We start from the raw sequence: 57,442 nt of genomic DNA, 5'->3' as shown, positions 1-57,442 counted from the left end.
GATCGTAAAGGGGCGAGTTATGTGATTTATCCTGCAATTATATTATTTGCTTTAGGATTAATTGTCTTGAGTCAGGTACACAGTGTATTCGGTTTTATGTTGGCTGCTGCATTAATTGGTGTAGGGTTCGGGTCTGCCCAACCTTGCCTGCAAACCATTTCAATTCAACGCTCCCCTAAAGATCGTATTGGTCATGCCACATCTACGTATTTTTGTTGTTACGATATTGGTATCGCCTTAGGCGCGTTAATTCTAGGTTGGATTATTGCGGGTTATGACTATACCGCAGCGTATTTGCTCTGTGCTGTTGTGACCTTAATCAGTTTAATTTTCTATAAATTTGTTGTGGCTAAACAACCTAATGCAGATATTCAGGCTTAGTTTTTAATAGCAGCAAAAGAATTGTTATTTTAAAAACTAATCTAAGAAGAGTTGATTTTTAAATACTCTCCCACCCAAAAAACCTGAAATTTCAGGTTTTTTGGGTTTCTGGAGTTTTATTTTTTATGCAGTTTTAGCCAAAACCTGACGATTTAAGCTTTCAGCGACCTCAATAAGCAGTTGTTCAGTCTTATCCCAACCCAAGCAGCCATCGGTAACAGATTGACCATAAGTCATCTCGCAAGAAATCTTTTGATTTCCATCCACCAAATGACTTTCTAACATGATGCCACGGACTTGCGTCTGTTCACGTTCTGCCACAATGGTACGCAAGACTTGCGGTTGTTGTTGTGGGTCTTTATGGCTGTTACCGTGACTACAGTCAATAATCAATGCAGGCAACTGCCCTTTGGCTTTGTGCTGAATTTTCTCAATTTCTGCCAATTGATAATTTGGCCCTGAATTTGCGCCACGTAAAATTAAATGCGCGTGTGGATTACCTTGTGATGACAAAATAGCAGGTAAACCCGACTGGCTCATTCCCATGAATTGATGTGGATGACTTGCCGATTGAATTGCATCTAATGCAATTTGAATTGAGCCATCAGTTCCGTTTTTGAAACCAATGCTATACGGCATGGCGCTAGAAATTTCACGGTGAATTTGTGATTCACTGGTACGTGCGCCAATTGCACCCCAAGCCAGTACATCATCAAAATATCCCGTTGCCATTGGGCTTAAAATTTCAGAAGCAATTGGTAAACCCATTTCTATAATTTGTAGATACAGTTCACGTGATTTTTCTAAGCCTAATTGCATGTTTGCAGAGCCATCTAAGTCTGGGTCATACAAAAAGCCTTTCCAGCCTACCGTAGTACGTGGCTTTTCGATATAGGCGCGCATCACCAAGAAAATTTGATCTGAAACTTGGCTTTGTAATTGTTTTAATTTTTCTGCGTATTCGAGTGCTGCTTGCGGATCATGAATTGAACAAGGTCCTGTAATGACCAATAAGCGAGGGTCTGTGCCCGCTAAAATGTTCTGAATAATCTGTCGATGTTGTGCGATTTGTTGTTTTAGCGCAGATGAAAGTGGGAGTTGCGCTTTGAGTTGATGCGGTAAACTTAAACTAATTTCAGTATTGTTGGTCTGTTGTTGTAAAGCAGTATTTAAAGCATTCATTGGTCTGTTCCTTTGGACTGTTTCTCTTTTTTACAGTCCGATCATTTATTTCAGCGTTATGGGTCTAATGGATTGCAAGGTTTGAGTCATAGATTGACTAAAGTAAAACCAATAAAAGTTGCTAAAGTATGAATAATTAACGTTGTACATGATTAAATCTCCGAAAAACCTATAAAATTCAAAACACCAGACATAAAAAAACCTGATCAGGGTTGCCGATCAGGTATCAACTGGTGGGCAACCTTTTGCCCGAACGCGACTCAGGCAATCATTGAAACTGCCAAAAGTAATAGTAAGCGTTTGCGATTAAAGGTTGCTTTAACATCTTGTTTTCATCAAAAAATGAGCTGTTAAAATTAAAATACGCTGTATTGTTCCGTTTGGCAATCCTTTTTGTAAAATAATTTTTATTGGATGTATTTATTAAAATTAAGCTACTGTTTTAGCGAATCCAGGGGTTAAAAAAACCAAGCCGAAGCTTGGTTTTTGTTGGGTCTTTATTTAAGCGCGTTACTCATCATTGATCAAAATGAATCACACTACGAATAGATTTACCCTCATGCATTAAATCAAAGGCTTCATTAATTTGGTCTAGCCCCATGGTGTGCGTTACAAATGGTTCGAGTTGAATATCACCCTTCATGGCTTCTTCAACCATGCCTGGCAATTGCGAACGACCTTTTACACCACCAAACGCAGTTCCTTTCCAAGTACGACCTGTCACCAATTGGAATGGACGAGTTGAAATTTCCTGACCTGCACCTGCAACACCAATAATAATGGATTGTCCCCAACCACGATGCGCACATTCCAAAGCGGAACGCATCACATTGGTATTTCCAATACATTCAAAAGAATGATCTACGCCCCAACCTGTTTTTTCCACAATGACTTCCTGAATTGGGCGGTCATAATCTTTTGGATTTAAGAATTCGGTTGCACCAAATTGTTCTGCCAATTTGAATTTCTCTGGGTTGGTATCAATGGCGATAATACGGCTGGCTTTGGCTTTATGCGCACCTTGCACAACAGCTAAACCAATACCACCTAAGCCAAATACCGCAACGGTATCGCCTTCTTGGACTTTTGCAGTATTTTTAACTGCACCTAAACCAGTTGTAACACCGCAACCTAATAAGCAAACTTGCTCATGATTGGCTTCAGGATTAATTTTTGCTAAAGATACTTCAGCAACTACCGTATATTCACTAAAGGTTGAACAGCCCATGTAGTGATAAATCGGTTGTCCATTATAAGAAAAACGTGTCGTGCCATCAGGCATTAAACCTTTACCTTGTGTCGCACGTACGGAAACGCATAGGTTGGTTTTACCAGATTTACAGAATAAACATTCGCCACATTCTGCTGTGTAAAGCGGAATCACATGATCGCCTGGTTGAACACTGGTCACACCCTCACCAACTTCAACCACAATACCTGCACCTTCATGGCCAAGAACTGCAGGGAAAACACCTTCAGGATCTTCACCCGATAAGGTAAATGCATCGGTATGGCATACCCCTGTGTGGGTAATTTTGACCAAGACTTCTCCAGCCTGCGGCGGTGCAACATCAATTTCAACAATTTCAAGCGGCTGACCTGGGCCGAATGCGACGGCTGCACGTGATTTCATGAGCAAATTATCCCTAAAAAATACATTAACAGATGATAAGGGGCTGCTGACAATTCGTCTATGTTTGCGATGTGAGAGAGATATCTCGCAAGCTATTTATAAAATATCAACAGACTCTCACAATACCCTCTTTCTATTCAGAGTTTCAAGCATTAACATGAGGATAATCTCCATGTATAAATACAGAATGACTTAAGAATAATCATGAAGATCCAAAGACCTTGTTACTGGCTTGGAATGTTGGCTTTTTTCGCTATTTTACTGACAGGATGCAGTTTACCGATGAATCAAGCGAGCAAAGATAGCCCTGTTGAGCATTATGTAGATCATTGGCTGAATGGTCAGGAAATTGATGCACATTTATCCCAAAATTTAACAGCGTATCTTTCTCTAAATGATGCCTTTAGTAGCATCGCCTCGCGTTTATATTTGATTCAAAAAGCACAGCACCATTTAGATTTACAATATTACATTTGGGAAGATGATTTAATTGGTCAGTTGATGTTGGCTGAACTGCTCAAAGCAGCAGATCGTGGTGTAAAAGTTCGTTTATTAATTGATGATCAAAATGGTACGCAACTTGATCCAACCTTAAAACGGCTTGCTCAGCATCCTAATTTTGAAATAAAAATTTTCAATCCGTACAAATATCGGCATTTTCGTGTGATGGATTATTTGTTTCGTTTTAAACAAATCAATCGCCGTATGCACAATAAACTAATTATTGCCGATGGGGCGATTGCCGTGACAGGTGGGCGTAATATTAGCCGTGAATATTTTGATGCCAGTGAAAATTTTCAATTTACTGATATGGATATTCTATTCTATGGCAGTGCTGTCCCCCAAGCCAATGCCGTGTTTTTAGAGTTTTGGAATGACGAACTAAGCTATTCAGTAAAGCAATTATTAGGCACAGGCAACGCGTTGCAATTGAGAGAATTGCGTAATCGCTATGAATTAAATGCCAAATATAAAGATAAAATTCGTGAACGTGTGGCTAACGCGCAAGAAGAAGTCAGCATCAAATTAGAACAACATCCTGTACAGTGGGTACGTGCGCATTTTGTGGCAGATTCTCCGAATAAAATTCGGGGTACAGCTCAAGGCGAGCAACTGACTTACAAACAAATGTTAAAGTTAATGGGTGAGCCCAAACAACATTTAGAACTGGTTTCTGTCTATTTTGTCCCAACAGAAGATGGTCTTAAAACACTCACTCAACTGGCTGAAAAAGGAATACAGATACGTGTATTGACCAATTCATTTTTAGCCAATGATGTGCCTTTGGTACATGCATTTTATCAGCAGTATCGCGTAGATTTACTTAAATCAGGTATTCGTTTATATGAATTTAAGCCTTATATTGAACGAAAAAAGCGTACTTGGTATGAAGTTGCAACGGGTAACGTAATTCCTGCCAAAGGCAAAAACGCCTCGAGTTTACATGCCAAATTCTTTGATATAGATGGCATGGTCTTTGTAGGTTCTTTTAACCTTGATCCTCGTTCTGCAAAATTAAATACCGAAGTTGGCTTGGTGTTAGAGTCTGAACAATTGCAAAACGATGTTTCTCAATCTTTAGACCGCTATTTGCCACAAATTGCGTATGAACTGCAATTAGACGAAAACGGTCAAATTATTTGGTTAGATCATCAGGCAGATGGCAGTATTCAAACGTATCATCATGATCCTGAAACCACACAGTTTCAGCGTTTTATGATGAAAACAGTTTCATTATTCCCTATTGAATGGATGATGTAATGACAATAGATAGACATTAATTATGGAAGCGTATTTTTCTTTCTCTGCCATCACTGTCTACAATTATTTAAAGTTACTTATAGTAAGCCTATTTCTTTAAATAAGTTAAAATACGCTTCTGCCTTTTTCTCTAAAGCTAAAGGATAGGCTCGTGAAGATGAAGGCATCCGATATAAATGCAGCTCACGCTTGGCAAAATAGCAATGTCTCGCCTGCCCAATTTGAGGTTTTTCGGCAGATTCAGGCATAGATAACATGAGTGTATCAGTCGCTTTATCGCCTGTGGTCATAATGCTTTGACATAAAGGTATCTTGCTTAAAAGTGCTGCAATATCCATTGGTTTTTCAATCTGTAAAAATTTGTCTGATGCATTGCCTTTTAAGCGAATCACCTGCTGCGCCGTATCTGAAATAGCAATGCCAGTGGTGTTTAAAAAATCAATAATTTTATGAAGATGAAAATTTTTAGCTTCTAAATCTAAAAAGTAGTTTTTATCTTGAAAAAAGCATAAGCCCAAAATTCGCCACATATCATTTTGATAATTCGGATAATAAAAATCCATTTTCCAACGGCTTTTAGGTGGTGGAAAACTCCCAAGCATTAACAGCTTGGCATTGGCTGGTAAAAAGGGTTCGAGTGGATGGGTTTCTATTTTAGAATCAGACATTTATAGATTGAACCTTTGGTCTTTAAATTAAGCTAAGACATTGCAGTACGAGCAACTTCATAATGATTTTTATGTAACTTCCCTTGATTGAATAACCATGTCGCAACTTCTGGCCAAAAATACATTGCAGATCTAGATGCAAGTCCATACATCGGACGTGGAAAGTTTCCGTCACCACGTTTATTTTGCGCATATAAAGATAATGCTTGACGAGTCATTCCAGCACGTTCAGCCATTACTGCCAAAGTTGAATAACCTTGCTCTTCTACTATCAGATCATGAAATCCTAATGAGCGAATATTGTCTAATGCTGAGTGAATCGCTTGTTCTGCATTTTCAGCTTCACGGTCAAACTCAAGATAAATTGTATCGTTATAACTGCAAACTAATGCATCATCACAACCCGCTTCAAAGAACTTATCTTCTAGCACAGACAGATCAGAACGTGCGTCACGTACCACAACAGTAAAGTGATAGTTATTCATAGTTCATCTCCATGACATTGCTTTACTTTACGCAAGATTTGTTTTGCATGTGCTGATTTACCTGAATCGACAACATCCCAGCCGTTTTCAATCGCATATTCAATTGCTTCGCGAATATGTTTATTGGGATGTTTCTTCATATTTTCATTCTGCTTGATGATTTAATTATAATTTAGTGTTGACGATTGTTAACACTATACCATTATTTAAGTTAATTTACCTAAAACCACTCCAAAATCCTATCCGAGACTTCTTTCCCCCAAATCTGGTAAATTTCTTTACTTGGATGAAAACCATCTTTTGCCATTTCTAAATTCATGGATTGATATTTTCGAATATCATATTCAATCCACTGCATATCTTCTTGTTGTGCAATCATTTTTTCTAATTGTAAGTTCATTTGTTTTGCGTATTGTCCAAATAGCCAAGATAATGGATTGGGCAATGCGGGAAATAAATGCATTGGTGGAACCCCCGTAGCAATGATTAATTCAGGTTGGAATTTCGCTTGAATAAGTTGATAAAAATGTTGCTGTTGTTTAATCCAAGTCTGTGCCGACATTAAGCGTGTTACATCGTTGACACCAACAGAAGTAACCACAACATCATATTTTTGATTTACCAGTTTTTTCGTTTTTTGAATGACTTGTGAGGTAGTATCTCCAGACTGCGCCTCTAAACGCCAATGTACTTGGTACTGATGCTGCAAAGCAGAAATCACCGCACCTAAAAGCGCATCATTTTGATGTGCTACCCCAACGCCTGCAGCGGCAGAATCGCCTAAAATCAATAATGACAGCGTTTGCCCTTGCCCTGTAATACCTTCTCGTGCGCCTTCGGCTTCAGGCAATCGGATCGTGTTCTTTTTAACACGACTTCCCTGAATCACCAAAGCGGGAATTAAGGCAAGGGTTGCTGTTCTAAGCCACATCACATTTCACTCTTAAATACGAAAACCGAAAATACAAATTTTAAACCCAAACAAAAGTAGAGACTCAAATATAAAAATAGCATCGTGTCATTTAAAGTGATTGCATTCATCATCAGCTTTAAATTTCAGGATGCTATTCAAATACTATGATATCGCTGCTATTTAGCCGAGTTTATTGACCAATTTTAATGGTAAAACTTTCATAGCTAAGCCCAATGGCAACCATGGCCATTTAGGTACATAGGCTTTAATTGGCGCTTTTTCAATTTCTGCAGCAAGTAAGCGTGAACCTGTTTTTTCATCAACTTCAAAAGGCAGTTTTTTTGCACCTTCGTTGATTTCGGTACGAATATAACCAGGGAAAATAGTCGTAACTTGAATAGGTGTATCAATTAATTCTGCACGAATTCCTTCTGCTAAATGTGCTACTGCAGCTTTACTTGCACCGTAAGCAGTAAGATGTTTTGGCATACCACGAATGGCACTCATAGATGAAATCATCACCAAATGCCCTGAGTTTTGCTCACGGAAAATTTCAACCGCGGCTTCACACTGCGCCAAAGCTGAAATAAAGTTGGTTTCTACTGTGGCTTTGTTGATGGCAAAATTACCTTTACCAATGCGACGTCCTTCGCCCACGCCTGCATTGACAATAATGCGGTCAATTTGTCCAAAATCTTGTTTAAATTCACGAAACACCTGAAACACCTGATCATAATTGGTGACATCCAGCGTTTTTGCAATAACACGAATACCAAACTGGCTTTCCAGTTCTTGTTTCAGCGTTTCCAAACGCTCTAAACGTCGGGCGCAAATTGCAAGGTTATAACCCATTTGAGCAAATTCACGTGCCATACCCGCACCAATACCTGAACTTGCACCTGTAATTAGAATTGTTTTTGTCATGGTTTGATCCTTAAATCCAAGTCAATAAATTTGAGTTTTCAGCTTTAATAAAATGATGTTCATTCAAGCTTAACAGTTGTGGTTCACTGCCGACCAAACGTAAAGTGGTGATACTTGAGTTAGTAATTGCCCAGTTCAATGCAAAGGTTTTATTGGGCGTTAAGCCTAAAATTTTACCTGCAGCCACAGAAATCACACCACCAGAAGTAAATACCACAGCATATCGTGGTTGTTTTTGGGCTAAGTCATCACATAAATGCTGCAATGCATCTTCGACACGCTGTTTAAAATGCGGCCAAGATTCTTCATATTCATGGTGATATTCACCGCCCGTCCAGCGTTCTATCGCACCTTCAAAAATTTTTGCCAAATATGCACGAGGATTGACCTCTTTGGCGACATCTTCTTTCATCAATTCAGGTTGATTAAAACGCGGTTCATACTGCGCGAAAACCTGTTGATGATTAAACTCGTTCCATGCGCTGTCGGTATGAATTTCGACCTCAGGAAAACATTCTGCCAAAGCCAGTTGTGCAGTTTGCTGATGGCGCTGCATTGAACCAGCCACCACATAGGGTGCTTCTTTTAAAATGCGATCAAAATAACGTCCGAGCAATTTGGCTTGTAACTCACCATTAGGCGAAAGTTGATCATAACTTTCTGCCCCAAAAGATGCTTGCCCATGACGAATTAAATAAATGGTGGTCATTTCGGCATCAATTCCTTAAATTTGGCGATATATTTTTGTGCTAGTTCATTTGCTTCCAGTTTTTGTAAACCAATTAACTTTAAGGCACGAATATGCAAAGCATGAATGACAATCCAGAAATCCTTAAATGCAGGATTATTGGTTTGCTTGTGGAAATAACGATAATAAATTTGCTGGGCGATCACCGCTAAACGGAAAATTCCAAACACTTCATAGAATGTCCAGTTATCGGTGCTCAAGCCTGTTTTTTGCAAATAATAGTCCACCACTTGCTGACGTGTGAACATGCCTTTTAAGTGCGTTGGTTGACGACGGGTGGCTTTAAAAATTTGATTATCGGTATCTTCAACCCAATATGCCAAAGCCGAGCCTAAATCCATGAGTGGATCGCCCAGTGTTGCCATTTCCCAGTCCAAAACGCCAATCACTTGAGTCGGATGTTTCGGGTCTAAAATCACATTATCAAAACGCCAGTCGTTATGAATAATGCAGGTTTTTGAATCTACAGGAATATGGTCTAACAACCATTTACGCACATATTTAAAAGATGGCACGTTGATGGTATGTGCTTTGGCATAGCGTGCATCCCAACCTTCTACCTGACGTCGGCAATAACCATCACCTTTCCCTAATTTTTCTAGCTCAGTTCCTGCATAAGGTACTTGATGCAGCTCAATCAGTTTATCAATGACATTTACACAAAGTTCATGTACTTGAGTTTCGCTAAAATCAAGCTCTGGTGGCAATTTTGCACGTGGGATAATGCCTTCAATACGTTGCATCACGTAAAAATCGCAGCCAATTACAGCTTCATCCTGACACAACGCCACCATTTCAGGTAACACAGGATAAAACGGGGCTAAATTCTTTTGCACATGATATTCACGCGCCATGTCATGTGCAGATTTAGCTTTAGTACCTTTGGGCGGACGACGCAAAATTAAATCAGCATTGCTGTACTTAAGGCGATATGTCCAGTTCGATGCACCGCCTGAATATTGTGTGACTTCTACAGGTTCTACGACATCGACATTTTGTTGTTTTAACCATGCTGTCACTGCCTGAATATCGAGTTCTTCGCCTTCGCGTACTGTGCCGCCTACATCAATAACTGACATTATTTTTCCCTAATTTTCCAATTTTTTTAATCTAACATAGATTTTCCGTGTTCTCTTGAGATGTATCGGCAATATCAGAAATATTGCCGAATACACTACCAAGCGACACAATAAAAAATTCGCAACTGACTTATTTTTTGCGGCTGCTACGATAACCACGTTTAGCCAACTCAAGTTTGGCAATCATGCCTTTGTGTACTTCGTCTGGTCCATCGGCAAGACGTAAACTACGCGCTTGGGCAAAGAAACCTGTCAACGGTGTATCTCTAGACACGCCTGCGCCGCCATGAATCTGCATCGCCATATCAACTACTTTTTCCAAGACACTTGGTGCAACCACTTTAATGGCAGAAATTTCGGTAAGTGCTGCCATATTGCCTAAAGTATCCATTTTATAGGCTGCATAAAGAGTCAATAAACGTGCTTGGTCAATTGCCACACGCGCTTCCGCTACACGCTCCAAATTGCCACCGAGTTTCAGAATTTCCTTGCCAAATGCGGTACGACTCATGCCACGGTCAATCATCAACTCCAAAGATTTTTCGGCTGCACCAATACAACGCATACAATGGTGAATACGCCCCGGACCTAAACGACCTTGTGCAATTTCAAAACCTTGTCCTGCACCGCCAATAAAGTTGGCAACAGGCACACGCACGTTATCAAAACTGACTTCGCCATGACCGTGTGGCGCGTCGTAATCACCAAATACAGGTAACATGCGTTGAATTTTAACGCCCGCAGTATCCACAGGGACTAAAACCATAGAGTGTTGATGATGACGGTCTTTGGTTTCATCGGGTGTATGCGCCATAAAAATAATAATTTTGGCATTTGGATCGCCCAAACCTGAAGACCACCATTTACGACCATTCAAGACAATTTCATCGCCGTCTACGACTGCTGTTGCCTGCATATTGGTCGCATCACTTGAAGCCACTGCAGGTTCAGTCATACAAAACACAGAACGAATTTTACCTTCAAGCAGCGGTGTCAGCCATTCTGCCTTTTGTGCTTCAGAACCATAGCGCCATAAAACTTCCATGTTGCCGCTGTCGGGTGCATTACAGTTAAATACGGTTGGCGCAATCAAACTGCGTCCACTCAACTCTGCAATGTGTGCATATTCTTGTACCGACAAACCTTGTCCTAATTCTGGACAAGGTAAAAACATATTCCATAAACCTGCAGCTTTGGCTTTGGCTTTTAATTGTTCTAATTGTGCTGGCCATTGCCATTTAGTCCAGTCACCACCCTGATTTAATTCGTGAACTTCTGCCCAGAATTCAGCTTCAATCGGCTCAATTTCTTTGGCAATAAAGGCTTTGGTACGTTCTATATAGTCTTTGGCGCGTGCAGATAGCTCAAACATGGTTCAAATCCCTTAAAATATTGTATTCATTGCTTTACAACACCTTAACTTGAAAAGTAATATGAACAAAATGATTTAATTCAATAAAACACTATGAATCATGTTCATAACAATGCAAAAGTTGATCTTACCGTTTTTCATCGTTTAGACATCAATTTATACCCGATGTTTGTTGCAATTTATGAGCAGCGCAGTATTTCCAAAGCTGCACAAATTTTGTGTATTAGCCAATCTGCCGCCAGTCATGCTTTGCAGCGTTTAAGACAACATTTACAAGATGATTTACTGGTGCGAAGTGGCAATAAAATGCTGCCTACGCCTTTTGCCGAGCAAATTTATCCGACTATTAAAAATGCCTTGTTGGCGATTCAAAGTATTGCAATACAGAAACAGCAATTTGAGCCGAATATGTTGCAATCGCTCAAAATTGCTATCCATGATGAAATTGAACCGATTATTTTTCCTAAATTGGTGGCACATTTTCAAAAGTTGAACTTGGATATTCAATTTCTGAGCCACAAATTAGACCGCAAAACGGTTTTGGCAGATTTAGCAACACAACAAATTGATTTTGTAATTGATTTAGAACAAAACTTTGGCGATAAAATTCAGTTTCAATCCTTAGTTCAAGACCAATTTGTGGTCTGTAGTTCACAACAAGAAATGAATACTGCACTTTATTTATCTTCTGCACATATTGGGGTTTCATCACGGCGTACTGGTATGTTGCTAGAAGATATTTATTTGCATCAAAAGCAATTATCACGGCAGGTTTTTTTACGTTGTCAGCACTATTCTACGGCGTTACAGATTTTACAGCAGCATCCTCAAGCCATACTAACTATTCCTAAAATGATTTTAAAGCATTTGAATATGAGCCAAAAATTGAATATTTTTGATGTGCCTGTAGACTTGCCTGTAATTAATATGGGGATGTATTGGCATAAAGATTTACAGGAAAATTCAAGGCATTATTTCTTAAGAGAGGAAATTTCTAAAATCTTTGCTTAGGCTATTTTGAGTTAATCTTGAATTTGCAAGTGGTTGCTAATCGTCTTGTATGATTCTATAAAAAATAAAAGCCGCCGATACAGCTTTTTAATATGGGTTTGTTCTTAAAACTTCGCTTCCAATACTTTTGTAGATACTTTGCCTTTCCATAAATCACGCAAAATTGGCAAATAGAACTTTTCACCTACTTCTACCAATTCAGCATCAATTAAGGCATGTGTTTCATGCATAAATAAGTAATCTAGCTCCACAGTTTGTAATTGTTGTTGTGCTTTGGCGAAATCTTTACGTTTTTGTTGGGCTTGTTTCACTAACTGATCTGCAAATGTCTTGCCCTTGAACTGACTGAGCGCATTTAAACGTAATTCAATCACGCCCCACCCACTGAGCAGCAATTTAAATAACTCTAAATCTGCAGTGGTTGATTCCCACGTCATTTCTTCCAGATTTTCATTTTCAGGCAATACAGGTAGTAAAAGCTCCATTACACTTGGAAAAATCTTTTTAAAATTCAAGATAAATTTAACAGGCTGCTCACCCGGGTAATCTTTAAATTGCACGTGTTGCTGAACATCTGTTAAATAAATTGAGAGCATTGAAAATTTCCGTAGTTAAGATATTGAGTTGCTTATAAAAAAATTAAATTTTGCAAAATAAATGCAAAACTTTAGCAAAACAGTATTTTGAAGTATTGCGTATTCTAGCAATTATGGCAGCTTAATCAATGTAAGTTGAATAAGGAACGGACATAAAAGAAAGCATCTAAAAGTGGTTAATGCGACTAAATGACGGGTTTTGAACTATTACATTTAGATAGCACCTTGTAGCAGCCTATTCTGCCGTTATGCAAATTATGTCTTTAAACCAACACATAAATTTAAAATCGTATTAGGATGAATTACCCCTCTACATTCAAATTAGGTGCAATAGAAAACCCAGCATTTAGGCTGGGTTTAGTATATTTTACTTGATTAATGCAACGCCATTTCCGCGCTTTTAGCTAAGAATGCCGAACGGCTTAAATGTTGTTTTTTTGCAACAGCATCAATACGTTTCACTAAAGCTTCTGGCATGCTGATATTAATACGAATAGACTTTGTATTTACTTTTGTTGTATCAATATCAACTAACAACCAAAACCCCCCCTCAAATCGCTCATCACCTAACCATTGCTCTGGGCTTGATGGTTCTGGTAACGGAATATCTTCACCATCAAAGTGAACTTCAACCGCTTCCTGTGCCATGCGCTGAATATCTTGCATCTCATCTGCTGCGCTAAAGCATCCATCAAAGTCAGGAAAGGTTAAACCGTATGCGCTATCTTCATCTTTGTGAACATATACTGGATATAACATTTTTACCTCCACTCCCAACCAGCCTGTTTATATATATTGCGTAGAGTTCCTATTGGCATATCTTTACGTGGATGTGGTACCACAACATGTCCAGGCTTTTCAGGATGCTTATACTTTTCATGGTCGCCTTTACCACCCACTTTGTACCAGCCTTCCTGCTCAAGACGCTTAATAATGTCTTTGCTGTTCATTGTGTAATTATACACAACATAATTTTAATAAGAAAGAATACTTCAAAGTTTCACTGATTTTTATAAACAAAGTCTGTGTTTATCTGTCATCTTGAGCAGACAAACACAGACCTCTCAATTTACTTAAAACTGACTATTTGGTATTCGGAGCAATCATCTGTTCAGGACGTACCACTTCATCAAACTGCTCTGCTGTGACCAAATTCAGCTCTACTGCAACTTGCTTTAAGGTTTTATTTTCCTTATAAGCTGTTTTTGCCACCTCCGCTGCATTCTCATAACCAATTACAGGATTCAAAGCGGTCACTAACATGAGTGAATCATGCAAAAAGTGATCTATTTTTTCACGGTTTGCTTGAATGCCAACGGCGCAATGCTCATTAAAGCTATTACATGCATCACCCAAGAGTTGAATAGATTGCAATAAGTTATATGCAATTACTGGCATAAATACATTCAGCTCAAAATTGCCCGATGCACCAGCCACGTTAATTGTGGTGTCATTGCCCAATACCTGTGCAACTACCATGGTCATTGCTTCGCTTTGTGTTGGATTAACCTTGCCCGGCATAATACTTGAACCAGGTTCATTTTCTGGAATACGCAGCTCACCAAAACCACAACGCGGGCCACTGGCTAACCAGCGAATATCATTCGCAATTTTATTTAAACTCACCGCCAAAGTTTTTAATGCACCTGAAGCAAATACCGCAGCATCACGCCCCGCCAAAGCCTCAAACTTATTTGGTGCAGTCACAAATGCTAAGCCTGTTAGCTGTGCCAATTGCTCCGCTGCCTGTACCGCATAATCAGGATGTGCATTTAAGCCTGTACCGACTGCTGTACCGCCCAATGGCAACTCATACAAGCCTGTTAAAGCCTGTTCTAGACGTTTTAAACCATGATCTAGCTGCGATACATAGCCACTAAATTCCTGCCCTAAAGTTAATGGTGTCGCATCTTGTAAATGTGTACGTCCTATTTTGACAATTTCAGAAAATTCTTCACTTTTCGCATGCAACGTATCGCGCAAACTCTTTACTGCAGGAATGAGCAGTTCATTAATTTGCAAACTCGCTGCCACATGAATTGCAGTTGGAAAAGAATCATTGGTCGATTGGGCGCGGTTGACATGATCATTCGGATGTACAGGCTTTTGTGCACCTAAAGGATTCCCCAGTTTTTGATTGGCGATATTGGCAATCACTTCATTACAGTTCATGTTACTTTGCGTACCCGAACCTGTTTGCCACACCACCAAAGGAAATTGGCTATCCCACTGCCCTGCAATGACTTCATCTGCTGCACCGACAATGTACTGCGCCAACTCTTGCGGGATTTGCCCTAAGTTTGCATTGGTGATTGCCGCAGCTTTTTTAACCAAACCCATAGCGCGAATCATGGCGCGTGGTAAACGCTCATTGCCAATTTTGAAATTTTGTAAGCTACGCTGAGTTTGTGCGCCCCAAAGCGCGTCATTCGGAACTTCAACTTCACCCATGGTGTCATGTTCAATACGTGTTTGCATGTTCAGCCTCATTCCCTCGTGATTTCGTTATGATGTCATGTATTCTTATATTGATCTTATAAAAACCAGACAATCAAGTAAATGATAATTATTATCAATAATTCCGTTGCATTGTATCTGTTTCAGCTATGAGGCTTCGTGAATCGCCTTTCAACGAATTTTATAGCGCTACTTTTAATGCTTGAGCGTATTTTGATAAAAACGCCATTCATCTTCTAGCATTTTTTCCAGACTACGTTTTGGCTGCCAGTGTAAATACTGTTGTGCTTTATCTACGACTGCACCCAACTGATCCAACTCAGGATATTCATAATGAATTGCAGGAACTGTAGCAATCTCAGTGTCAGTCACTTCACTAATACGTGCAAGTAATTGCTGAATTGAAACCACTTCTCCTGCAATATTAAAGGCTTCACAGCTATGTGTTTGCTGAAATAACCAATGCAGACTTGCGATTACGGCTTCACAGGCATCGAGTACGTGTACAAAGCTGCGTTCTGCGGTTTGATCTGCAGTATTGGCTTGCTGACGTAGCTCAATCGCTTCACGCTGCTGTACTGCGACTTGCATCGCCAAAGGAATAATATTTTTAGGTAATGGAGCAACGACTTCGCCTAAAATACCGTGTTCAAACGCGCCAGCAATATTACTCAAGCGCAAAATAGCGATATTCCATTCATTGTCGGTTCTAAAAGTATCTTGGATGATTTCTTCAACCATCTGCTGAGATTTTACATACGGATTGGCATAGGTGTAATTAAAGCTCTGGCTTTCTTCCAGACTCAATCCCGACTTACCATAGACCGCGATACTTGAAAGATGCACCAAACGACGCACGCCTGTACGTTGCATAGAACGCAATAAACTCATAATACAACTGACGTTATCGTTATAATATTCCAGTGGTTTAAGCACCGATTCTTCTAAAGATTTAAACCCTGCACAATGCACCACCGCAGTAATCGAATATTGTTCAAAGACTTTGTTCAGCGCAGGCGTGTTTCTTACATCTAATTTGGCAAAAGGCACATAACGCCCTGCAATATATTCAAGTCGCTCTAAGGTCTGCATACTTGCATTGGATAAATTATCTACAATAATGACCTCTTGCCCTTGAGCCATTAGGCTTAATGCAATGTGTGAGCCTATAAAGCCTAAACCACCAGTCACTAAAATCATTTATACTACCTTTTTTATAAAGTCTGAATGCGCCTTGGCACATTGCATTAGTGAATTTTGATGAGCACCTTATTACTAATAACCTCCGCACCAACCTCTATTCATGCATGGCATGCACTCGGTCTTGCTCAAGCCTTACAACAGAAAAATGAGGCTTTTCGTGTGTTTTTTTATCAAGATGGCGTTGCTGTAGCGAATGAGTTGCAATGGGTACCCGATGATCAACGCAACCTCAAAACAGAATGGCAAAAATTGTCTATTCGTTTACCCGTATGTGTAAGTGCCGCACTGGCACGTGGTATTAGCGATGCAGACAATGCCAAACGCCATCAACTGAGCCAACACAATTTAGCCGCAGGCTTTGAATTGGTTGGCTTGGGCGAACTGGCCGATGCAGTGCAAAGCACAAAACGCCTGATTCAATTTTAAGCGATTCATTTTGTAAATCTGTTGCATTTAAAAGGTAAATTGTGTGAAAACTGTACTCGTGGTTTTACGTCAGGCCAATTTAAACAGCTTACAAGTGCATGAAAGCTTGTCTGCAACAATGGTACTGGCAACTTTTGGTTGTGAAGTCAAAGTGTTATTACAAGATGCGGCATTAAGCCTATTACAGTCGGAACTGGCATTTGATTCACTAAAACATGCTTTTAAAGTGGCATCCAATTTGGTCGATAGCTTTGAGTTTTATGACCTCAGCCCAATTTTGATTGAAAATAAACATGCTAACTCGCCGTTTATCAAAAATACGGTACATGAAATTGAATGGGTGGAACTGAATCGGGAGCTGATTCAAACCTTTGATCGAGTTTTATATTGGTAGGTTGATCGGTGGTTTAACAATCTGATTGATCATTTGACCATATCTAAACATCTAAAGAGAAAAGCATGTCTGACGCAAATTTATATTTAATCCAAGCGAGCTTTGATAGCACCGCAACAATTTTAGCAGAGCTAAATGCCTTGTATGCTCCGCAAGACAGCGTTGTACTTATGGGTGATGCGGTATTGCATCAGCAACATCCACTCTGTGCCCAGCTAGACAAAATATATGTACTGGAAAATGATGCAGAAATATTGAATGGTCATTTGGCGGAAAATGTACAGCCGATTAATTATGCAGCTTTTGCAACGCTGTGTTTAGCACATCAGCGCTGTATCAGCTTAAAATAGCAAGCCGTAATGATATGAAACCAATGCAAAGCATTTTTAAGGGTGAATGAAACAAGAGATGACACTAGAATTAGATCAAGATGGACATTTGCTGGATTACACTGTCTGGAATGAACAAGTGGCGCAAGAATTGGCGCAAAGTTTAGAGCTTGAACTCACAGCTTGGCATTTTGAAGTTTTGCACGCTGTACGCCAATTTTATCAGCAATTTGGACACTCACCTGCAACCCGTCCTTTAATCAAATTTTTAATGAAAACTGTAAGCCCAGAGATTAACAACGCTGTTTTGCAGGAAAAATTTAATACAGGTTTGGTGGCACGGCATTTAAGTCGTTTAGCGGGTATTCCTAAACCAGCCAACTGCTTATAGACAAACTGTTGCTGATTAATACAGCACTGATTTAGGCTTGTTTTAAATTCTGCTGTGCTTGGATGTACTGATAATACACTGGGGTAAAATGTGGTTTTACTTGCTTGGCATGCAGTTCTTCACCACATTCCGAACATACCACGACAGGTTGAAACGTCTTAGCACAATTTTTATGGATGTATTCCACAGGCTTACCTAAACCTTGATCCATCCATTTATCTGCCCAATTTGCCATAGACAGCATTAAGGGATAAAGCTCCAAGCCCTTCTCTGTCAATTTATATTCAAAACGTTCTTGGCGCTCTACATAAGGCACTTTGACTAAAATTTCATGTTCCACCAAACGCTTTAAACGATCTGACAATACATGCCGCGTTACGCCCAAATGTTGTTGAAAATCATCAAAGCGACGCATGCCCATAAAGGCATTACGAATAATCAGCATCGTCCAACGGTCACCAATCACCGACAAGGTTCGTGCAATCGAACAAGGCTGCTCGCCAATTTCATCCCATTTCATCTATGTCGCCTATCCCTCAGTTCACTACCTGCAAGTTAAAAGATTCTACAGTCTTTGCAAAGTTAGTTTTGCATGAAAATTGATAAAAAATGAAGTATGACTTCACAATCTGCTTAAAAGGAATCCCCAGTTTTTGGGGTTTTATACGCCTGCATCTTCAATCTTTAAATTTGCTATTCACTTATAAGGCAGATCACACTATTTAGATGTAGCTCCTGCACAAAAAACTTGTTCAGTCATACCTGAAGCCGTGAAACTGTTGTGCTGCTGTTCTAAATAACGCTTTGCCACCATTAACATCACAGGTGCAGGATACAAGTTTGGATTGTACTCGGAAATTTCAGCAATATTTTTATAGGCGTGATAGCGTGCACAAAATGCCTGTTTTTGTTGTTCTGCCGTTGCTTGGCTCGTAGGATCATCCAATATTTTTTTGCTGTCATTCACAATTTGCGTGTATTGATTTAACAAATCTTGATATTGTGTTTGGGTCAACCCATTGGCTGTATGTGGAATTGTAATAGGTGTAGATGATGCTTCAAGTGCCAACTGCTGCGCTTGAATACCTTGTGCCATTACGCTCAGACTTTGCAGTCCAAGCATAATGCTCACCGATATTTTTGCCATGTTCGACATGCGCATAAGCTTAAGACTCATCGCCTTCTTTCCAGACATCTTCATAGTCATCAGCATCAATCATAAAGCGGTAGCCTTGTTCTAAAGCCAGATATGGAAGCACGTCAGGCAAAATATCTTGCAACTCGCGCACAGGCATGGTTTCAAAGTTCACTTCATCTTCACCCAATTCACCGCCATAAATGTACCACGCGACTTTTTCTTCACCTTCTGGCGCTTTACGCAAGCCCACAATTGGGTCTTTATTTAAGGTCTGGACTGCAACTGCGACAACATCATCGCCACTCACTGCAATATAGGCTGAACCAAATTCTTCACAGAGCAGTTTTTGTTCTTCTATCAATTCTGCCAAGGCTGAGTTTTTTTGCTTTTGCTGTGGTTTAGACATGACAATTCTCTAAGATAAGCTGTGAGTATTCTAACGAGATTGTACGGATAGAGAATCTTTATTTTTATATTTCTGAGATGCTCAAATGAAGTGCAACGGATATGACATGAATTTGAAATTACTTAGCTTTGAAATATGATGCTACGCCCAAATAACCAACATTGCTGCAAGCACGACCAATCCCAATCCCCAATGATCGGTACGGGCAAGTTTTTCTTTAAAGAAATACGCTGAAATAAGTAAGCTGAATAATATTTCAATTTGTCCGAGTGTTTTCACAATCGCCACAGTTTGCATACTCATGGCACTAAACCAGCCCAGTGATGCTAAAAAACTGCAGACGCTCACTTTAAAAGTTAATCCAACCCGCTGCCACATGGCATATAAGGTATGTCGTTTAAATATACCTAAAAAAGCCAATAAGATAAAACATTGTAAGCCAATGACCCACACCAAAACCCATGCAGCACGGTGAATAAACGGTAAGAAATCCAGCTCTAGACTGGCTTCACGCACCAATAAAGAAGTCACCGCAAAGCTGAGTCCACTACCGATTCCAATGGCTAAAGTCGTGAATGAAAAATCACTGCGTTGATTGCCTTTACTGAGTAGAAATACCGCAATACCGCCTATCGCAACGCCGAACCAAGCCAATGCACTTAAATGTTCTTGTAAGAAAATCACGCCTACAATTGCGGCTAAAACTGCTTCACTTTTGGCAAGCCCGACACCTACTGCGTAATTTTTTTGTTGAAACAGTTTTACCATTAAAGCCGTGGCTAAAATCTGACACACTGCTGCAATAATGATATACAGCCAAAACACCGAACTAAAATGTAGTTTGGCTTGAACAGGCTGCTGCCATTGTAAAATGCTTAAATACGCCAATGCAAAAGGCAAGGCAAAAATAAAACGTGCCAAAGTCACGCCATAAACATCTACACTTGTGCTGAGTTGTTTTTGAAAGGCATTGCGCCATGCCTGCATAAATGCAGCCATTAAGGTAAAGAGCACCCAACTCGAAATCATTGCAACCACAAATGCTTTACTGATAAAGTTATAATTTACGCCTATTCCGTTATTTTTGCGATCTTTATTGCTTTTGAGTTATGCGCTTACGATCTCTTTTATAAACAAAAAAAACATTCATTAAAATTCAAATGAATGTTTTTCATATCTTGAAGCGATTATAGGTGTGCTGTTATTCAAAAACTGTTTAGAACTTATCTAAATTCACCACAACAGCCACGCCGATACAAAATAAAGCTACATACACGGTAAACCAAATAATCATGTGCTTAAATGCTTTGTCTGAAATACTGCTATCGGCATATTTCTGTGGTTTGCGTGAGTTATCTTCTTGCATATCGACTCCAATCTAGCCAGATTATGGGGATATACAGATTATGTAAAATTCTAAAGCATTGCTGTAGATACAAAATATTCATTAAAAACTATAACAGTTGATTTTAGATACATGCCAATCTGTTATAAAAACAGAAATTATTTAATGTTTTAAACCTAAAAATAGATCAAAATAAGTAACAGCTGCAAAAAATGCTTGAGTCATACCATGTATAAATCTGAACAATTGGCGTTGAACATTCGGCAACTCATTGAAAATGGTGCATGGAAAGCACATAGCAAGTTACCTTCGTTAAGAGAACAATCACAAATCAGTGGTTATAGCTTAATGACCGTGCTAAACGCTTATCAAGAACTTGAAGCTCAGGGATTGGTTTACGCTAAACAAAAGTCGGGGTTTTATGTCGCAGAACGTCTCAATCAAACTGAACGACCTGTACCAAGCAGTTTGAGTTTAAATGCACATATTCAAATGAACTCTTTGGTCTTTGGCTATTTAAAATCAATTCAGTCTGCAGATGTCAGTCCTTTAGGCTCTGCCTTTCCCAATGCAGAATTACTGTTTAACCCAAAGTTAATGCAAATTTTAGCGCAGCACGCCAAGCGAAAAAGCAGTTATTTTAGCCACGACCACATGCCACCGGGCAATTATGAATTAAGAACCATAATTGCAAATCGCTACTGTTTACAAGGCATACCCACCCATTCAAATGACATTGTCATTACATCTGGCGCATTAGATGCGCTCAATTTGTCATTACAAGCTTTGACCAAACCTGGAGATTTTATTCTATTACAAGAAACTATTTTTTATGGTGCATGGCAAGCGGCTGAACGTCTTGGTTTACAGGTGATTACCATTCCAGAACACCCCGTTTCAGGTTTCGATTTAGACTCATTTGAACAAGCCTTAAAACAATACCCGATTAAAGTCTGCTGGTTGATGTTGAATATCCATAATCCTATTGGCTTTAGTGTCAGAGATGAAATTAAGCAACGCATTGCGAGTTTGCTTGAAGAATATCAAGTGTATTTAATTGAAGATGATGTCTATCAAGAATTGTATTACGGAACGCAAAAACCGCTACCCATGAAGTATTTTGACCGACAACAACGGGTACTGCACTGCGCTTCTTTTTCTAAAACTTTGGGTTCTGCTGTGCGGGTTGGTTGGGTTTATGCAGGACAATTTTCCAATGCTATTCAGCATTTGCAACTCATGAGCACGGTTTCTGCAAGTCCCTTACTGCAAAACACTTTGGTCGATTTTCTGTCACATCATCATTATGAAAAACATTTGCGTCAATTACGCAAGCAATTAGAAAAACACAAAAAAGTGTTTTATCAGCAGTTGAAACAGCGCTTAAACCCAGCTTGTAAAATTCACTACTATTCTAGTGGTTACTTTTTATGGATTGAACTGCCTGCATATATAGATGGCTATACGATTTATCAGCAATTGATTCAAAATAAGATTGGCATTGCGCCAAGTCAGTTGTTCCGTTCTGAACAGGTCAGCCAGAACTTTATTCGTTTAAACTGTTCTTTTGCTTGGAACAGTGATATTGCGACTGCACTGGATGTTTTGTCTGCGGTAATACAGCAACACATCACCCAATATACTCATGCCTAAAATTACAGAGCCGATCACCCGACAAAAAAAAAGAGCTGAGTTTTGGCTCAGCTCTTTTGTGATTTACAGGGCTATTTTAGAAGTTATAAATTGCGACTGCATTGATTCGGTTATCTTCACCTGTTTTGCTGCCATTTGCTGCTTCACCAAATGCTTCACGCTCACCATAAACATATTCTAAACCAAAGCTTAACGGTTTACGTGGGCTATAGAATACGTTTGCCCAAGCTTGCCATAAGTCTTTGTTAATCGTGGTTGTGTCTTTCGTTGCTGCAATGTAGTTAGGGTCTTTGTCAAAACTCATATAACCATAACCCAAAGTGCCATGCACTTTGTCACCAAACTTTTGTGTAATACCGACCATAATTGAATCGAATTCACTTTGCGCTGCGATAGCACTCGTTGCAGTAATCGCACCTTTGTCATCAAGGTTAGTAACAGCAACACCTTTGTTGGTAAATGATACAAAGCTGCTATCACCTTTTACATGGTAATAATCGGCTTTTAAAGTCGTGCCAGGTACAACATCGTATTTAGCACCTACACCGACACCCCATGCCATTTCTTCATCAGAATTGACACGTTTTTCATGTCCCATCGCACGTACGCTGACATTTAAATTATCTGCAAATTGATGATTTAAACGCGCAGTTAATGCAGGTAAACGCTGGCTGATTGAACTGTCTTTAGGGTCTTCAGCTGCAACCACCAAATTGGTTTGTGGGCTAAACTTTGTTGTATAGCGTACTTGTGGTGTACGTTTCACCGCACCACCAACATACGCCAAAGCATCAATGGTTTCTGGCATATAGTCTGGAATTGCAAAGTTTGACCAAGTTTGACCAATCAACCAATTCCCATAGTTCAAATAAGCATGGCGAATACGTAAGTTATCAAGGTTTGCTCCACCTAAGAAGTCAACTTCAAGTTTACCCTTTACGTCTTGATCACCCACTGGGCTTTTAAAATCTAAACCTAAACGGGTTGCAGAAAGTGTTGATCTTAAACGATCACTTTGTTCTTTATTGCCTTCAAGTGGTACACCGTTAATTTGGTTATACGGCATATCTCTAGCGCCGCCTTCTACCTGATAAGAAGCATCTAAACGCACATTACCATATAGATTAAATTCGGCACCTTTGGCAGTTTTTAACACAGGATTAGCAACTGGTGCTGCTGCACTACGTTGCACATTGGCAATTGCTGTTGCAGTTTGTGCATTTTGTACTTTTTGCTGCTCAATCAAACCACGTAAAGCCTGAACTTCTTGTCTAAGTTGTTCAATTTCTTTTTGCTGTTGAGTTTGCGCTTGTGCTGCAACACTCATACCGCCCATGCTCAATGCAATCATGCTCATCATGAGCGTGCGCTGCATTGTTGGTCGAACCGTTGTAGATTGAAAATTAAAAGATTGGGTTAATGTTTTCGCGTTCATCCTAAACTCGCTTGTTATTGTGCCATCAAATTCTAGCAACAGATCACCATCGCTTACGATGGCGATCTATATCATTGATGACTGTAGATTAATGGAAAGGTAAAGAAATTATTGGGTTGCTTTTTGTGCGACTGGATTGCTTTCTACAGCAGGCTCCGCAGCGGCTTTAGCTTCTACAGACGTTTTTAAATTCACCATGAAGATTGCTAAGGCAGCAATTACACCTGGAATCGCAATAGCAAAGAAGTTCATTTGGTGCGGTAAATTCATGGTTAATAGTGCACCTGTGAGTACTGGCCCAACGATTGCACCGATGCGACCAATACCTGACGCCCAGCCCATACCTGTAGAACGTACAGTAGATGGGTAATATTGTGCGACGAAAGTATAAAGTAAGATTTGTGAACCAATGGTTGCTGCCCCAGCAACTGCAATTAAGGTGTACAACACAATTTGTGGACTGTTAAAGCCAAGCAGAATTAATGCTGCTGCACCACAGATAAACATAATGGTGAGTACTTTTTTGATATGGAAGCGGTCAGCCAATGCACCACCACCAATTGCGCCAATCATGCCACCAATATTCAGTGCGAATAAGAAGATCATACTTGCACCCAATGAATAACCCGCTTGGATCATTAATTTTGGTAACCAGCTGCCCAAAGCATAAACCATTAACAAGCACATGAAGAATGCGATCCAGAACATGAACGTACTGAACATACGGCCTTGCTGGAACAATGCTTTTACAGGTGCTTCATCGCCTTTAGTCACTTCATTCAGTACAAACTCAGTGTCACCATTTAATTGTTGGCTTGGTGAAATTTTTTGCACAATACTACGGGTTTGCTCAATTTCTTTCTTGTTGGTCAAATACATGAGTGACTCAGGCAAGAATTTCCAAATTAATGGTAAAGCCACCAATGGAATAATTGCGATGTAAAACATGATTTTCCAACCAAACTCTGGCACTAACCATGCACCCAACAATGCTGAAGTCATACCGCCAATGGCATAACCACTAAACATCAGCGCAACCAAAGTACTACGAATACGCTTTGGCGCATATTCTGTCATAAGGGCCACAACGTTTGGCATTACACCGCCAATACCAAGCCCAGCAAGGAAACGTAAAATACCAAATTCAACTGGATTACTTGCAAACGCACCTAAGAATGTAAAGCCACTGAAAATAGCCACACAGATCATGATGGTCTTTTTACGACCTAACTTGTCCGATAAGGTACCGAAGGTCATGGCACCAAACATCATGCCAAACAATGCCGTACTGGCCAGTAAACCTGCTTGTACTGCACTGAGCGCCCACTCTTGCATCAGTAGTGGTAATGCAACCCCATAAATGACCAAGTCGTAACCGTCAAAAATAATGATCATCAAACACCAAAACAATACGCCCCAATGGAATGGCGTGAACTTGGCCTCGTCAATCAAGGTATTAATATTAATTTTATTGCTTTGCATCTTGCTTCACCTCCTAATTGTGAAGTCCGTTACTCCAACTCAGATGCACACAATGAATAATAAGTTAAAATTTGTCCAAAACTGAATAGGCATAGATACATACCTAAAAAGTCTATAGTTTTGTAAGATATTGATTTTAAAATAGATAAAAATAACAAGGCGAAAAAAATACTGTAATGTGATGCTTAAAAAAGTTTTTTCAGGCAATTCACATAACAGTATTTTGTTAAAAATATCTGTGCTTTTATATAAAAAATATAGTTATAAATATTTGTTTTATATGGCTTTACTAGAATACATTGCGATCATAAGTAAATGCTTCCAAATCATAAACTTGATAAATGCAGTCAAACAAAGATCGAATGTCTTCACTTTCATCCATATTACGAATTGCCATAAACACAGGACTTACAGCCGAGTCATCTAATAAAGGTATAAAGTGCAAATGTGCCAAATGAATATTTTGTGCGCTTTCTGGCACGATACACAAGCCCTCACCTGCAGCAACAAAACCCAACGCCAATTGTAATTCACGCACTTCACGAATTTTGCGAGGTTCTAAACCATACTCAGAAAACACGCCACGAATTTGGGTAGAGAAGTTTGGCTTGTTGTGATTTGGATATAAAAATAGTTGTTGATCAACAACATCCGCCAAATATACACCTTCTTTTTGTGCCGCAAATGGGTGGCTCGAATGTACTGCAACCATCAAGCGTTCTTCACGTAATAAGATACGTTTAACTGCAGGATCAGAAATTCTTAAGCGTCCAAATCCAACATCTATGCGCCCTTCTTTAAGTGCCTGAATTTGGTCATTGGTGGTCATTTCCACCATTTCTATTTTTAAATGCGGATGCTGCTGCTTAAACAAATACACAATTCTTGACAATAATCCGAACAATAAAGAACCAACGAAGCCAATAGTCACAGTACGACCAGCAATACCGACACGTTTTGTCATCGACTTGATTTCTTCCGCATTAGACAAAAGTTTAACGGCATGTTGGTAAAAGAATTGGCCTGCTTCGGTGGTCTTAAGCGGTCTACTTCCACGCTCAAATAGTTGAATTCCAAGCTCTTGTTCTAAATTTTGGATCTGTCTGCTCAAAGGTGGTTGAGCAATAAAGAGTTTTTCTGCTGCCTTGGTGAAACTTTGCTCTTCTACAACAGCAACAAAATAACGTAAATGTCTGAGTTCCATAGCTCAAAATACCTTTTAAGTATAAAAAAATGCATATTTGATCTTCGACCAATGCAATTTATTCTTTTAAGGTATATCACATAACTGTAATAAAGCAATGATATGAAGGGCAAACCATGTATAAGTCAGTAGAAACTTTGCTGGTGGAAATACCAACCATCCGTCCACACAAGATGGCGGTTGCAACCATGCAAACCCAAACCCTTGTATTAGTCAAAATCACCACTGAAGATGGTTTTGTTGGCTGGGGCGAAGCAACCACGATTGGCGGCTTGGGCTATGGTGAAGAAAGCCCAGAAAGCGTAAAAACCAATATCGAAACATATTTCGCATCATTGCTAAAAACTTTAGCTGGCTTGAATGTTGCGCAAACTTTACAGGTCATTAAAAAGAATATCAATGGCAACCGTTTCGCGAAATGTGCCATTCAAACTGCTTTATTAGATATTCAAGCGCAGCGCTTAAACCAACCTTTAAGTGAAATTTTAGGTGGTCGCCTACGCAACTCGGTTCCTGTGTTATGGGTACTTGCATCTGGCGATACAGAAAAAGACATCGCTGAAGCACAAAAAATGATTGCGGCTAAACGCCACAACACATTCAAGCTCAAAATCGGTTCACGCCCAGTAGAGCAAGATGTAGAACACGTATTGGCAATCAAACAAGCATTGGGTAAAGACGTTTCTATTCGTGTAGACGTAAACCGTGCTTGGTCAGAACTTGAAGCAATTAAAGGCATCCAGCTTTTACAAGATGGTGGTGTCGATTTAATTGAACAACCATGTGCAATTGACAACATTGATGCCATGGAGCGTTTAACACGTAAATTTGATATTGCCATCATGGCAGATGAATCATTGATGGGCCCACAAAGCGCTTATCAATTGGCAAAACGTAATGCTGCATCTGTATTTGCAGTTAAAGTTGCCCAATCTGCGGGTCTAATCGAAGGTTGTGAAGTTGCAACAATTGCACAGTTGGCAGGCATCGACCTATATGGCGGCACAATGCTTGAAGGCCCTGTCGGCACGATTGCATCTGCGCATGTGTTCTCGACCTTCCAGAATTTAGCTTATGGCACAGAATTATTTGGTCCGTTATTGCTGACCGAAGAAATTTTAAAAACTCCACTTCAGTACCAAGACTTTGAATTACACCTTCCAACAGGTGCAGGTTTAGGTATTGAGTTGGATGAAGACAAAATTGACAACTTGCGTCGTCAGTAATTAGGAGAAACCCATGCTTTTCCACGTACGTATGGATGTAAACATTCCATTGGATATGCCAGCAGAAACTGCTAACGAAATTAAAGCCGTTGAAAAAGCATATTCGCAGGAATTACAGCGTCAAGGTAAATGGCGTCATATTTGGCGTATTACTGGCCAGTATTCAAACATCAGTATTTTTGATGTTGAGAGCAATGAAGAACTGCACAACATTCTGCAAGGTCTTCCGCTCTACCCTTACATGAATATTGAAGTGATGGCATTGAACCGCCACCCTTCATCAATTCGTGAAGATGACACCTGATTTAATTCGGAAACTGGAGTAAGCACCTTACTCCAGCACCAAAGTAAACATTTAGCAAACCAAGTAAACAAGGAAAGTGGCAGCCAATTATCTCGTTTTTAGTCCAGAGATATTCGCCACCAAAGCACACCTCCAAGGAGAATGAAAATGAATCGCCAAGAAATTGATGCATTAGTTAAGCAAATGAACGTTGATACAGCGACAGGCCCTGTAGATGAACGTGTACAACAAGTTGTTGTGCGTTTATTGGGTGACCTTTTCCAAGCGATCGAAGATCTTGATATTTCTCAGTCAGAACTGTGGAAAGGTCTGGAATATTTTACTGATGCCGGTCAAGCGAACGAATTAGGTTTATTGGCTGCAGGTTTGGGTCTGGAACACTACCTAGACTTACGTGCTGATGAAGCGGATGCTAAAGCAGGCATTACTGGCGGTACGCCACGTACGATTGAAGGTCCACTTTATGTCTCTGGCGCACCTGAAACAGTAAGCTTTGCGCGTATGGACGATGGTTCTGAAGAAGGCAAAATCCCGACGCTGATCATTGAAGGTACAGTGACTGATACTGACGGCAACCGTGTTGAAGGTGCTAAAGTTGAAATCTGGCATGCCAACAGCCTGGGCAACTACTCATTCTTTGACAAGTCACAGTCTGACTTTAACCTGCGTCGCAGCATCATTACCGCTGCCGATGGTCAATATACTGCATTGACGACAATGCCAGTGGGTTATGGCTGCCCTCCAGAAGGTACAACTCAGTTTGTACTGGACAAGCTAGGCCGTCACGGTAACCGTCCATCGCACGTACATTACTTCGTATCTGCACCGGGTTACCGCAAGCTGACTACTCAATTCAATATTGAAGGCGACCAATACCTGTGGGATGACTTTGCATTCGCGACTCGTGAAGGTCTGGTGGCAACTGCGGTTGACGTGACTGATGAAGCTGAAATTGCAAAACGTGGTCTGAAAGGTCCTTTCAAACACATCCAGTTCAACATTGTTCTTCAGAAAGATCAAGCTGGCGTTCCTTCTACTGAAGTTGAACGTCGCCGCGCAAGCGCATAATTTGAAATGGAATCGGGATGTGGTCGTTGCCCCATCCCGATGACTGCCCTCCTTGGAAAGTCGGAGAAAGGACATGCCTCGTATTCCTGTTATCAATACTAGCCACTTAGACCGTATTGACGAATTATTGGTTGATGATTTTGAATCTGGTGAATTTAAATTACACCGTTCAGTATTCACAGACCAAGCCCTGTTTGACCTAGAAATGAAATACATTTTTGAAGGCAACTGGGTTTATTTGGCACATGAAAGCCAAATTCCAAACAACAATGACTACTACACCACTTACATTGGTCGTCAGCCAATCATCATTGCGCGTAACCGCAATGGCGAATTGAATGCCATGATCAACTCGTGTTCACACCGTGGTGCACAATTATGTCGTTACAAGCGTGGTAACAAAGCAACTTATACTTGCCCATTCCACGGTTGGACTTTCAACAACTCTGGTAAGTTGTTAAAAGTTAAAGACCCAGCAGATGCAGGTTATTCAGATTGCTTTAACAAAGACGGTTCACACGACTTGAAAAAAGTTGCCCGCTTTGAAAGCTATAAAGGTTTCTTGTTTGGTAGCTTAAACCCAGATGTTCCTTCTTTAGAAGAATACCTAGGCGAAGCGACTAAAATCATTGACATGATTGTGGGTCAATCTCAACAAGGTCTTGAAGTTTTACGTGGTTCTTCGACTTACACCTATGAAGGTAACTGGAAGTTAACTGCTGAAAACGGTGCCGATGGTTACCACGTGTCTGCAGTACACTGGAACTACGCTGCAACAACTCAGCAACGTAAAGAAAAAGAAGCTGGCGATAACATCCGTGCAATGAGCGCAGGTTCATGGGGCAAACAAGGCGGTGGTTCTTACGGCTTTGAAAATGGTCACATGCTCCTTTGGACTCAATGGGCTAACCCAGAAGACCGTCCTAACTTTGCCAAGAAAGATGAATACACCGAGCAATTCGGTGAAGCAATGGCGAAATGGATGATCGAGCGTTCACGTAACTTGTGTATCTATCCAAACGTGTACTTCATGGATCAGTTCGGTTCACAAATTCGTGTGTTACGTCCTCTTTCTGTCGATAAGACTGAAGTGACGATTTACTGTATCGCACCTGTAGGTGAAGAGCCAGAAGCACGCGCACGCCGTATTCGTCAGTACGAAGACTTCTTTAACGCATCAGGTATGGCTACACCAGACGATCTTGAAGAATTCCGTGCATGTCAAGTTGGCTACGCAGGTATCGCACTTGAGTGGAACGATATGTGCCGTGGTTCTAAGCATTGGATCCAAGGTCCAGACGATGCTGCAAACGAAATCGGTTTAAAACCAAAACTTTCAGGTATTAAAACTGAAGACGAAGGTTTATATCTTTCACAGCACCAACATTGGTTAGATCTAATCAAAAAAGGTATTGCGACTGAAAAAGAAATTGCTGCATCTACTGAAGGAGAAAACGCATGAGCGCGATTACTTTAGAAAATATTGCTCAATTCCTTTATCAAGAAGCTCGCTTCTTAGATGATGAGCAATGGGATGAGTGGTTACAGTGCTACGCTCCTACTGCTTCTTTCTGGATGCCAGCTTGGGATGACGATGACCGTTTAACTCAAGATCCACAGTCTGAAATCTCTTTGATTTACTATCCAGACCGTCAAGGTTTAGAAGACCGTGTGTTCCGTATCAAAACTGAGCGTTCATCTGCAACCATGCCAGATACACGCACAAGCCACAACATCAGCAACATTGAAATTGTTGAACGTGATGGCGATAAAGTCACTGTACGTTTTAACTGGAACACTTTAAGTTTCCGTTACAAAACTAACTACAGCTACTTTGGTATGTCACGCTATGAAATCGATTTTTCTGGCGACAAACCGCAAATTTTAAGCAAGTACGTGGTGCTGAAAAACGATTACATCAACCAAGTAATCGATATCTACCACCTCTAAGACTGTATTCATTTACAGCAAGGTAAAAACCTTTCAGCCAGATGGAATCTTGGCTGAAAGGTCTAGTTTCAAAGATTTATATAGGATATTCAGCCATGTCAAACCACAATGTTGCACTTCAATTTGAAGATGGCGTTACACGTTTTATTTCTGTTACAGATGGTGAAACACTGTCAGACGCAGCTTACCGTCAAAAGATCAATATTCCTTTGGACTGCCGTGACGGTGCATGTGGAACGTGCCGTGCGTTTTGTGAATCAGGTTCGTATGACATGCCTGAAGAAACTTATATTGAAGATGCATTGACACCAGAAGAAGCTGAACAAGGCTACATTCTTGCATGCCAATGTAAACCAACTTCTGACGCAGTATTCCAAATTCAAGCAACTTCTGATGTATGTAAAACTGAAATTCATGCATTTGAAGGTACTTTGGCTCGTGTCGAAAACTTATCTGACTCGACGATTACCTTTGATATTCAGTTAGATGAAGGTCAACCAGACATTCACTTCCTTGCAGGTCAATACGTGAATGTGGGTATTCCTGGTACAACAGAAACCCGTTCATATTCTTTCAGCTCTAAGCCTGGTAACCGCTTAACTGGTTTTGTAGTACGTAACGTACCAAACGGCAAAATGAGCGAATTCTTAAGCCAAAATGCCAAAGCTGGCGACAAAATGACCTTTACGGGTCCATTTGGTAGCTTCTACTTACGTAATGTAGCACGCCCTGTAGTGATGTTAGCAGGTGGTACAGGTATCGCACCATTTATGTCTATGCTGCAAGTACTTGAAGAAAAAGGTTCTGAGCACCCTGTACGTTTAGTTTTTGGTGTGACCAATGACTTTGACTTGGTTGCAATTGAAAAATTAAACGAACTACAAGAAAAATTCTCTTGGTTCGAGTACCGCACTGTAGTGGCAAATCCAGAATCTGCACACGAGCGTAAAGGTTACGTGACTGGCCATATCGAAAACGAATGGCTCAACGGTGGTGATGTAGACATCTACCTATGTGGTCCAGTGCCAATGGTAGAAGCGGTACGTGGCTGGTTAGATGCAGAAGGTGTTAAACCTGCAAGCTTCCTATTTGAAAAATTCTCTGCCAACTAAGTTTGTTATACAGTCTAGAAACATAGTCGGAGAATACAATGAATCGCACAAAAAGATTTGAAAACAAAGTTGTAATCGTGACTGGTGCCGCTCAAGGCATTGGTCGCGGTGTGGCTTTACAAGTGGCGAGTGAAGGTGCCCAAGTGGTTATGGCAGACCTTTCTCCCTATGTAGAAGAAGTGTTGGCCGAAATTGAAGAACACGGTGGCGATGCAGTAACCGTAAAAGCCAACCTTGAAACTTTTGCAGGTGCAGAATCTGTGGTTGCTAAAGCACTTGAAACCTATGGTCGTGTTGATGTGCTCATCAACAACGTAGGCGGTGCAATTTGGATGAAACCTTTTGAAGAATTTTCTGAAGAAGAAATTATCAAAGAAGTGAATCGTTCATTGTTCCCTACTATGTGGTGCTGCCGCGCAGTATTGCCTGAAATGGTGAAAAACCAGAAAGGTACCATTGTAAACGTATCTTCAATTGCAACACGTGGTATTAACCGCGTGCCATATTCGGCGTCTAAAGGTGGTGTAAACGGTTTAACCGCTTCCCTCGCCTTTGAACATGCCAAAGATGGTATTCGTGTGAATGCTATTGCAACTGGCGGTACAGAAGCGCCACCACGTAAAGTGCCACGTAATGCCAACCCACTTTCAGAATCTGAAAAAGAGTGGATGCAACAAGTGGTCGATCAAACCATTGATCGTACCTTCTTGGGTCGCTATGGCACCATTCAGGAACAAGTGAATGCGATTCTGTTCCTTGCTTCTGATGAGTCATCGTACATGACAGGTACCGTTGTACCTGTAGGTGGTGGTGATCAGGGCTAAGCCAAGATCATGACCAACTTCAACAGGATCATTGCTTGACGCAAGGAGGCAAATCGTCAATGAGTCACCTGTTCCAAACTTTAAAAAATGACTGGTCAATTTCAGCCACTGTTGCAGGATTCTTAGCAGTGCTGATCTCCTATTCAGGGCCATTGATCATCTTTTTCCAAGCGGCACAGCAAGCCCAAGTTTCCCCAGACATGATGATTTCATGGATTTGGGGAATTTCTATTGGTGCTGCTGTCGCAGGTATCTTTTTGTCCATTAAATACAAAGTGCCTGTGGTCACCGCTTGGTCTGCACCCGGTACCGCATTGCTGGTCACACTGTTTCCCGATATTACCCTGAATGAAGCAGTTGCAGCCTACATCACCTCTGCTGTGGTGATTTTTTTGATTGGAATCACAGGTTATTTTGACAAACTCCTGTCTTGGATTCCGCAAGAAGTCGCAGCAGGCATGATGGCAGGTATTTTGGTTCAATTTGGCTTAGGCTTATTTACTGCAACCGATACCCTGCCATACATTGTATTTGGGATGCTAGCGGTATTTTTATTGGCAAAGCGTTTTAGTCCACGTTATGCCATGATTTGGGTGCTTGCTGCAGGCATTATACTCAGCTTAATGCTCGGTAAAATTAACCCTGTCACCACCAATTTTAGTTTGGCAATTCCACAGTTTATTGCACCTGAATGGACGTGGAATTCAACCTTAAACTTGGCATTACCTTTAATTTTAGTCAGCTTGTCTGGGCAGTTTTTACCGGGTATGGCAATTATTAAAATTAGCGGTTATGACATGCCTGCTAAGCCTATTATTAGTGCGACCAGTATCGCTTCTCTTGCCGTTGCGTGTGTGGGAGGAATTACCATTGTACTTGCCTCTATTACTGCAGCATTATGCTTAGGTAAAGATGCGCACGAACTGAAAGAAAAGCGATATATTGCAGGTGTTGCAAACGGTATTTTCTATATTTTAGGTGGGTTATTTGCGGGTAGCATCGTCATGCTATTTAGCCTATTGCCCAAAGAACTGATTGCAGCTTTGGCTGGACTTGCACTTTTGGGTGCAATTGCCACCAATATTTCAGTTGCAATGAGTAAAGAATCACAGCGTGATGCAGCCCTCATCACCTTTTTAGCAACTGCCTCTGGCATGCAGTTTTTAGGGCTAAGTTCTGTATTTTGGGGCATCTGTATTGGTTTGATCGCACATTGGGTATTAACCAAACGCGACAACTCAGCAGCACCCCTACCTTCAACTCAAAGTTCCAAAAGTTAATGGACAGGCAATTGTCTAGGACACATTATGATTGATAAAAGTCAAACTTCTTTAACAGAAGTCCTTTCGCAAATTAAAGATGGTTCAACCATCATGATTGGTGGTTTTGGTACCGCAGGTCAGCCAGCGGAACTCATTGATGGTTTGATTGAACTTGGCATCAAAGATTTAATTATTGTAAACAACAACGCAGGTAATGGTGACTACGGTTTAGCGAAACTGCTAAAAGCTGGCGCGGTACGTAAAATTATCTGTTCATTCCCACGTCAGTCTGACTCTTGGGTATTTGATGAACTTTACCGCGCAGGCAAAATCGAGCTTGAACTGGTGCCGCAAGGTAACTTGGCATGCCGTATTCAGGCTGCAGGTATGGGTCTAGGTCCAATCTATACCCCTACAGGTTTTGGTACTTTACTTGCAGAAGGCAAACCAACCTTAAATTATGAAGGTAAAGACTACGTACTAGAAAACCCAATCCGCGCAGACTTTGCTTTAATTAAAGCACAGCAAGGCGACCGTTGGGGTAACTTGGTGTACCGTAAATCTGCACGTAACTTTGGCCCAATCATGGCGATGGCTGCCGATGTGACAATTGCACAGGTTTCTGAAGTGGTTGAGTTAGGCGCGTTAGATCCTGAACACATCATCACTCCGGGTATTTTCGTTCAGCACGTTGTTGCCGTTGGCGCAAAACAACCTGAACAATCTGCATAACTGTCACGTGAAGGAGAACATCATGAGCTATACCAAATTAACACGTGATCAAATCGCTGAACGTGTGGCACAAGACATTCCAGACGGTGCTTATGTCAACCTCGGCATTGGCTTACCAACTAAAATTTCAAACTACCTGCCTTCAGACAAAGACGTATTCTTACACTCTGAAAACGGTTTATTGGCTTTCGGTCCACCACCTCCTGCAGGTGAAGAAGACCCTGAGTTAATCAACGCAGGTAAAGAATTCGTGACCATGCTAACAGGCGGCTCATTCTTCCATCATGGTGACTCTTTTGCCATGATGCGTGGCGGTCACTTAGACATCGCAGTATTGGGTGCATTCCAAGTGGCTGAAAATGGCGACTTGGCAAACTGGCACACAGGTGCGCCAGATGCGATTCCTGCTGTTGGTGGCGCAATGGACTTAGCCGTTGGTGCGAAAAAAGTCTTTATCACAACCGATCACGTCACCAAAAAAGGTGAACCAAAAATCGTGGCTGAATTGACTTACCCAGCAACTGGCTTGAAATGTGTAGACCGCATTTACACTGACTTATGTGTGATTGACGTAACTCCTGAAGGTATGAAAGTTCTTGAAAAAGTTGAAGGCTTGAGCTTTGAAGAATTACAGTCATTGACTGGTGCAAAGCTGATTGATGCGACTCAGGCTTAATCGTCTTTAAATATAATTTTTAATCCCCCTAAATCCCCCTTTTTCAAAGGGGGACTTCCATCAAGTAATTTTAGGTGGGAATCTCCTCCCTTTTTTAAAGGGAGGTTGGGAGAGATTAAGATATTTGGAAAATAAAATATGAAAAACGCATATATCGTCGATGCCATCCGTACCCCATTTGGTCGTTATGCAGGTGGTTTAGCTCCAGTCCGTGCTGATGACTTAGGCGCATTACCGATCAAAGCACTTATGCAACGCAATCCATCTGTAAACTGGGAACAAGTTGATGACGTGATTTACGGCTGTGCCAACCAAGCAGGTGAAGACAACCGTAACGTGGGTCGTATGTCTGCACTTTTAGCAGGTTTACCGTACCAAGTGCCAGCAACCACTGTAAACCGTTTATGTGGTTCATCGCTAGACGCAATTGCAATGGCCGCACGTGCAATTAAAGCAGGTGAAGCAAACCTGATTATTGCAGGTGGTGTTGAATCAATGAGCCGCGCTCCATTTGTGATGGGTAAATCAGAATCTGCTTATGGTCGTAGTCAAAAAATTGAAGACACCACAATGGGCTGGCGTTTCATTAACCCGAAACTCAAAGAAATGTACGGCGTAGAAACTATGCCGCAAACTGCTGAAAATGTAGCGGAACAGTTCAATATTAACCGTGCCGATCAAGACTTGTTTGCTCTAACCAGCCAACAACGTACTGCTGCTGCACAAGCACGCGGTTTCTTTGACAAAGAAATTATTGCAGTGGAAATTCCACAACGTAAAGGCGAGCCTGTCGTTGTTGCTGCAGACGAACATCCACGTGCATCAACCACAGCAGAAGCATTGGCAAAATTAAAGCCAGTGGTAAAAGCAGACGGTACTGTGACTGCAGGTAACGCGTCAGGTATTAACGATGGTGCGGCTGCCCTACTGATTGCTTCTGAAGAAGCGGTTGCACAACACGGCTTAAAACCACGTGCCAAAATCATTGCTTCAACTGTTGTTGGTGTTGAACCACGTATTATGGGCTTTGGTCCTGCGCCTGCAATCAAAAAATTGTTGGCACAAACAGGTTTGACCATTGAACAAATGGACGTGATTGAACTGAACGAAGCCTTTGCTGCACAAGCATTAGCATGTACTCGTGACTTAGGCATTGAAGATGGTTCAGAGAAAGTCAATCCAAACGGTGGTGCAATTGCTTTAGGTCACCCACTTGGTGCATCTGGTGCGCGTTTAGTCACTACAGCACTGAACCAACTTGAACAAACTGGCGGTAAATACGGTTTATGTTCAATGTGTATCGGTGTTGGTCAAGGTATTGCTTTGATTATTGAACGTGTTTAATCCTCATTAAAAGTTCCCCTTTCATAAAGGGGGATTTAGGGGGATTTATAAGATTAAGGATTTAAAAAAAATGCCAACTTTTACCTCAAATGATGCGCAAATCAATTACCAAACTTTTGGTGATGCTACAAAACCTGCACTGATTTTTTCAAACTCGCTGGGTACAAACTTCAAAATGTGGCAAGCACAGATTGATTTTTTCCAGCAAGACTTTTTTGTAATTTGCTACGACACACGTGGTCACGGTGCATCATCAGCTCCGCAAGGTCCATATAGCATTGATCAATTGGGTCAAGATGTTGTAAATCTACTCGATCACTTAAATGTTGAAAAAGCGGCATTCTGTGGTATTTCTATGGGCGGTTTAACAGGTCAATGGTTAGCGATTCATCGCCCTGAACGTTTTAATCAGGTGGTGGTGTGTAATACTGCGGCAAAAATTGGTCAAGAACAGGCTTGGAATGACCGTGCCGCATTGGTACGTGAACAAGGTTTACAACCGATTGCTTCGACTGCAGCATCACGCTGGTTTACTGAACCCTTTATCCAAAGCAACGCGACAGTGGTCAACAATCTTCAAAACGACTTGGCAGCTGGCAGCGCCGAAGGTTATGCGAGCTGTTGCGAAGCTTTGGCTAAAGCGGATGTACGTGAACAACTTAAAGACATCACTGTGCCTGTTTTAGTGGTTGCAGGTCAGCAAGACCCTGTGACAACAGTTGTCGATGGTCAATTTATGGTTGAACGTATTGCCAATAGCCAATTGTTTGAAATCAATGCATCGCACATTTCTAACGTAGAATTGCCAAATGAATTTAACCAAGCAGTGAAGCAGTTTATCCAAGCATAAAACTTCATTGTTATTGTTAATAAGTTAAAAAAATAGAGTTCTTTCGAGAACTCTATTTTTTATAGATGAATCTGCAGTTAGACGAGCTGGACTTAAACTAACTCCACCGCAATCGCTGTGGCTTCACCACCGCCAATACATAAAGATGCCACGCCTTTTTTCGCGCCTATACGTTGCAATGCATGAATGAGCGTCACAATAATACGTGAACCTGAAGAACCTAGAGGATGCCCCAAAGCACATGCACCACCCTGAATATTCACTTTGGCAGGGTCTAAATCAAAAGCATCTATCGCAAGCATGGTTACCATGGCAAAGGCTTCATTAATTTCCCACAAATCTACATCGGCAACCGACCACCCTGCTTTATCTAGCACTTTTTGAATCGCCCCTACAGGAGCAAGAGTAAACTCAGAAGGATGTTGTGAATGTGTCGCGTATGCCACAACTTTTGCAAGCGGTTTTAAGCCACGCTCTGCCGCAACCACATCTGATGTAATCACCAGAGCAGATGCGCCATCTGAAATAGAGCTGGCATTGGCGGCTGTAATCGTGCCATCTTTTTTAAATGCGGGACGCAAACTGCTAATTTTATCGACTTTGGCATTTAACGGTTGTTCATCCTGATCGACAATCACATCACCTTTACGTGAATGAACAGTGACAGGCACGATTTCATTTTTAAAATAACCGTTTTGAATGGCTTCTACCGCGCGGTTTAAAGAGCGAATTGCGTATTCATCCTGCTGCTCACGGGTATAGTTTTTCTTGTCTGCCATGTCTTGCGCCAGCACGCCCATCGACAAGCCTGTTTCAGCATCTTCTAAACCTTCCTGAAACATGTGGTCTGTGACTTTGCCGTGTCCCATACGGAAACCTGCACGTGCTTTATCTAGCAAATACGGCGCATTCGACATAGATTCCATACCGCCAGCGACCACAATCTGCGCTGAACCTGCCTGAATAGCATCGGCTGCCTGCATAACAGCTTTCATGCCAGAGCCACAAATTTTATTGATGGTGGTTGCACCTGTACTATCGGGTAAACCCGCTTGACGCATCGCCTGACGTGCAGGGCCTTGCTTCAAACCTGCAGGCAATACACAACCAAAAATTACTTCATCAATGTCAGTCCCACTTAAACCTGCACGTGCAACTGCGTGTTGAATTGCAACCGCGCCTAAATCGGGTGCTATACAACTTGCCAGTGAACCTTGAAAGCCGCCCATTGCGGTACGTACAGCATCTACAATTACAATCATTTTTAGTCCCTTATTACCGTCTTTTTAAAGTGATTACCGTAAAAGCCATGCTTTTTAAAATTACCAATAACATCCCTGTGAGTTAGCAAGTAATTCACGTTAAATGTAAATCAAAAGATGAGCATTGCAATCTCGCAAAGTGCTGAATTGCTATGCTTGATTGATCTTAGACTTTTAGGCCTTGCTTATGAAAAATAGAATAAAAGTTTTAGAAATCCAATTTTATTTCACTAAAATGACCTGTTTGGTTCAGTTTTATTGACAACCGATTTGGCTTATGGATTGTGCTATTTTTCACATGATATTTTTTAAATTCATTGGTTCACTGATGAACATACGTTAAAACTTACCTTTTCAAGACCTTGGTGCTATTTTCAAGTTGCTCAAACTGCACTAGACTCCAACATGCTTAATTGGTTGTAATTGGAATATTGATTGATGACGACTCTACGCCAAGAAAATTTCCGACGTCGTAAAGAGAAAATTTTGGCAATGGCTGAGGTTTTATTACTGGAAAATCATAATGATATTACATTAAGTGAGTTGGCTGCAGAGTTAGATATTGCCAAAGGCACAATTTATAAATATTTCAAAAGTAAAAATCAGCTCTATTTAGAGTTAATTATTTTAAATGAACAGCGTTTATTGGATATTTCCAAACAGTATCACCATAACTTTCAAACTTATGTTTCGCAGTACATGCTGTATAACATGCTTAATTCCAACCGTACGATTTTGCTGCACTCAATTGAAGAACGCTTAACCAATAATGAACGTAAACTAAATGAATTGTTTGAACAGTTATACGATATTCGTGAGCAGCGTATTTTAGAAATTAAGGACATCACCCAAGCCTATTTAGAGTCCTTTAACAGCGCGATGTCGATCCGTGATTATCTGTCTTATATTTGGACAGTAACTTATGGTGCGTCGTTATTACTCAATTCTACCCATTATCAAAAAGCTATTGGGTCACGTGAACGCTTAATCAAGCTATATATTAATCAAGCACTGATGACGCCAGATAAAGTATCTGCGATTGTTTGATTTTTACATAGTTAGCTTCGTTGGATTCATTGCTGATCCCGCTAAATATTAGCGTCTAAGTAGAAAGAAATTTGCTTTTCAGAACGTATTAACTCACCTCATAAATTTATTCTCTAAATAAAAAATCCCAAAGTTCAAACTTTGGGATTTTTCAAATTCTTTTGACTGTCTAAAGACACATCATTCTGCACTAATATCTTCAAATAATACTGAAGATAAATAACGCTCACCACTGTCAGGTAAAATCACCACAATATTTTTACCTGCATTTTCAGGACGTGCCGCCAATTTTGCAGCAGCAGCCATTGCTGCACCACTTGAAATACCGACTAAAATACCTTCTTGGGTTGCTGTTTTACGCGCCCAGTCAATTGCTTCAGCACTTTCAATCGCAATCACTTCATCCACCAAATCTAAATCTAGGTTTTTTGGAATAAAGTTAGCGCCAATCCCCTGAATTTTATGTGGTGCAGGCGTAATGGCTTCACCACGCTTGGCCTGAGCGATAATTGGAGATTCAGCAGGCTCGACTGCAACAGTATGCAATGCCTGACCTTTTACCTTTTTGAAATAACGCGAAATACCAGAAATCGTACCGCCTGTACCTACACCTGCAACAAGAATATCGACCTTGCCGCCTGTTGCTGCCCAAATTTCTGGGCCTGTGGTTTCTTCATGAATTTGCGGATTGGCAGGGTTATTAAACTGCTGCGGCAAATAATAAGTTTCAGGATGTTCGGTTGCCAAACGCTCTGCTTCATCCACCGCGCCTTTCATACCTTTTGCAGGCTCAGTCAGCACCAAATTTGCACCCAACGCTTTCAACACCTTACGGCGCTCAATACTCATGCTTGCAGGCATCGTTAGTGTAATCTCATAACCTTTTGCTGCAGCTACAAATGCCAAAGCGATTCCTGTATTACCGCTGGTCGGTTCTACAATATGCATACCTGCTTTTAACACGCCACGTTTTTCAGCATCGGCAATTAAAGCAGCACCAATACGGCATTTCACAGAAAATGCAGGGTTACGGCTTTCCACTTTGGCTAAAACCGTTGCATCGCCAGAAATTAAACGGTTAATGCGTACCAATGGCGTGTTACCAATCGCTTCTGCATTATTGCTATATACGGCAATCCCTAAATTTGCTGGTGTTGAAAAAGCTGCATCTGTGGTCATGATTATTCCCTAAGTTATATCTATATAAACAAAATTTAAATTATCATACCTTTTTATAAAATTTTTGCCGATGTTTCACGAAAATTGTTTTATACAAAAATATGATTAGCTTTCAACAAAATGCGAATTAGAATAAAGAGATGACGACCTCAGTTTAATTGTCGATTTTCTCGGCACTTGGGTTTGAAATTCGCTATTTATTTTTTGACAATAGCAACACATAACAAAATGTAGGGAATGCAATGTCTAATAAACGTTACAGTCAGCTTTATCGTAATTTCACTAAAAAAATCTTAGATAAGATTGTGACGCCACAAGTATTAGGCACGACTGCAGAATTAGAACATCGTGTTGCACAAAGCTCTGAAAAAACACAATTTTGTTATGTGCTGCAAGATGCCTCTCTCAGCAATACCGTATTGATTGATCAGCAGACGCAATCTCGTGGTTTACCTTCTGTGTATGCGCCTTTAAACATTGCTGAGCATCAGGAAGACGATTCCATTTTGGTCTTGCGTGAGAAAAACCCACAGCACAGTGCTTATCACTACTCTGCTAAATTGATTCGACTCATTGAAACCTTAGAGCAACATCCTGAACATGATGTGTTGTTAGTTCCCGTAACTGTACTTTGGGGACGTTCACCCGAATACGAAGACTCTTGGTTTAAAGCATTATTTGCCGATGCATGGTCTACGCCAAACAAGCTTAAACAAACCATTAATATTTCGCTCTATTCACGTGATAACTACATCGAGTTTCATAAAGCAATTTCCTTACGTCAGCTTATTGAACAAGCCACACAACAACAACCACACTTATCGCCTGCGCACTTTATTGAGCAACATCTGGAACACAATTTTAATCAACACAAAGAAGCGATTTTAGGCCCAGACTTATCTGACCGCCGTAATTTGATTCATGCGTTGATGAAAAGTGAAGCAGTACAACAAGCTATTCGTAAAGAAAGTATCGAACAAAAAGTCAGTATGTTTGAAGCAGAAAACCGTGCTAAAAGCTATTTAACTGAAATTGTATCGGACTTTTCTTATTCGACTTTGCGTTTTGCTGAACTGGCACTGACCAAGCTTTGGACACAGCTCTATGATGGCATTGAAGTGCATCACTTTGACACGGTACGCGAACTCGCCAAAGACTATGAAATCGTCTATACCCCTTGTCATCGTAGCCACATCGACTATTTGTTGCTGTCTTATGTGATTTTTAATCGTGGCTTGATGGTGCCGCATATTGCAGCAGGTATTAATTTAAATTTACCAATTGTGGGTCAATTAATGCGTGGTGCAGGTGCGTATTTTATTCGCCGTACTTTCAGCGGCAATGAATTATACACCTCGGTATTTAAAGAATATTTACACAGTTTATTGTCACGCAACACCCCACTCGAATACTTCATTGAAGGTGGACGCTCACGTACAGGTTTATTGTTACCGCCGAAAAAAGGCATGTTGTCGATGACCATTCAAAGCCATTTACGCGGAGCAACCAAACCAATTGCATTTATTCCAACGTATTTTGGTTATGAAAAACTGATTGAAGGCACATCTTATTTAAATGAATTAAACGGCAAACCGAAAGAAGCCGAATCTTTATGGGGTATTTTAAACTCTGCCCGTAAAATTGAAAAAGTCTTTGGTCAGGTCTATGTCAACTTTGGCGAACCTGTATTTTTAGATGATGTTTTAACTGCCAACCAAGCACGCGATGTAAAACTGAACATAAATGATGAACTACCGACCTCTGTGATTCACACGGTAGATCATACTGCGCATGCAATCTTGGAAAATATCAATAAAGCGGTGGTGATTAACCCAATCGCCCTCATCTCTCTGATTTTATTAAATGCCGATCAGCATGCATTGAAACAAGATGAGCTGCTCGCCCGAATTGAACAATATCGACGTTTGCTCAAACAATTGTGCTACGACCCACGTATGATTATTACGGGTTTAAATCCACAAGAAATTATTGAATATGCGCTAAAACTTAAACAAGTTGAGCGTTATAACCAAGATGGTGTAGAACAGATTCGAGTCGCAGAAAGCCAAAAAATCTTATTGAGCTATTTTAGCAATAATATTTTGCACTGCTTTATTTTGCCTGCGTGTGTAGCATTAATTGTGCAGCAGTTTAATGAACAAAATTTAGCATTATCATGCGCAGATTTAATGCAAAAACTGCAGGCGATTTATCCATATTTGAAGCAAGAGTTTTTCTTGGCATGGACGGCGCAAGAACTTTCTCAAGAAATCGAAAAAATTGTGGCGTACTTTATTCAGCAAAATTGGGTTACAGAAGCAAATCTGCAATTACAGCCGAACCCAGCTACACAGCATGAACTCTATGCCTTAGCTGAACTGGCAAAACCAAGTTTAAATAATTTCGTATTGATTCAAGGGCTTTTGCAGCGTTATAGCGCACACATCCCTTTAAATCTGAAAGTTTTGGAAAAAATGACCAAAACCGTATTACAACGCGCTGCAGATTCTGCACAATTTAAGTCTGCATATTATTTTGATAGTGCCACCTTAAAAAGTTTTATCAGCAGTTTAGATCAGCAAGCCTTGTTGCAACACAATGCTACGCAGATAAGCCTAGATGATACTTTTAGTGCAAAAATGTCGGAATACTTTGCTTGGTATAACCCAGAAATTCACGAATTGTTAGCTGCATCGAGTGAATTTAGTGAGAAAGAATTAAAAAGTTTTGAACAAGTGAAAAAATAGGTTTTATTGTAACTCAGCCACTTTTTTATCAATTTTTTGATTAGAATATCAGCCCATTATTTATGATTGGCTGATATCTTTTCTTAAATGATACTTGTTCTCATATATAAATAATGATTTATGTTATATAATTTATCTTCCACTCCCGCCTAATATATATTGGGTTAGCTGTAAATTAAGAGAATAAAACAATGAACGATGGTCTTGAAATCACATCAATGCGTGAATCTGCGGATACCGTTGTTGGAATTTTAAAATCTTTGGCGAATAGTGACCGTCTTTTAATTCTTTGTCATTTATCTCAACAAGAATTAAACGTATCGCAAATTGAAGAAATAACTCAAATTCATCAGCCTACTTTATCGCAACAATTAATGATGCTGCGTAAAAGTGATGTGGTGAATACCCGCCGTGATGGCAAGCAAATTTTTTATTCAATTAAAGATGAAAAAATGGTGCAGGTACTTAATACCCTCTATGCACTTTATTGCCCGCAGGTCTAAATGATAATGCCTGTATTATCAGGCATCACCATAAAACTTGAATACTCTCCTGCTATTTCAAAGACTTCTTAGCATTTTTTGTTCATAATATATCTAAATTTATGATTTAGATTTCAGTATGTCAGATTTCAATTCACGTTTGGCTCGTGTACTACCTGCTTGGCAATGGCTGCGAAAATACAATGCAGAAACATTGAAATCTGATCTGCTGTCTGCGTTTATTGTCATTGCCATGTTGGTACCTCAAGGAATGGCCTATGCCATGCTTGCAGGTTTGCCTCCTGTCATGGGTTTATACGCGAGCGTGATCCCCATGATCATGTACGCCTTGGTTGGTGGCAGCCCAACCTTGTCCATTGGCCCAGTCGCCATTATTTCTATGATGACCTTTGCGACGCTCAATCCTTTATTTGAAGTCGGCTCGGCAGCTTATATTCAAGCAGCTTGTTTACTTGCCCTGATGGTCGGCATTATTTCACTACTTTTAGGTGTTTTTCGTTTCGGTTTTTTAATTCAACTCATTAGCCATCCTGTTATTAAAAGCTTCATTATTGCCTCTGCATTAATGATTGCGATTGGACAGCTTAAATTTGTGTTAGACATCCCCCTTAAAGCCAATAACTTACCTGAGTTCTTATACAGCTTTTGGAAATATGTGGGACAAACCCATTTTTATAGCGTGCTCTTGGGTGTTGCTGCCATTTTATTTCTAATTTATGCCCCTAAAATCATCAACAGTAATGCCATTCGTGAGCGTGTTCGAGGTAGCGGCTTTATCTTAAAAGCCTTGCCATTGGTATTGGTGATCGGTTCAATTGCTTTGGTTTATTCATTGCATTTGCAACAAATCGGCATTAAAACAGTCGGAGAAATTCCTTCAGGATTTCCGCCTATTCAATTCCCTGAATGGAATGCACAACTTGTTCTACAACTCCTTCCTGGCGCAGCCATGATTGCCATGATCAGTTTTGTGGAATCTCTGTCTATTGCGCAAGCCACCGCCTTACAACAACGTAGTCACTTAAATAGCAATCAGGAACTGATTGCACTCGGTTTAGCCAATTTTGGCGCAGGTGTTAGCTCCTCTTTTCCCGTCACAGGCAGTTTGTCGCGTACCGTGGTCAATGCCGATGCAGGTGCAAAAACACCAATGGCAGGTGTATTTACCTCCATCGTGATTGTTATTGTCAGTTTATACTTCACGGGATTTTTCCAAGACTTACCACTGGCTGTTTTGGCTGCAACCATTATTGTTTCAATTTGGAAACTGGTCGAGTTCCAATCTTTTAAAGAAACTTGGCGTTATTCCAAAGCCGATGGTCTGGCCATGTGGGTGACGTTCTTTGGCGTCATATTGATTGATATTTCGACAGGTTTAATTATTGGGATTGTGTCCACCTTTATTCTAATGTTGTGGCGTATTAGCCGACCACATATTGCGGTAATTGGTTTACTTGAAGGCACACAACATTTTCGTAATATTCAGCGGCATCAAGTGCGTACCGCGCCACACGTGCTATCCATGCGAATTGATGAAAATCTAACCTTTTTAAATGCCAATACTTTAAAAGGCTTTTTTATTAATCAAGTCAGCCAAAACCCTCAGTTAAAGCATGTAGTGGTGAATTGTTCGAGTATTAGCAGTATTGATTTAAGCGCACTCGAAATGCTGGAAGATTTAAATCTTGAACTAAAAAAATTGAATATTTGTCTGCATTTTTCAGAAATTAAAGGCCCGGTAATGGACAAATTACAACACTCAAAACTTTTGCAGCATTTAAATGGAAAAGTTTATTTGTCACATTATTTAGCCATGCAAGAGCTTGCGCCTGAACTGACTTAAAGATCAAGAAATTGATCTTTAATTTTATCTTTAAAACTGGATGCTCAACACACATGCTTTTTGATCAAAGAGTACTTTTATCTTGCTGAAATTTAAGTAGTTTAATAAATATCACTTTTAAAAATATAGACTTAATTTTTATATAAAAATTATTTTTAAGCACATGGATATTTCAGTATAAAATAGCCGCTTTTCTTTAACCTTGTTTTCGTATGTTTTCAGCTTTTTTGCGTTTGAGTTTAGTCTCCCGAATTATGATTGCAATTGTACTCGGTGTGGCTGTTGCAATTTTATTTCCAGAATCTGCGCCCTATTTAAGCCTTTTGGGTGATATATTTATTAAAGCCCTGAAGTCTGTTGCGCCAATTTTAGTCTTTATTTTGGTCATGGCATCGATTGCCAATTTTAAAATTGGAAGCAGCAATGCCTATATCAAACCGATTATGCTGATGTATGCGATTGGTATGTTCTTGGCTGCGCTCAGTGCAGTTATTGCAAGTACGCTTTTCCCAAGTACATTATTTTTAGATGTTGCAACACAGTCAGAATTAACCCCGCCGGGCAGTCTTGCTGAAATTTTGAAAAATCTTTTACTTAGTTTTGTTGCTAACCCTGTAGTTGCCATTGCCGAAGCCAACTTTATTGGTATTTTGGCTTGGGCTGTGGCTTTAGGGATTGCCTTCCGCCATGCTACAGAGTCCACCAAAGCATTGTTGAATGATGCAGCCAATGCAGTCAATCGCGTTATTCGCTTGGTGATTAACTTTGCGCCTTTCGGTATTTTTGGCTTGGTTGCCGTGACATTTGCCGATGCAGGCTTGAGCACCTTAGCCAGTTATGCTCAATTATTGGCAGTCTTGTTAGGTACGATGTTCTTTGTCGCGTTGGTCATCAACCCAATCATGGTGGCATTTGTGACCCGCAGCAATCCTTATCCTTTAGTTTTTCAATGCTTACGCGAAAGTGGCATTACTGCTTTCTTTACCCGTAGTTCTGCAGCCAATATCCCTGTCAATTTAGACTTAGCCAAGCGTTTAGGCGTACAGGAATCAACCGCGAGTGTTGCAATTCCGTTAGGTGCAGTAATTAACATGGCAGGCGCATCGGTCACCATTACCGTTTTGACCTTAGCTGCGGTAAATACTTTAGGAATTTCTGTCGATTTTAGCACCATGCTGATTTTATCTGTGGTTGCAACGGTGTCGGCCTGTGGTGCTTCAGGCGTTGCGGGCGGCTCGTTACTGCTGATTCCTGTAGCGTGTGGCTTATTTGGTATTTCTTCAGATATTGCCATGCAAGTTGTTGCAATTGGTATGGTCATTAGCGTATTGCAAGATTCAACCGAAACTGCACTTAACTCATCTACCGATGTGCTATTTACTACTGCGGTTGACCGTGGTTTGAGTTAAGATACAATGCGTTAGGAAACTTACGCAATCATCCATTATGCCTTTTCAAACTTTACCCCTTTGGGTGCAATTTGGTGCTTTTTTTCTAGCCGTCAATGCTGGAATTATTAACGTACTCGGATTGGTGACCGTATTGCACCAGTCCGTTTCGCACATGACTGGTAACGTTAGTATCTTGGCGATGGCGCTAATCGACTGGAAACCAGAAGCCATGATTTTCTTGTTTCTGGTGATTTTGTGCTATGTGATTGGCTCATTTTATAGCGGCGTCATTTTAGGAAATAGCAATTTTCGCTTAGGGCGTCGTTATGGTTTGCCCATGAGTTTGGTGGCATTTTTTATTTTAATCTGCTGGGCATTATTGCCTTATTTCCCACGTTATGCCCTGCTTTGGGCATCGGTTGTCATGGGCATACAAAATGCCATGATCAGCTACTATAAAGGCACCATCATCCGCACCACACATTTATCTGGGGTATTGACCGATTTAGGCTTAGCTCTCGGTTATCGAGTGCGGGGCTTACAAGTTGAAAAAAGGCGTATTGTTTTACACCTACTGATTTTAATTGGTTTCTTTGTGGGTGGATTACTCGCTGCAGCCATTTATCCTACATTTAAACTGAATTCTTTTCTGGTACCTGCAGGACTCAGCCTAAGTTTGAGTTTGGTGTATTGGATTATTTATTTTCGCTATCGACATCTTCAACATTAAGTTTCGGAAATTATCATGGTTAAAAATGCACTACAGGCACAATTGCTCAAAGCGGGTTTAGTGGATAATAAAAAAGCAAAAAAACTGTCTAAACAAACCTTACACGAACAGCGCACAGGTGAAAGTAAAGATGCTGAAGTGAAAGCCAAAATTGCACAGGCACAGCAAGAAAAACTCGCCAAAGACCAAGCTATTGAGCAAGAAAAGAAAGCCGCTTTACAGGAAAAAGAACTGAAAGCAGCAATTATGCAAATGATTCAGCAGCATAAAATTCGTGATACCGATGGTGAAGTGGCTTATCAGTTTTTAGATGGCAAGATTAAAAAAGTGTATATCAATCAACAAATTTACAATGCACTCGTGGCAGGTAGTTTGGTGATTGCCAAAGAAAATGACAGTTATGCGTTCCTGCCTAAAGCTTTAGCTGAACGTATTAATAGCAAAATGGAAGGCTTTATTATTGTCAATAATGCCGAGAAAAATGAAGCCACGACAGATGAAGAAGATCCATACGCAGCCTATGTGATTCCAGATGATTTAATGTGGTAGATCACGCAAGTATTTATGCTAGGTATCTATTCAAAGCCAGTATCTGTACTGGCTTTTTTATTATGACTGCAACTTGATTGAAAACTTTCAGTAAAAACAAATAATTGAAATGTAGCAAAAAGTTACTCAGCCTTCAAATTTAAACTTTAGTCGATACACTATCTAACAATTTCATACATCAATGAAGAATTAAGGTGAATTGCAGGCCAAAATTCTAAGTGCCGTGCAGACGAAAATCAGCAACCTTAAAGCGAGGACCTTTTGCAAGAATTTAATTTTATTCAAAATATTCAGGAATGGTATAACCAATACCCTTGGTTAGAAATGCTGACCTCACTCAGTATTGTGATTCTACTGGCAATTTTAGCCAACTTTATTGCCAAGCAAATTGTAGTGCGCGGGATTCGCAAACTGATTTCTAAAATGACCTTTGCCAATAGTGAAATTATTTCACAGCATAGTGTCATCCGACGTATTGCCAACATTGTCCCAGCTGTCGTGATTATGAACGGCATCACCACCGTACCGCATTTGTCAGATAAAGTAGAAAGCTTTGTGCAAATGGGTGCGCAAGCCTTTATATTCCTGACCATTGCATTGGCAATTTCTGAATTTTTAAATATTTTTAACCTGTTCTATCAACGCAACCCTAAGTCACGCAACAAGCCAATTAAGGGCTATTTGCAGTTAGTTAAACTCATTATTTATGTGGTCTGTGCCCTCATGATTTTAGGCACTTTCCTGAAAAAAGATGTGTTTACCTTACTCGCAGGTTTTGGTGCGATGGCTGCTGTTTTGATGTTGGTTTTCCAAAATACCATTTTATCTCTAGTGGCTTCGGTACAAATTTCTTCCTACGATATGGTACGGATTGGTGACTGGATTGAAATGCCTTCTTTAAATGCCGATGGTGATGTCATTGATATGTCATTACATACAGTCACCGTGCAAAACTGGGATAAAACCCTGACCACTATTCCAACCAATAAACTCATTACCGATACCTTTAAAAACTGGCGTGGCATGCAGGAAGCTGGTGCCCGACGTATTAAACGTGCCATTTTAATTGATCAAAGTTCTGTGCACTTTATGACTGAACATGAACAAAGCAAACTTAAAGAGTTTTTGTTATTGGATCAATATTTACATAGCAAAAATGAAGAAATTGAGCAGTTTAATCAGCAGTTAGCAAATCAATCACAATACAACCAACGCCGTTTAACCAATTTAGGGACGTTCCGTGCCTATGTTGAATTTTATCTGAAACAGCATCCTGGCATTAATCAATCTCAGTCATTGATTATTCGTCAACTACAGCCAAGCAGTGAAGGTTTACCACTAGAAATTTATGCCTTTACCAAAACCACTGCATGGAAAGAATATGAAAGTATTCAATCCGATATTTTTGATCATTTGCTGGCAATTATTCCGGAGTTTGGCTTAAAAGTGTATCAAGCCCCATCGGGTTCAGATTTAAAGCAAATTGCTGCACCATTTAAAGCAAGTTCTGTCCAAAGTCTAAATCCTTTAGAAATTGACGAGGCATAATTATGGATTTATTGCTGAGCCATGTGTCGCAAAATGCTTGCATGGCTCAGTAGCCGTTTTTATTTTCAGCAAGACGATAAAATTTTCATTAAATTAAAATGCACTCGTACACTCGTATATGAATAAGAGAAAATAAAGTCTTATTTGTAAGAGCTTTGTTGAAACAAATATCTAACACTATGTTTTAATTATATTTAAATTTCCTCAAACCTTTAAATCACAGCTTGCTCCAAATTTATGTAATAAGGTCATTGCCGGTTGAAAAAGTCTAATGATTCTAAGAATTCACCTAACTTTTCAACTCACTAAAATGTGTCGCTCTTGTTAATTGATTCTGGATTCGAAAAATGATCATCAATAATTCGTCTAATGAAAGATTGAAATTCACTACTTTTGTGCTTTAGCGCTCTAGATGATCAATACACGCGCTACAGGATGAGGGGTACGAGTTTATAAAAGATCTCTAATAGACCAAATAATGAAAAGTTTAAGGCAGGACGCGGTACAACGTCGCAAAACATTGTTCTGCTTTTTCATTACTACAGAAATTAATGGTGTGCGCATTTTTCCATTTTACAAAATATTGTGAAATGTCCCCTGTTTGGTCTTCCTGATATCCAGAACAATCCACTTCATTATTGTCATATTTAACTTGCAAAATTAAAGCCGGTAACGAATTTGCAGGGTCTTGTGAAGGTTGATAATCATATACACCTGCAGACCATTCTTGACCGCTTTTAATCACCACATCGCTATTACTTTTAAAGTTGTAATATTCAATACATTTACGATTATTTGGGATTTGCATGCCCCACAGCCCCACAATTTCTGGACGGGTCACCACACGAAATTTATTGGTCGTTTCTGCTGCTACTGGCGTTAACTTGGCTGAATCTATTGTTGTATTTTCATTCGCAATCGCGCAGACAGAACATAAGCTTAAAACTGTGGTTAGATATATTTTTTTCATACATTTATTTAAAGATATAAACCGTTTAGACAACTTAGCATATTTTTAATCCAAATCTGCAAGCATAAACATAAGACAACAATTTTATTTAACGAAAATGTGACTTAGTTTACATTTAATCGACTTTGTAGGTAATGGTTATTTGATATGATCGCCTTTCTGTTGTGAACGTCACACTCATTCAAGTTTTTTTCTTAATTATCAACCCATTGCAAAAGTGAGTTTAGTACTTGCAAAACTTTAGCATACCGCAAACTATATCTTCGACTCAAAAGCAAATATTTGCCTTTGGACTGCTAGCCGTTGTGGTATTTTTTTCTTGTTTATTGGGTATTTTTACTCGCCCACTTAGCTACTTTTCTTTTTTTTGGCCAAGCAACGCCCTCTTGTTGGGGCTACTCATTCGCTTTCCATCTTTAAAAAGTTTTGGTGGAATTTTGGGTGCTTTTTTTGGCTATATGGGCGCCGATTTGGTCACAGACAATACTTTCCTGATGACGCTAGGTTTAACGCTTTCCAACTTTGTAGCTGTTTTTAGTGGGTTGTTTTTCTTTAATTTTGCCCGCGCTAAACTTCCAGCGAGCAATAATAATGTGTCAGAGCTATATCCACATATTATTGCTGTAACTTTAGGCTGTTTCTTTGGGGCTTTATTTGCCATTCTTCTGCTGCCAAATTTGCCGCACACCTTTATGTTAAAAGAAAATCGTTGGATTGATTTTTTTACTTGGTGGTCTGGTGAAATTTTAAATGCGGTAATTGTCTTACCTTTAATTTTGGCTGCCCCAGGCTGGTCTAAATTCAAAAAACTTATAAATAATCAATATGCTAAAGAAACTCAAATTCAGGATATCTTGCCCTTTTTTGCATTACTGATCTCTATCGCCTGCACCCATATTTTTTATGGACCAGGTGCATTGTTGTATCCATTGGCTGCATTAATTTGGGCAGCTGCCAGCTATCAACTTTTTAATTTGGCACTGATTAATAGCTTGGTCTGTTTAACTCTGTATCACAGCGTCACAGGCTTGTTTATAGATCAAGTGAATTCGAGTTATTTAACCACCATTATTTCTATTCGTGTGGGTTTAATTATTTTAGGTCTTGCCACGTTAATTTTATGTGTGATTAGCCAAAACCGAAATCAGTTGTATAGAGAAGTATTGTATTTGGCAAATCATGACAGTTTAACCGAAACACTGAACCGCCGTAGTTTTACTCAGTTAAGTGAAAAAGCTTTAAAGCATAAAAACAATCATTCATTGTCTTTAATTATGTTAGATATCGACGATTTTAAAAAAATGAATGATCAATATGGGCATTATGTCGGTGACCGTGCTTTGCAACATCTCTCTAACATCGTTAAAAGCAATTTACGTGATCACGATTTATTTTGTCGCATTGGTGGTGAAGAGTTCATTATTTTGCTGAACAATAATAACTTAAATAAAACTCAACGCATTGCAGAACGTATTCGTATGTGTATTGAACATCAAGCGTTAAATTTAGAAAACCTTGAACCCATTCATTTTACAGTAAGCATGGGCGTGTCACATACACACTTACCCACCAATCTCCCTTTACAAGATTTAATTATTCAGGCAGATCAGGCGCTATATCAGGCAAAAATGCAAGGTCGTAATCGGGTCATTCTTGCTTCTTAAACAAAAATAGCATACAACATCAATTTGACAATACAGATTTTCAGGATTGAAATGAAACTTGCAGAATACCTCCAATATGATGCTTTAGGCTTGGCAGAGCTGGTTGCCAAAAAGGATGTTCAGGCCTCAGAATTATTAGATATTGCGTTACAACGTGCTGAACAAACCAATCCACAATTAAATGCCATTATTATTCCTATGCATGAACATGCACGGCAGCGCACACAAACAAAATTAACAGGCCCATTTGCAGGTGTGCCCTTTTTAGTCAAAGACTTATTTCAACAATATGCAGGCTATCCGACTTCATTTGGTTGTCAGGGTTTAAAACGTGCGCATCATCTTGCAGAACAAAATGCAGAAATTGTAAATCGTTGGGAAAATAGCGGAATCGTTACCTTTGGACGTACCAACACGCCTGAATTTGGGATTAAAGGGATAACCGAGCCAGATGCTTGGGGTGCATGTAAAAATCCATGGAATTTGAAACACAATAGTGGTGGTTCTTCTGGTGGTTCTGCGTCTGCAGTTGCGGCAGGTATTGTGCCGATTGCAGGGGCAAGTGATGGCGGTGGTTCAATTCGTATTCCTGCGTCTTACTGTGGTTTGTTTGGTTTAAAACCAAGTCGTGGACGCACCCCGTGGGGGCCACAACTCAGTGAAGCCATGCATGGTGCAGCGATGCAACATATTTTAAGTAAAAGTGTACGTGACAGTGCGGCAATGCTCGATGCAACGCATGGCGCAGATGGTCATTCACTTTTCAAAATTGAAGCTCCTGAACGCAGTTATTTAGATGCAATTCAGCAAGCGCCAAAAAAATTAAGAATCGCATATTCGACCCAATCTCCGATTGGTACAGCTGTTTCACAAGATGCGATCAATGCCATTCAAAAAACCGTACAGCTTTTAGAATCTTTAGGGCATGAAGTTGTTGAAGACCGTCCGGCTATTGATGGTATGCAATTGGCCAAAGATTTTATTACCACATGGTTTAGCCAATTTGCTTATTTAATTGCTGAAATTCAAACTCGCCTGCCAAATCATTCCGATAATTTTGAGCTCGACTCTTTGGCTTTGGCTGCCTTTGGCGCAAAAACCACGTCAGTAGATTACATTCGTAATTTGAATAATTGGGGGGTATATGTCGCGCAAATGAATCAATTCTTTGAGCGTTATGATTTATACCTCATCCCTGCAACTGCCTCAGTTGCACCAAAAAATGGCGAAGTTAAAACTCCTGCATGGCAAAAACCAATTTTAAAAACACTATTACATGCAGGTAAAGCACATTGGTTAGCGCAAGGTAAATTGGTCGATCGCATTGTCAAAGAAAACCTAAAATGGGTGCCATTTACTCAACTTGCCAATATTACTGGGCTGCCAGCAATGTCTGTGCCATTGTATTGGAATAAAGATAACTTACCATTGGGTTCGCAGTTTATTGCGCCTTTTGCACGTGAAGATGTGCTTTTACAACTGGCTGCACAACTTGAAACGGCTCAACCGTGGTGGCATCAATACGCTAAAATCCGTATTTGATGTAGCAATGAGTAAGAAGCAAGCAAACTATGCTAATCCAACGTTGCTTGCTTCTATTTTTGATAAAAGAACGCTATTACCAACTAGGCTTTGGTATCACTCGACATTGACTGCGATTCTAATTGCTTTGGCAATCCCCAAATAAAACACAGACCAACGAGTGTAGATAATCCTGCAAAAATAAAAATCCATTCGCCTGAAACAATATCCCAATAATGCCCTGCCAAAATACTCCCCAGTGCAACACCTAAACCCCACATGGTACTGTAAAGTGCTTGCCCACGACCTTGTTGCCCTGCAGAAAAGTTTTGAAAAATCACCCGCATGGCAATGATATGAAATAATCCAAAACTAAAGGCATGGATGCTTTGTGCAAAAAAATGTGCAAAAAATATGGATGGAAATAAACCAACTATCACCCAACGTAAGCCTGTTAAAATTAAACATACGGCAACCAGTGAACGCCAAGACCAACGCTTTAAAAACAAACTCGCATAGGCAAACATAATGATTTCAGCAACCACCCCGACAGACCACAATAAACCGATCTGACTTGTGCTAAATCCTGCCTGACTTAAAAAATTACTATAAAAACTATAAAATGGTGCATGCGAAAACAGCAAAACCAATTCAATAATAAAAAATGAATAGACCACTGGGCGCTTTAAAATGGGCAATAAGGGTTCAAGTTGTTTTTGTGCAATGGGTGCGGTGCTTGGTTCTTGAATACTGAACGACCATAGAAGTGCCAGTAAAGAAATACTGAGTAGCAACATCGGTAACATGGAGATTGGTATAATTTCTAAAATAGCACCTATGCCAAAAACCCCGACAATAAAGCCTATAGAACCCCATTTTCGCACTTTGCCATAGAGTTCTGCACGTTTCTCGCCCAACCAAAACAAAGTCACGCCTTCAAATTGTGCCAAAATTGCATTTTGGAAAAAGCTAAAAATCAGCATGAGTAATGCAACAGACTGAAAGCTATTCGGAACAATAAAAATCAGCAACCAAATGCTGGCTTCCATCCAAGTTGCGATGCGTACCAAAAGCATCCGTTTGCCTGATTTATCGGCAATCCATCCCCAAATAAAAGGCGCGAAAAAGCGCGTTAAAATGGCAATGGAAGATAAAACACCAATTTCCTGATAATTAAAGCCTTGATCTTCTAAGTACAGGCTCCAAAAAGGCAAAAACGTCCCAACAATTGCATAGTAGAAAAAGTAGAATCCACCTAAACGTGTCGATATATTCAAGGCTTGCATCAATGTATATTTCCTTGATTTTTCAAACACATAAATAAGTGCATTTCTAACCTGATCTAAAATTTTAAGACAACCGATATATTAACACTGTAGTACTTTAATTTTGAGTGATTGGCTGATTAAAACGAAAAACCCTGAAAATCAGATCAAATTTTCAGGGTAATATTGAGAAAATTTCTTAAAATTGTTTAGCCGCAAGAAGCTTGTAGAATAATTTTAGTTTTCGGATCGACCACCACAGTGACGCGATTCATACGATAATCCATTGTTACAGGCTGACCTGGTGTAACCATTCTCACAATTTCAGCTCGGGTAAGCGCTTTAATTTGTGTTTCAGTCAAACCTGTTTTACCAACTAACTGCGCAGCAGATTCTGGGACACAATTTTGCATGGTCTGTGGCACCTGAGTTTGTTCATTGATAGGCTGATTACTACACGCAGCTAAAGTTGCCACACTTAAAACAGCCAAAACACTATATAACTTTTTCATGTTGATACTCGTTTTTAATTTCTTCAAACCAACTCAAAATAACATAACTGATTAAATATGCAGTAAATTTACTGAATAAAACTGTGATGATAGTTTTATTGATCAAAATAAATTAGATGTAAGTTTGGATTAAGTTTAATCGCAGATCACACTTAAACTCAGTTTCATCCAATCAATTGCATGTTGGCGACGCTCTTCTAAAGCATTCCATAGCGTATCTTGCGATAATATAGAATATTCCCCTTCGCGGCAGCTAAGTTCAGGCGCATTTTCATAGTCCTCAAGCCATTGTTCACTTTGATAATAGGCCTGTAATTCTTGCCAGAGCTTTTCTGCAGCTTGCCATTTTTGCTGCGCTTCTCGCATCTGTCGATGTAAATCATGCCATTGCTCATATTGTTGCTGTAAAACTTGAGCATCGTACATTTTATTTTTACTCATAGCTGAAATTCAAAAATTAAGATGACATGAGCGTAAGCTGTCATTAAAAAGTAAACATGTATTCTTTTCCGAATTGGTTTGATACTCTCTACACCCATTGCTCTATTTTATCAGCTGTCATGACTTGAAAATCTCGCCAATAATATTTCATCTGCTTCCATACCATCTCGATTCGATTTAACTCAGGGCTATAAGCTGGAATAAAATACAAATTCGTCGAAAAGTTACTTTTAAGTAGCTCTCTGTAATCAGCCATCTTTTTACTTCTATGAATCGAGGCATTATCAACAATAAGAACCAATGGAA

Annotated in this window: 59 protein-coding genes and 1 pseudogene (1 of these 60 cut by a window edge); 30 read left to right on the top strand and 30 right to left on the bottom strand. The window is 40.1% G+C overall.

Going from position 1 to position 57,442, the window contains the following annotated elements; translation table 11 throughout:
- Positions 1-381: the final stretch of an MFS transporter gene (locus FTU58_RS10680; RefSeq protein WP_131261381.1), read on the top strand. It extends 810 nt beyond the left edge of the window; 381 of the gene's 1,191 nt are visible here — the last part of the coding sequence; the start codon falls outside the window, past its left edge; its stop codon occupies positions 379-381.
- A 123-nt stretch (positions 382-504) separates the two neighbouring features.
- On the opposite strand, the gene FTU58_RS10675 is transcribed toward FTU58_RS10680, so the two are convergent.
- Both FTU58_RS10675 and FTU58_RS10670 read right to left on the bottom strand, forming a co-directional pair.
- Positions 505-1,563, bottom strand: a complete 1,059-nt coding sequence (locus FTU58_RS10675; protein WP_104851962.1) for a 3-deoxy-7-phosphoheptulonate synthase — start codon at positions 1,561-1,563, stop codon at positions 505-507.
- A 517-nt stretch (positions 1,564-2,080) separates the two neighbouring features.
- Entirely contained in the window at positions 2,081-3,196 is a 1,116-nt protein-coding gene (locus FTU58_RS10670) for an S-(hydroxymethyl)glutathione dehydrogenase/class III alcohol dehydrogenase (protein ID WP_004973720.1), read from the bottom strand.
- Positions 3,197-3,433: 237 nt separating this feature from the next.
- On the opposite strand from FTU58_RS10670, the gene FTU58_RS10665 reads away from it, so the two are divergent.
- A complete protein-coding gene (locus FTU58_RS10665; RefSeq protein WP_180062418.1) occupies positions 3,434-4,957 on the top strand; it encodes a phospholipase D family protein in 1,524 nt (507 codons plus the stop codon).
- 77 nt (positions 4,958-5,034) lie between these two features.
- On the opposite strand, the gene FTU58_RS10660 is transcribed toward FTU58_RS10665, so the two are convergent.
- The 8 genes from FTU58_RS10660 to FTU58_RS10625 form a co-directional block, all read right to left on the bottom strand.
- Complete coding sequence (locus tag FTU58_RS10660) at positions 5,035-5,625, bottom strand: uracil-DNA glycosylase family protein (protein ID WP_180062414.1); 591 nt, start codon at positions 5,623-5,625, stop codon at positions 5,035-5,037.
- 32 nt (positions 5,626-5,657) lie between these two features.
- The gene (locus FTU58_RS10655) at positions 5,658-6,110 is read right to left on the bottom strand and encodes an XRE family transcriptional regulator (RefSeq protein ID WP_154320746.1); all 453 of its coding nucleotides are present in this window, start codon (positions 6,108-6,110) and stop codon (positions 5,658-5,660) included.
- The gene (locus tag FTU58_RS10650) at positions 6,107-6,250 is read right to left on the bottom strand and encodes a hypothetical protein (RefSeq protein ID WP_004973580.1); all 144 of its coding nucleotides are present in this window, start codon (positions 6,248-6,250) and stop codon (positions 6,107-6,109) included. The genes FTU58_RS10655 and FTU58_RS10650 overlap by 4 nt, the downstream gene beginning before the upstream one ends.
- A gap of 80 nt (positions 6,251-6,330) precedes the next feature.
- Positions 6,331-7,041 carry an SGNH/GDSL hydrolase family protein gene (locus tag FTU58_RS10645; RefSeq protein ID WP_004973578.1) on the bottom strand — a complete coding sequence of 237 codons (711 nt, stop codon included), beginning with the start codon at positions 7,039-7,041 and terminating at the stop codon, positions 6,331-6,333.
- A 162-nt stretch (positions 7,042-7,203) separates the two neighbouring features.
- Positions 7,204-7,947, bottom strand: a complete 744-nt coding sequence (locus FTU58_RS10640) for an SDR family oxidoreductase (protein ID WP_004973576.1) — start codon at positions 7,945-7,947, stop codon at positions 7,204-7,206.
- 10 nt (positions 7,948-7,957) lie between these two features.
- A complete protein-coding gene (locus tag FTU58_RS10635; protein ID WP_004973573.1) occupies positions 7,958-8,656 on the bottom strand; it encodes a histidine phosphatase family protein in 699 nt (232 codons plus the stop codon).
- Positions 8,653-9,774, bottom strand: coding sequence for a phosphotransferase family protein (locus tag FTU58_RS10630; RefSeq protein WP_179994188.1), 1,122 nt, complete (start codon positions 9,772-9,774; stop codon positions 8,653-8,655). The genes FTU58_RS10635 and FTU58_RS10630 overlap by 4 nt, the downstream gene beginning before the upstream one ends.
- A gap of 130 nt (positions 9,775-9,904) precedes the next feature.
- Entirely contained in the window at positions 9,905-11,146 is a 1,242-nt protein-coding gene (locus FTU58_RS10625) for an acyl-CoA dehydrogenase family protein (protein ID WP_004973568.1), read from the bottom strand.
- A 93-nt stretch (positions 11,147-11,239) separates the two neighbouring features.
- On the opposite strand from FTU58_RS10625, the gene FTU58_RS10620 reads away from it, so the two are divergent.
- Positions 11,240-12,157 (top strand): LysR family transcriptional regulator, encoded by a 918-nt coding sequence (locus FTU58_RS10620; protein WP_104851971.1) that lies wholly within the window; start codon positions 11,240-11,242, stop codon positions 12,155-12,157.
- Between the two features lie 104 nt (positions 12,158-12,261).
- Here the strand turns inward: FTU58_RS10620 and FTU58_RS10615 are convergent, their stop codons facing one another.
- The 5 genes from FTU58_RS10615 to FTU58_RS10595 all read right to left on the bottom strand — a co-directional run bounded on the left by FTU58_RS10615 (position 12,262) and on the right by FTU58_RS10595 (position 16,410).
- Positions 12,262-12,753, bottom strand: coding sequence for a hypothetical protein (locus tag FTU58_RS10615; RefSeq protein WP_004973565.1), 492 nt, complete (start codon positions 12,751-12,753; stop codon positions 12,262-12,264).
- A gap of 375 nt (positions 12,754-13,128) precedes the next feature.
- The gene (locus tag FTU58_RS10610) at positions 13,129-13,512 is read right to left on the bottom strand and encodes a type II toxin-antitoxin system HicB family antitoxin (RefSeq protein WP_004973564.1); all 384 of its coding nucleotides are present in this window, start codon (positions 13,510-13,512) and stop codon (positions 13,129-13,131) included.
- 2 nt (positions 13,513-13,514) lie between these two features.
- A complete protein-coding gene (locus tag FTU58_RS10605) occupies positions 13,515-13,703 on the bottom strand; it encodes a type II toxin-antitoxin system HicA family toxin (protein WP_004973562.1) in 189 nt (62 codons plus the stop codon).
- A gap of 133 nt (positions 13,704-13,836) precedes the next feature.
- Positions 13,837-15,231: a class II fumarate hydratase gene (gene fumC, locus FTU58_RS10600; protein ID WP_096902814.1), complete on the bottom strand. Its 1,395-nt coding sequence runs from the start codon at positions 15,229-15,231 to the stop codon at positions 13,837-13,839.
- A 174-nt stretch (positions 15,232-15,405) separates the two neighbouring features.
- Positions 15,406-16,410, bottom strand: coding sequence for an SDR family NAD(P)-dependent oxidoreductase (locus FTU58_RS10595; protein ID WP_104851974.1), 1,005 nt, complete (start codon positions 16,408-16,410; stop codon positions 15,406-15,408).
- A gap of 60 nt (positions 16,411-16,470) precedes the next feature.
- Between FTU58_RS10595 and tusD the strand changes: the two genes are divergently transcribed.
- From tusD to FTU58_RS10575, 4 genes are all read left to right on the top strand, one after another.
- Complete coding sequence (gene tusD, locus FTU58_RS10590) at positions 16,471-16,839, top strand: sulfurtransferase complex subunit TusD (RefSeq protein WP_104851975.1); 369 nt, start codon at positions 16,471-16,473, stop codon at positions 16,837-16,839.
- Positions 16,840-16,882: 43 nt separating this feature from the next.
- Positions 16,883-17,233: a hypothetical protein gene (locus FTU58_RS10585; protein ID WP_004973555.1), complete on the top strand. Its 351-nt coding sequence runs from the start codon at positions 16,883-16,885 to the stop codon at positions 17,231-17,233.
- A gap of 65 nt (positions 17,234-17,298) precedes the next feature.
- A complete protein-coding gene (locus FTU58_RS10580; protein WP_004973553.1) occupies positions 17,299-17,583 on the top strand; it encodes a DsrH/TusB family sulfur metabolism protein in 285 nt (94 codons plus the stop codon).
- Between the two features lie 58 nt (positions 17,584-17,641).
- Complete coding sequence (locus FTU58_RS10575; RefSeq protein WP_026438386.1) at positions 17,642-17,953, top strand: TusE/DsrC/DsvC family sulfur relay protein; 312 nt, start codon at positions 17,642-17,644, stop codon at positions 17,951-17,953.
- A 31-nt stretch (positions 17,954-17,984) separates the two neighbouring features.
- On the opposite strand, the gene FTU58_RS10570 is transcribed toward FTU58_RS10575, so the two are convergent.
- The 5 genes from FTU58_RS10570 to FTU58_RS10550 all read right to left on the bottom strand — a co-directional run bounded on the left by FTU58_RS10570 (position 17,985) and on the right by FTU58_RS10550 (position 20,863).
- The gene (locus FTU58_RS10570; RefSeq protein WP_004973550.1) at positions 17,985-18,473 is read right to left on the bottom strand and encodes a helix-turn-helix domain-containing protein; all 489 of its coding nucleotides are present in this window, start codon (positions 18,471-18,473) and stop codon (positions 17,985-17,987) included.
- Between the two features lie 198 nt (positions 18,474-18,671).
- Entirely contained in the window at positions 18,672-19,130 is a 459-nt protein-coding gene (locus tag FTU58_RS10565) for a hypothetical protein (protein WP_026438387.1), read from the bottom strand.
- Positions 19,120-19,497 carry a hypothetical protein gene (locus tag FTU58_RS10560; RefSeq protein WP_096902818.1) on the bottom strand — a complete coding sequence of 126 codons (378 nt, stop codon included), beginning with the start codon at positions 19,495-19,497 and terminating at the stop codon, positions 19,120-19,122. Before FTU58_RS10560 ends, FTU58_RS10565 begins: the two co-directional genes overlap by 11 nt.
- Before the next feature lie 141 nt (positions 19,498-19,638).
- Positions 19,639-20,526: a DMT family transporter gene (locus tag FTU58_RS10555; protein WP_096901623.1), complete on the bottom strand. Its 888-nt coding sequence runs from the start codon at positions 20,524-20,526 to the stop codon at positions 19,639-19,641.
- A 187-nt stretch (positions 20,527-20,713) separates the two neighbouring features.
- On the bottom strand, positions 20,714-20,863 hold the full coding sequence (locus FTU58_RS10550) for a hypothetical protein (protein WP_004973540.1): 150 nt from the start codon (positions 20,861-20,863) through the stop codon (positions 20,714-20,716).
- Between the two features lie 207 nt (positions 20,864-21,070).
- Here FTU58_RS10550 and FTU58_RS10545 point away from each other — a divergent pair, with 207 nt between their 5' ends.
- Positions 21,071-22,495: a PLP-dependent aminotransferase family protein gene (locus tag FTU58_RS10545; RefSeq protein WP_180062413.1), complete on the top strand. Its 1,425-nt coding sequence runs from the start codon at positions 21,071-21,073 to the stop codon at positions 22,493-22,495.
- A gap of 76 nt (positions 22,496-22,571) precedes the next feature.
- Here FTU58_RS10545 and FTU58_RS10540 read toward each other — a convergent pair whose 3' ends face one another.
- The 3 genes from FTU58_RS10540 to FTU58_RS10530 form a co-directional block, all read right to left on the bottom strand.
- Positions 22,572-23,930, bottom strand: coding sequence for a DcaP family trimeric outer membrane transporter (locus FTU58_RS10540; RefSeq protein ID WP_257222358.1), 1,359 nt, complete (start codon positions 23,928-23,930; stop codon positions 22,572-22,574).
- Positions 23,931-24,038: 108 nt separating this feature from the next.
- Positions 24,039-25,412 (bottom strand): MFS transporter, encoded by a 1,374-nt coding sequence (locus FTU58_RS10535; RefSeq protein ID WP_154320738.1) that lies wholly within the window; start codon positions 25,410-25,412, stop codon positions 24,039-24,041.
- A 289-nt stretch (positions 25,413-25,701) separates the two neighbouring features.
- Positions 25,702-26,616 carry a LysR family transcriptional regulator gene (locus FTU58_RS10530; protein WP_096901617.1) on the bottom strand — a complete coding sequence of 305 codons (915 nt, stop codon included), beginning with the start codon at positions 26,614-26,616 and terminating at the stop codon, positions 25,702-25,704.
- A 116-nt stretch (positions 26,617-26,732) separates the two neighbouring features.
- Here FTU58_RS10530 and FTU58_RS10525 point away from each other — a divergent pair, with 116 nt between their 5' ends.
- From FTU58_RS10525 to pcaD, 12 genes are all read left to right on the top strand, one after another.
- On the top strand, positions 26,733-27,842 hold the full coding sequence (locus tag FTU58_RS10525) for a muconate/chloromuconate family cycloisomerase (RefSeq protein ID WP_004973532.1): 1,110 nt from the start codon (positions 26,733-26,735) through the stop codon (positions 27,840-27,842).
- 13 nt (positions 27,843-27,855) lie between these two features.
- Positions 27,856-28,146 carry a muconolactone Delta-isomerase gene (gene catC, locus FTU58_RS10520; protein WP_096901615.1) on the top strand — a complete coding sequence of 97 codons (291 nt, stop codon included), beginning with the start codon at positions 27,856-27,858 and terminating at the stop codon, positions 28,144-28,146.
- A 147-nt stretch (positions 28,147-28,293) separates the two neighbouring features.
- A complete protein-coding gene (catA, locus tag FTU58_RS10515) occupies positions 28,294-29,214 on the top strand; it encodes a catechol 1,2-dioxygenase (RefSeq protein WP_004973528.1) in 921 nt (306 codons plus the stop codon).
- Positions 29,215-29,287: 73 nt separating this feature from the next.
- Positions 29,288-30,676: a benzoate 1,2-dioxygenase large subunit gene (gene benA, locus FTU58_RS10510; RefSeq protein ID WP_096901613.1), complete on the top strand. Its 1,389-nt coding sequence runs from the start codon at positions 29,288-29,290 to the stop codon at positions 30,674-30,676.
- Positions 30,673-31,164 (top strand): benzoate 1,2-dioxygenase small subunit, encoded by a 492-nt coding sequence (benB, locus tag FTU58_RS10505; RefSeq protein ID WP_096901612.1) that lies wholly within the window; start codon positions 30,673-30,675, stop codon positions 31,162-31,164. Before benA ends, benB begins: the two co-directional genes overlap by 4 nt.
- 95 nt (positions 31,165-31,259) lie before the next feature.
- Positions 31,260-32,276, top strand: a complete 1,017-nt coding sequence (gene benC / locus FTU58_RS10500; RefSeq protein WP_019837573.1) for a benzoate 1,2-dioxygenase electron transfer component BenC — start codon at positions 31,260-31,262, stop codon at positions 32,274-32,276.
- Positions 32,277-32,314: 38 nt separating this feature from the next.
- Positions 32,315-33,100 (top strand): benzoate diol dehydrogenase BenD, encoded by a 786-nt coding sequence (gene benD / locus FTU58_RS10495; protein WP_004973522.1) that lies wholly within the window; start codon positions 32,315-32,317, stop codon positions 33,098-33,100.
- Positions 33,101-33,159: 59 nt separating this feature from the next.
- A complete protein-coding gene (gene benE / locus FTU58_RS10490) occupies positions 33,160-34,380 on the top strand; it encodes a benzoate/H(+) symporter BenE (RefSeq protein ID WP_004973520.1) in 1,221 nt (406 codons plus the stop codon).
- A 27-nt stretch (positions 34,381-34,407) separates the two neighbouring features.
- Entirely contained in the window at positions 34,408-35,094 is a 687-nt protein-coding gene (locus FTU58_RS10485; protein ID WP_104851986.1) for a 3-oxoacid CoA-transferase subunit A, read from the top strand.
- Between the two features lie 22 nt (positions 35,095-35,116).
- Positions 35,117-35,770 carry a 3-oxoacid CoA-transferase subunit B gene (locus tag FTU58_RS10480; RefSeq protein WP_104851987.1) on the top strand — a complete coding sequence of 218 codons (654 nt, stop codon included), beginning with the start codon at positions 35,117-35,119 and terminating at the stop codon, positions 35,768-35,770.
- Between the two features lie 138 nt (positions 35,771-35,908).
- On the top strand, positions 35,909-37,114 hold the full coding sequence (gene pcaF, locus FTU58_RS10475; RefSeq protein ID WP_070155120.1) for a 3-oxoadipyl-CoA thiolase: 1,206 nt from the start codon (positions 35,909-35,911) through the stop codon (positions 37,112-37,114).
- Positions 37,115-37,184: 70 nt separating this feature from the next.
- Positions 37,185-37,964 carry a 3-oxoadipate enol-lactonase gene (gene pcaD / locus FTU58_RS10470; protein ID WP_096901607.1) on the top strand — a complete coding sequence of 260 codons (780 nt, stop codon included), beginning with the start codon at positions 37,185-37,187 and terminating at the stop codon, positions 37,962-37,964.
- Positions 37,965-38,056: 92 nt separating this feature from the next.
- Here pcaD and FTU58_RS10465 read toward each other — a convergent pair whose 3' ends face one another.
- Positions 38,057-39,226: a thiolase family protein gene (locus FTU58_RS10465; protein WP_004973508.1), complete on the bottom strand. Its 1,170-nt coding sequence runs from the start codon at positions 39,224-39,226 to the stop codon at positions 38,057-38,059.
- A 438-nt stretch (positions 39,227-39,664) separates the two neighbouring features.
- Between FTU58_RS10465 and FTU58_RS10460 the strand changes: the two genes are divergently transcribed.
- Positions 39,665-40,273, top strand: a complete 609-nt coding sequence (locus tag FTU58_RS10460) for a TetR/AcrR family transcriptional regulator (RefSeq protein ID WP_004973506.1) — start codon at positions 39,665-39,667, stop codon at positions 40,271-40,273.
- Positions 40,274-40,453: 180 nt separating this feature from the next.
- On the opposite strand, the gene cysK is transcribed toward FTU58_RS10460, so the two are convergent.
- Positions 40,454-41,452 (bottom strand): cysteine synthase A, encoded by a 999-nt coding sequence (cysK, locus tag FTU58_RS10455; protein WP_004973505.1) that lies wholly within the window; start codon positions 41,450-41,452, stop codon positions 40,454-40,456.
- 242 nt (positions 41,453-41,694) lie between these two features.
- Between cysK and plsB the strand changes: the two genes are divergently transcribed.
- The 7 genes from plsB (at position 41,695) to FTU58_RS10420 (ending at position 50,763) form a co-directional block, all read left to right on the top strand.
- Positions 41,695-44,199 (top strand): glycerol-3-phosphate 1-O-acyltransferase PlsB, encoded by a 2,505-nt coding sequence (gene plsB / locus FTU58_RS10450; protein WP_178319045.1) that lies wholly within the window; start codon positions 41,695-41,697, stop codon positions 44,197-44,199.
- A gap of 191 nt (positions 44,200-44,390) precedes the next feature.
- Positions 44,391-44,702 carry a metalloregulator ArsR/SmtB family transcription factor gene (locus FTU58_RS10445; protein ID WP_004973501.1) on the top strand — a complete coding sequence of 104 codons (312 nt, stop codon included), beginning with the start codon at positions 44,391-44,393 and terminating at the stop codon, positions 44,700-44,702.
- A 118-nt stretch (positions 44,703-44,820) separates the two neighbouring features.
- Positions 44,821-46,545, top strand: coding sequence for a SulP family inorganic anion transporter (locus FTU58_RS10440; RefSeq protein WP_180062412.1), 1,725 nt, complete (start codon positions 44,821-44,823; stop codon positions 46,543-46,545).
- Positions 46,546-46,757: 212 nt separating this feature from the next.
- Entirely contained in the window at positions 46,758-47,954 is a 1,197-nt protein-coding gene (gene sstT, locus FTU58_RS10435; RefSeq protein WP_179994194.1) for a serine/threonine transporter SstT, read from the top strand.
- A 37-nt stretch (positions 47,955-47,991) separates the two neighbouring features.
- Positions 47,992-48,666, top strand: coding sequence for a YoaK family protein (locus FTU58_RS10430; protein ID WP_180062411.1), 675 nt, complete (start codon positions 47,992-47,994; stop codon positions 48,664-48,666).
- Positions 48,667-48,681: 15 nt separating this feature from the next.
- Positions 48,682-49,215 carry a DUF2058 domain-containing protein gene (locus tag FTU58_RS10425; RefSeq protein WP_004973493.1) on the top strand — a complete coding sequence of 178 codons (534 nt, stop codon included), beginning with the start codon at positions 48,682-48,684 and terminating at the stop codon, positions 49,213-49,215.
- A 261-nt stretch (positions 49,216-49,476) separates the two neighbouring features.
- On the top strand, positions 49,477-50,763 hold the full coding sequence (locus tag FTU58_RS10420; RefSeq protein WP_096901601.1) for a mechanosensitive ion channel family protein: 1,287 nt from the start codon (positions 49,477-49,479) through the stop codon (positions 50,761-50,763).
- A 487-nt stretch (positions 50,764-51,250) separates the two neighbouring features.
- Here FTU58_RS10420 and FTU58_RS10415 read toward each other — a convergent pair whose 3' ends face one another.
- The gene (locus tag FTU58_RS10415; RefSeq protein ID WP_004973490.1) at positions 51,251-51,733 is read right to left on the bottom strand and encodes a hypothetical protein; all 483 of its coding nucleotides are present in this window, start codon (positions 51,731-51,733) and stop codon (positions 51,251-51,253) included.
- A 230-nt stretch (positions 51,734-51,963) separates the two neighbouring features.
- On the opposite strand from FTU58_RS10415, the gene FTU58_RS10410 reads away from it, so the two are divergent.
- Both FTU58_RS10410 and FTU58_RS10405 read left to right on the top strand, forming a co-directional pair.
- Positions 51,964-53,397 carry a GGDEF domain-containing protein gene (locus tag FTU58_RS10410; RefSeq protein ID WP_207973578.1) on the top strand — a complete coding sequence of 478 codons (1,434 nt, stop codon included), beginning with the start codon at positions 51,964-51,966 and terminating at the stop codon, positions 53,395-53,397.
- Positions 53,398-53,448: 51 nt separating this feature from the next.
- On the top strand, positions 53,449-54,939 hold the full coding sequence (locus FTU58_RS10405) for an amidase (RefSeq protein WP_131261947.1): 1,491 nt from the start codon (positions 53,449-53,451) through the stop codon (positions 54,937-54,939).
- Between the two features lie 83 nt (positions 54,940-55,022).
- Here FTU58_RS10405 and FTU58_RS10400 read toward each other — a convergent pair whose 3' ends face one another.
- The 4 genes and pseudogenes from FTU58_RS10400 to FTU58_RS10385 form a co-directional block, all read right to left on the bottom strand.
- Entirely contained in the window at positions 55,023-56,204 is a 1,182-nt protein-coding gene (locus FTU58_RS10400; protein WP_180062416.1) for an MFS transporter, read from the bottom strand.
- A 188-nt stretch (positions 56,205-56,392) separates the two neighbouring features.
- Positions 56,393-56,593 (bottom strand): annotated as a pseudogene (locus tag FTU58_RS10395) (I78 family peptidase inhibitor); the annotation flags it as partial.
- Positions 56,594-56,830: 237 nt separating this feature from the next.
- Complete coding sequence (locus tag FTU58_RS10390) at positions 56,831-57,136, bottom strand: DUF4298 domain-containing protein (protein WP_180062410.1); 306 nt, start codon at positions 57,134-57,136, stop codon at positions 56,831-56,833.
- A gap of 88 nt (positions 57,137-57,224) precedes the next feature.
- Positions 57,225-57,442: transposase (locus FTU58_RS10385; protein WP_180062409.1), on the bottom strand; the 218-nt coding region annotated here is incomplete at its 5' end.

Origin of the sequence: Acinetobacter sp. YH12120, from assembly GCF_013418795.1 — a bacterium.
Classification (GTDB): Bacteria; Pseudomonadota; Gammaproteobacteria; order Pseudomonadales; family Moraxellaceae; genus Acinetobacter; species Acinetobacter towneri.
This window is presented reverse-complemented; position numbering and strand designations above follow the sequence as displayed.

What these genes read in the sequence shown, in the direction of transcription:
- FTU58_RS10675 (WP_104851962.1), bottom strand. Translation starts at nt 1,563, where the DNA reads ATGAATGCTTTAAATACTGCTTTACAACAACAGACCAACAATACTGAA.
- FTU58_RS10670 (WP_004973720.1), bottom strand. Translation starts at nt 3,196, where the DNA reads ATGAAATCACGTGCAGCCGTCGCATTCGGCCCAGGTCAGCCGCTTGAA.
- FTU58_RS10665 (WP_180062418.1), top strand. Translation starts at nt 3,434, where the DNA reads ATGTTGGCTTTTTTCGCTATTTTACTGACAGGATGCAGTTTACCGATG.
- FTU58_RS10660 (WP_180062414.1), bottom strand. Translation starts at nt 5,625, where the DNA reads ATGTCTGATTCTAAAATAGAAACCCATCCACTCGAACCCTTTTTACCA.
- FTU58_RS10655 (WP_154320746.1), bottom strand. Translation starts at nt 6,110, where the DNA reads ATGAATAACTATCACTTTACTGTTGTGGTACGTGACGCACGTTCTGAT.
- FTU58_RS10650 (WP_004973580.1), bottom strand. Translation starts at nt 6,250, where the DNA reads ATGAAGAAACATCCCAATAAACATATTCGCGAAGCAATTGAATATGCG.
- FTU58_RS10645 (WP_004973578.1), bottom strand. Translation starts at nt 7,041, where the DNA reads ATGTGGCTTAGAACAGCAACCCTTGCCTTAATTCCCGCTTTGGTGATT.
- FTU58_RS10640 (WP_004973576.1), bottom strand. Translation starts at nt 7,947, where the DNA reads ATGACAAAAACAATTCTAATTACAGGTGCAAGTTCAGGTATTGGTGCG.
- FTU58_RS10635 (WP_004973573.1), bottom strand. Translation starts at nt 8,656, where the DNA reads ATGACCACCATTTATTTAATTCGTCATGGGCAAGCATCTTTTGGGGCA.
- FTU58_RS10630 (WP_179994188.1), bottom strand. Translation starts at nt 9,774, where the DNA reads ATGTCAGTTATTGATGTAGGCGGCACAGTACGCGAAGGCGAAGAACTC.
- FTU58_RS10625 (WP_004973568.1), bottom strand. Translation starts at nt 11,146, where the DNA reads ATGTTTGAGCTATCTGCACGCGCCAAAGACTATATAGAACGTACCAAA.
- FTU58_RS10620 (WP_104851971.1), top strand. Translation starts at nt 11,240, where the DNA reads ATGAATCATGTTCATAACAATGCAAAAGTTGATCTTACCGTTTTTCAT.
- FTU58_RS10615 (WP_004973565.1), bottom strand. Translation starts at nt 12,753, where the DNA reads ATGCTCTCAATTTATTTAACAGATGTTCAGCAACACGTGCAATTTAAA.
- FTU58_RS10610 (WP_004973564.1), bottom strand. Translation starts at nt 13,512, where the DNA reads ATGTTATATCCAGTATATGTTCACAAAGATGAAGATAGCGCATACGGT.
- FTU58_RS10605 (WP_004973562.1), bottom strand. Translation starts at nt 13,703, where the DNA reads ATGAACAGCAAAGACATTATTAAGCGTCTTGAGCAGGAAGGCTGGTAC.
- fumC (WP_096902814.1), bottom strand. Translation starts at nt 15,231, where the DNA reads ATGCAAACACGTATTGAACATGACACCATGGGTGAAGTTGAAGTTCCG.
- FTU58_RS10595 (WP_104851974.1), bottom strand. Translation starts at nt 16,410, where the DNA reads ATGATTTTAGTGACTGGTGGTTTAGGCTTTATAGGCTCACACATTGCA.
- tusD (WP_104851975.1), top strand. Translation starts at nt 16,471, where the DNA reads ATGAGCACCTTATTACTAATAACCTCCGCACCAACCTCTATTCATGCA.
- FTU58_RS10580 (WP_004973553.1), top strand. Translation starts at nt 17,299, where the DNA reads ATGTCTGACGCAAATTTATATTTAATCCAAGCGAGCTTTGATAGCACC.
- FTU58_RS10575 (WP_026438386.1), top strand. Translation starts at nt 17,642, where the DNA reads ATGACACTAGAATTAGATCAAGATGGACATTTGCTGGATTACACTGTC.
- FTU58_RS10570 (WP_004973550.1), bottom strand. Translation starts at nt 18,473, where the DNA reads ATGAAATGGGATGAAATTGGCGAGCAGCCTTGTTCGATTGCACGAACC.
- FTU58_RS10565 (WP_026438387.1), bottom strand. Translation starts at nt 19,130, where the DNA reads ATGAGTCTTAAGCTTATGCGCATGTCGAACATGGCAAAAATATCGGTG.
- FTU58_RS10560 (WP_096902818.1), bottom strand. Translation starts at nt 19,497, where the DNA reads ATGTCTAAACCACAGCAAAAGCAAAAAAACTCAGCCTTGGCAGAATTG.
- FTU58_RS10555 (WP_096901623.1), bottom strand. Translation starts at nt 20,526, where the DNA reads ATGATTTCGAGTTGGGTGCTCTTTACCTTAATGGCTGCATTTATGCAG.
- FTU58_RS10550 (WP_004973540.1), bottom strand. Translation starts at nt 20,863, where the DNA reads ATGCAAGAAGATAACTCACGCAAACCACAGAAATATGCCGATAGCAGT.
- FTU58_RS10545 (WP_180062413.1), top strand. Translation starts at nt 21,071, where the DNA reads ATGTATAAATCTGAACAATTGGCGTTGAACATTCGGCAACTCATTGAA.
- FTU58_RS10540 (WP_257222358.1), bottom strand. Translation starts at nt 23,930, where the DNA reads ATGAACGCGAAAACATTAACCCAATCTTTTAATTTTCAATCTACAACG.
- FTU58_RS10535 (WP_154320738.1), bottom strand. Translation starts at nt 25,412, where the DNA reads ATGCAAAGCAATAAAATTAATATTAATACCTTGATTGACGAGGCCAAG.
- FTU58_RS10530 (WP_096901617.1), bottom strand. Translation starts at nt 26,616, where the DNA reads ATGGAACTCAGACATTTACGTTATTTTGTTGCTGTTGTAGAAGAGCAA.
- FTU58_RS10525 (WP_004973532.1), top strand. Translation starts at nt 26,733, where the DNA reads ATGTATAAGTCAGTAGAAACTTTGCTGGTGGAAATACCAACCATCCGT.
- catC (WP_096901615.1), top strand. Translation starts at nt 27,856, where the DNA reads ATGCTTTTCCACGTACGTATGGATGTAAACATTCCATTGGATATGCCA.
- catA (WP_004973528.1), top strand. Translation starts at nt 28,294, where the DNA reads ATGAATCGCCAAGAAATTGATGCATTAGTTAAGCAAATGAACGTTGAT.
- benA (WP_096901613.1), top strand. Translation starts at nt 29,288, where the DNA reads ATGCCTCGTATTCCTGTTATCAATACTAGCCACTTAGACCGTATTGAC.
- benB (WP_096901612.1), top strand. Translation starts at nt 30,673, where the DNA reads ATGAGCGCGATTACTTTAGAAAATATTGCTCAATTCCTTTATCAAGAA.
- benC (WP_019837573.1), top strand. Translation starts at nt 31,260, where the DNA reads ATGTCAAACCACAATGTTGCACTTCAATTTGAAGATGGCGTTACACGT.
- benD (WP_004973522.1), top strand. Translation starts at nt 32,315, where the DNA reads ATGAATCGCACAAAAAGATTTGAAAACAAAGTTGTAATCGTGACTGGT.
- benE (WP_004973520.1), top strand. Translation starts at nt 33,160, where the DNA reads ATGAGTCACCTGTTCCAAACTTTAAAAAATGACTGGTCAATTTCAGCC.
- FTU58_RS10485 (WP_104851986.1), top strand. Translation starts at nt 34,408, where the DNA reads ATGATTGATAAAAGTCAAACTTCTTTAACAGAAGTCCTTTCGCAAATT.
- FTU58_RS10480 (WP_104851987.1), top strand. Translation starts at nt 35,117, where the DNA reads ATGAGCTATACCAAATTAACACGTGATCAAATCGCTGAACGTGTGGCA.
- pcaF (WP_070155120.1), top strand. Translation starts at nt 35,909, where the DNA reads ATGAAAAACGCATATATCGTCGATGCCATCCGTACCCCATTTGGTCGT.
- pcaD (WP_096901607.1), top strand. Translation starts at nt 37,185, where the DNA reads ATGCCAACTTTTACCTCAAATGATGCGCAAATCAATTACCAAACTTTT.
- FTU58_RS10465 (WP_004973508.1), bottom strand. Translation starts at nt 39,226, where the DNA reads ATGATTGTAATTGTAGATGCTGTACGTACCGCAATGGGCGGCTTTCAA.
- FTU58_RS10460 (WP_004973506.1), top strand. Translation starts at nt 39,665, where the DNA reads ATGACGACTCTACGCCAAGAAAATTTCCGACGTCGTAAAGAGAAAATT.
- cysK (WP_004973505.1), bottom strand. Translation starts at nt 41,452, where the DNA reads ATGACCACAGATGCAGCTTTTTCAACACCAGCAAATTTAGGGATTGCC.
- plsB (WP_178319045.1), top strand. Translation starts at nt 41,695, where the DNA reads ATGTCTAATAAACGTTACAGTCAGCTTTATCGTAATTTCACTAAAAAA.
- FTU58_RS10445 (WP_004973501.1), top strand. Translation starts at nt 44,391, where the DNA reads ATGAACGATGGTCTTGAAATCACATCAATGCGTGAATCTGCGGATACC.
- FTU58_RS10440 (WP_180062412.1), top strand. Translation starts at nt 44,821, where the DNA reads ATGTCAGATTTCAATTCACGTTTGGCTCGTGTACTACCTGCTTGGCAA.
- sstT (WP_179994194.1), top strand. Translation starts at nt 46,758, where the DNA reads ATGTTTTCAGCTTTTTTGCGTTTGAGTTTAGTCTCCCGAATTATGATT.
- FTU58_RS10430 (WP_180062411.1), top strand. Translation starts at nt 47,992, where the DNA reads ATGCCTTTTCAAACTTTACCCCTTTGGGTGCAATTTGGTGCTTTTTTT.
- FTU58_RS10425 (WP_004973493.1), top strand. Translation starts at nt 48,682, where the DNA reads ATGGTTAAAAATGCACTACAGGCACAATTGCTCAAAGCGGGTTTAGTG.
- FTU58_RS10415 (WP_004973490.1), bottom strand. Translation starts at nt 51,733, where the DNA reads ATGAAAAAAATATATCTAACCACAGTTTTAAGCTTATGTTCTGTCTGC.
- FTU58_RS10405 (WP_131261947.1), top strand. Translation starts at nt 53,449, where the DNA reads ATGAAACTTGCAGAATACCTCCAATATGATGCTTTAGGCTTGGCAGAG.
- FTU58_RS10400 (WP_180062416.1), bottom strand. Translation starts at nt 56,204, where the DNA reads ATGCAAGCCTTGAATATATCGACACGTTTAGGTGGATTCTACTTTTTC.
- FTU58_RS10390 (WP_180062410.1), bottom strand. Translation starts at nt 57,136, where the DNA reads ATGAGTAAAAATAAAATGTACGATGCTCAAGTTTTACAGCAACAATAT.